The organism is Legionella bononiensis (genome assembly GCF_016786215.1).
In the GTDB taxonomy this organism is placed as follows: domain Bacteria; phylum Pseudomonadota; class Gammaproteobacteria; order Legionellales; family Legionellaceae; genus Legionella; species Legionella bononiensis.
In genome coordinates, this window is the sequence record NZ_JADOBG010000022.1 from 1 (window position 1) to 57,671 (window position 57,671).

Genomic DNA, 57,671 nt, shown 5'->3' on the forward strand with positions numbered 1-57,671 from the left:
ATCCCGAGTGTAACGAAGGATCTCCTGAGCGTGGTATTGTGCCTGCATTTGGAGATCCTTCACTGCGTTCAGGATGACGAAGGTCTTTCGTCATCCCGAGTGTAACGAGGGATCTCCTGAGCGTGGCATTGTGCCTGCATTTGGAGATCCTTCACTGCGTTCAGGATGACGAAACTCAATCGTCATCCCGAGTGTAACAAGGGAACTCCTGAACGTGGCATTGAGCCTGCATTTGGAGATCCTTCACTGCGTTCAGGATGACGAAGGTCTTTCGTCATCCCGAGTGTAACGAGGGATCTCCTGAACGTGGCATTGTGCCTGCATTTGGAGATCCTTCACTACGTTCAGGATGACGAAACTCAATCGTCATCCCGAGTGTAACGAGGGATCTCCTAAACGTGATGCGGAGCCTATATTTGGAGATCCTTCACTGCGTTCAGGATAACGAAGGTCTTTCGTCATCCCGAGTGTAACGAGGGATCTCCTGAACGTGGCATTGTACCTGCATTTGGAGATCCTTCACTGCGTTCAGGATGACGTCACTTCGATGTCTATAAGGCTTCAAATATCGCAGCGGCTCCCATACCCGTACCTATGCACATAGTTACCATACCATAGCGACCTTTGGTTCTTCTCAATCCGTGCAGTAGTGTAGCTGTCCTGATTGCTCCTGTAGCTCCCAGAGGATGTCCTAAAGCAATAGCGCCACCTAGCGGATTCACCTTATCTCCAGGCAAATCAAGTTCCTTCATTACGGCTAAAGCCTGAGCAGCGAAAGCTTCATTAAGTTCTATCCAATCAAGCTGATCAAGTGTAATTCCAGCACGTTTTAGAGCAATAGGAATTGCTTTGATAGGTCCTATCCCCATAATTTCAGGAGGAACTCCTGCGACAGCGAAACTCAATAAACGACCCATAGGTTTCAGATTATATTGTTTTAATGCTTCTTCACTTGCTAATAATGCAATTCCTGCACCATCACTAGTCTGAGAACTGTTTCCTGCTGTTACTGTTCCTCGTGCAGCAAAAACAGGTCTTAGTTTGGAAATAACTTCATAAGAAGTATCCGCTCTAGGTCCCTCATCCAGACTGATCAGTTTTTTCTTAACGGTTACCGAGGATGTGTTAAGATCGGCGTGTCTTACAGTAATTTCCATCGGGCTAATTTCAGCTTCAAAATCACCTCGTTGTTGAGCTGCAACTGCTTTTTTATGACTCGCAGCAGCAAATTCATCTTGTTGCTCACGTGATATTTCCCAGCGTTTCGCTACATTCTCGGCGGTAATACCCATACCATACGCGATTGCAATGTCCTCATTATTAAAAATCACTGGATTTGCAGTATATTTATTGCCCCCTAAAGGAACCATGGACATACTTTCAACACCACCGGCTAAAGCTAAATGCATATCCCCATTACGAATGGATGCAGCTGCAGTAGCAATACTCTGTACCCCAGAGGAGCAAAAACGATTAATGGTCATCGCTGGTGTGGATTGAGGCAAATCAGCCAATAAAGCAGCGATACGGGCGACATTCATTCCCTGCTCAGCTTCTGGCATGGCACAACCTATTACAACATCCCCGATTTCCTGCCAGTCTACAGATTGATGCCTGTGAGTTAAACATTTAATCGTATGTGCTAACAAATCATCGGGTAAAGTGTGACGAAAAACGCCTCTTGGTGCTTTGCCAACCGGAGTGCGCAATACATCTACTATATATACATTGGTCATTATTAAATCTCCTTCCTTAATTGCGCAGTGGTTTACCAGTCTCTAACAAATGACTGATCCTTGCCTGAGTTAATGGGGTGTCAGCCAGAGTGATAAACGCCTGACGTTCCAATTTCAGAATCCACTCTTCATTGACCAGTGTTCCTTGATTCACATCACCACCACAAATCACTTTGGCTAATTCGTTTGCAAGGAAATAGTCATGTTTGGAGATAAATCCACCTTCTAGCCAATTAACCAATCCCGCTTGCAATCGGGCATGACCTTCAATACCAGCCACTTTAAAATGCTTGCTGAGTACGGGAAGGTAACTTGCTGCCTGCATGGCTTTGACTTTAGCCAATGCTGCAAATAACACTTCATCAGCATGCATTAATACAGAATCGGAATGGCGTAAATACCCCATCTGCATGGCTTCTGCAGCACTACCAGCGACTTGAGCGGTTGCAATCTGTTGATAATAAGGTTGAATAAAAGTCATCAAATCAGCCTGTTGTGCATGATTAGCAGCACGCAATGCCATTTCTTTACATCCGCCACCAGCAGGAATGACGCCTACCCCCGCCTCAACCAGACCAGGATAAGACTCAAAGGCGGCCACAACCGCATCACAATGCATCATCAGCTCACAACCGCCACCTAAAGCTCTACCCCTCAATGCGGCAATAGTGGGTATCGAACTGTACTTCAAACGCATGGCTACGCGTTGAAATTGAGCAATCATATTATCCAGGGCCTGAATTCTGCCTTCCTGAATTAACATTGAAACACCACGTAAATCAGCCCCGGAACAAAAATTGGAGGCATCACTCTGATGTATAATGAGTCCCTGGCATTGTCGCTCGGCAATTTCCAGTGCAGCTTCCAAACCATCAAGAACGGATTGCCCTACCGTATTCGCCTTACTTTTAAAATTAACTACTGCCACATCGTCTTTAAGATGCCACAAACATACGCCTTCATTTTCATAAATGATATTGATAGGATAAAGGGATTCTTTTAATACCCGATCATGGAAAAACTGACGTTGATAAACCGGCAATGAGCTTCGAGGTTGATACTGATTATGTTGTGGTGAATAAGCACCTTCCTGAGTGTAAAACGATTTAATTTCTTTCAGCCAATCAGGTAATTTCACATTATTTAACGATGAATTAGATTGAATTGATTGATTAATATAATCGGTCATCTTACGTATATCAGCTAATTGCCAAGTTTCGAAAGGTCCCTGCATCCAGCCAAAACCCCAACGAATTGCTAAATCAACATCTCTGACATTATCAGCAATTGATTCCAGATGATAAGCGCAGTAATGAAATAAATCTTTAAAACAGGCCGCTAAAAATTGAGCTTGTTTATTGGATGATGAGATCAAGCTTTGCATGCGCGCAACGGGATCTATGATCTTCATAATCGCTTTCAACTCATCGCTAACTTCTGATTTTGAAGGAACGTAGGTACCGGATTTGATATCGTAAACTTCTATTATTTTACCATTTTTTCTATAAATACCCTGACCTGATTTTTGTCCCAAATGTCCGTCTTTGATTAATCCCAACAACCATTCAGGTAATTTAAAACTACCATGCCAAGGATCGTCTTTGAGCTGATGATGCATAGTATGAATAACGTGTTGCATGGTATCCAGACCGACAACATCCATGGTACGGAACGTTGCAGATTTTGGCCTGCCCAACAGCGGACCTGTAAGTGCATCCACCTCATCTAATCCCATATTCATCGCCATAGTGTGATGAAGTGTGGTTAGCAGAGAAAAGACACCGATACGGTTAGCAATAAAATTAGGAGTATCTTTTGCTCTTACCACTCCTTTACCTAAATGACTGGTTAACCAGGTCTCAAGATTGTCTAATAATTCCGGTGAAGTTGTACTTGCCGGAATGAGTTCCGCAAGATGCATGTATCGAGGAGGATTAAAAAAATGAACGCCGCAAAAATTGGCTCGATGTTGTTCGGGCAATACATCACATAAAGAATTAATGCTTAATCCCGAGGTATTGCTAACTAGAATTGCATGTTCTGCGAGGTAAGGCGATATTTTTTTATATAATTCTTCTTTCCAATCCAATCGCTCAGCGATTGCTTCAATAATCAAATCACATGCAGATAAATCAGCCAGATTATCCTTATAATTTCGTGCCTTTAAGTATGCAGCAGTTTGTGCTGTAGCAAGAGGCGCAGGTTTCAATTTACCCAAATTAGCAATCGCCTTGTCGATTAATCCATTAACAGGCCCCTCCTTTGTTGCTAAATCAAATAACAAAGTTTCTATTCCTGCATTAACACAGTGCGCAGCTATTTGTGCACCCATAACACCTGCACCCAGAACCGCGACTTTCTTGATGAAAAAAGGTTCCTGCATTATTATTTCCTCTTTATTGGTCATGAAATTTATAAAATCCCCGATTTGTCTATTATGTTACAGATTGTTATTTAGATAATTTATGTAGCTCCAGACAGGAGATACATACACAAGAAGTTACTTTTTATCGTAATTTCTCAATTAGTTCAGGATGACGTTATACCCAAGGAACACGTCATCCCAAGTGAAACGAGGGATCTCCTGAATGTCGAGCAGTGCCTGCATTTGAAGATCCTTTACTACGTTTAGGAGGAGAAATTCCCAAGGTGATTAGGATTACCTTTAACAGGAATTACTCATCCCATGGTTCGCGGACATTCTCAGGACAAATTAAACCGAATGCCTTGAGCCAAAGGTAATTCATCACCCCAGTTAATCGTATTGGTTTGACGTCGCATATACGCTTTCCATGAATCAGAACCTGATTCCCTACCACCACCAGTTTCTTTTTCACCGCCAAAAGCACCACCGATTTCAGCTCCGGACGTACCAATATTAATATTGGCAATTCCGCAATCACTACCCCAAGCGCTTAAGAAACGTTCAGCATTTTTCAGATTTTGCGTAAATAATGCAGATGATAGTCCCTGAGGAACACCATTCTGAAGAGCTATTGCTTCATCTAAGGAACGATAAGACATCACATATAGAATAGGTGCAAAAGTTTCTTCCTGCACAATATCCCAATGATTTTTTACATCACAGACTAAAGTAGGCTGGACAAAGGAGCCGGCTTGTTTTATCACATCACCACCAAACACAATCTGGCCGCCTGCTTCCTTGATCCTGGAAACAGCATTTTTGAATTGCTCCACTGCATTCTGATCAATCAAAGGCCCCATTAAATTTCGACTGTCTAAGGGATCCCCAATAGTGATCTGTTCGTATGCGTGTTGTAATCTCTTGATTACGTTCTGATACTGAGACTCATGGACAAACAAACGTCGCGTAGAAGTACACCGTTGACCTGCTGTGCCTACTGCTCCAAACACAATCCCAGGAATTGCTAAATGAAGATCCGCTGATTCATCCAGAATAATCGCGTTATTTCCGCCCAGTTCCAAAATTGTTTTACCCAGTCGCGCGGCAACTTTAGCTGAAACCTGTTTCCCTACAGCTGTAGAACCTGTAAAAGAAATTAATGGAATTCGTGAATCATCTACCATGGCCTCAACCACATCGTGTGACTCAGGGATAACAAGACTGAAGATCTCGGGGCAGTTATTTTGTCTCAAAACGTTATTGCATATATGCTGAACAGCCACAGCACAAAGTGGTGTTTTAGCGGAAGGTTTCCAGATGGTAACATTTCCGCATATAGCGGCTAAAAACGCATTCCACGACCAAACAGCAACTGGAAAATTAAATGCAGAGATAACTCCAATAATTCCGTAAGGATGCCACTGTTCATACATTCGATGATTAGGTCGTTCTGAATGCATGGAATTTCCGTACAACATTCTGGATTGACCCACTGCAAAATCGGCAATGTCAATCATTTCCTGAACTTCACCATCCCCTTCTTGTTTCGACTTACCCATTTCAAGTGAAACCAGACTGCCTAAGCTGTCTTTATGTTCTCTCAAAGCCTGACCAATTTGACGAATGATTTCGCCTCGTTTGGGTGCAGGAACTTTTTTCCAGGCTTCTGCTGCCTGTTGTGCGCGTATCATTACTTGCTCATAATCTTCCATAGTGCACGTGGCAATATCAGCCAATTTAGCTCCATTTGCAGGACAAAATGAGGATAAAGTATGATGATGGGGCGCACTCTGCCAACCCTGGCCGCTAAAGGCACCAGGGTTCACTGCTTTAATGTTTAATTGTTGTAATAATTCCATGGAGAGCTCCTAAGCGTAGTATTTACCAAAGCGATTATTTAATACTTTGTCCAGATGGAATTCTTCCTGTAAAATAAGTCCTTTATACTCATTTTCCTGTCCCAAGACCAAATCAACCACTGCGCAAATACCTGAAGCGGTACTTACTTGAATAGCGGACCACTCCAAACCACGAATGGTTTCAGGATACACTTTTTTGACATAACTTTTTTCTGTTAGCTCACCCTGTTTAATACCCTCAACAGTAACGTAAACGATAACAATATCCTGATAGGTTTTAGGTATAGCATTTTCCAGAATACGTTTTAAAGTAGATCGATCTTCATTTAATCGTAAATCATTCATTAACAGACGCATTTTTTCACAATGCCCAGGATATCGCATTGTCTTATAGTTCATGGATTGAACTTTGCCTGAATAGAGCTCACCCAAACTTCCTAGACCTCCTGAAGTATTGAATGCCTCATATTCACAACCATCTATTTGAATTGCTTCCAAACCCTCAAGTGGAGCCATTACAACGGCCTTGCCACCCTCAATTCCATAACATGGGTTTCCGTACTCATTAATTACCCCGTCAGTAGACCAGGTTAATGAATAATGAAGCGCATTATTTGCTCTTTGAGGAAGTGCGCCTACTCTCAATTTAGCATGATGGCACTGTTCAAATTCCTGCATTAGAGTGTTCGCTGCAATACTGATAAAACCAGGAGCTAGACCGCACTGTGGAACAAATGCAGTTTCAGAATGTTCTGCAATGGCTTTAACGGCTTCGGTAACCGCTGTATCTTCAGTTAAATCAAAATAATGAGCTTTAGCAGCTTTTGCGGCGAGCGCCACATGAGTGTTTAAAAAATACGGCAAACTGGAAATGACCGCAATTATATTATGTTTTTCTAAATAGGCTTGAGTGGATTGTTCATCTTTAACATCCAATGCAACCGTTTTAATTTCAGGCAATGCAGCTAATAACCTTGTAACATCAGAGCCATTAAAATCCACATCCGCCAAATGAACTTGATAAGAACCGCTATCTGCTAATAAACATGCAATCAAGCTACCTATCTTCCCAGCACCAGTAATCATTACGTTGTACATACAATCCCTCTCCTTTGTAAAACGAGATTATCCTACACAAAATAGAACTAATTTGATAGACAGAAAAGACAAAATCCATGCACAAATGCAAAAAAATTCCTTTCAATATGAGCTGTTTCATCCCTTCTCATTCCATATAACTTGACCTTAAAGGCGTAGTCATTTATCTTGACTGCTTTGATCACTATGATTAGTTCATGAAGCCAGCTGCTCTAACCAACTCCTTATCAATGGATTCATCAATCCGAATAAACCAATTGACCTATCTTTTTGTATTTTTTGCAGGCCTGTTGGGTCCTCTGGGTTTTGCTCCATTCCATATGCCAGGACTAACCATTATAAGTTTGGCACTTTTATTTTCATCAGTTCTCAACTGCACCAAAAAGCAAGGCTTTATGCTAGGTTTTCTATTTGGATTAGGTTATTTTGGTTTTGGAGTTTCATGGGTTATTGTCAGCATCCATGATTACGGTCAATTAAATTATGTTCTTGCCGGAATAACTACTCTAGCCTTTATCGCATACCTCGCTCTATTCCCCGCTCTAGTAGTCTGGTTCTTCAAAGTACTTGATCTGGCACACTATAAACTGTTTACCCTATTGTTGTTCAGCACTTTATGGTGTTTGAGCGAATTTGTACGATCCTCATTATTCAGTGGTTTTCCCTGGTTGATTGCCGGTACTACGCAAATCGATACACCGCTAAAATATCTCGCGCCCATTATTGGTTTGCAAGGTTTAAGTTTTATTTGCGTCTTCCTTGCCTGCCTGTTAACCGTTGGAATCCGTGAACACTCAATCAGACGATTTTACTATCTTTGCGCTTTTGTATTGATCCTTATCATTCCTACTGCAGGACAATACGTTCAATGGACACAGGTTAAAAATGATCCTGTTTCTATAGGTGTTATTCAGGCCAATCTGTCTATGCGTGATAAATGGGACGAACAGTTATTTTGGCAACTTTTAAAATATTATGAAGAAACCACCGATAAGCTTTTGGGGAAACAATTAATTATTTTACCTGAGTCAGCAATACCTTTACCAGCGAGCTATCTGGAAGATTATTTGGATAGGTTGCATGAAAAAGCATTAAAGGCGAAAAGCTCCCTAATTCTTGGAATTTTACAACCAACGGATACCAATGAAACTCACTACTATAACTCGATTATAAGTTTAGGCACCGCTCGCGGAGAACATGTCAAAAATCAATTGGTTCCATTTGGTGAATACATACCCAAACCATTTGTTGCAATTAACCGATGGATGAACTTACCAGAACCCAATATTTTGCCAGGAAAACCGCATCAACCATTAATTAACATCGCAAATCACCCTATTGCCAGTTTAATTTGTTATGAAATTGCTTATCCCAATATCGTGAGACTACAAATGCCGCTGGCACAATGGATCGTTTCAATTAGCGACAACGGCTGGTTTGGTCGTTCACTTGCCAGTTATCAGCAATTACAAATGGCACAAATGCTTTCATTACTTACAGGAAGATTTCAGGTTGTAGTGAATAATGATGGATTATCTTCTGTAATCAATAATCAGGGAGAGGTTCTTGATAGCTTGCCGCCTTTCAGTTCAGGGATTCTACAAAGTGAGATTTTTCCTGCAGTTGGCACAACCCCATGGGTTCTTTGGTATGAGTACCCCGTGCTAATAATATGCGCATTAATACTTGTTTTTGCACTATTTTTACAGGTTAGACGATTAACTAAGCAATAATCTATTGCTGGCGAGGACAAGAGGGGTTATCCTAAGCGCTTTACAGTCACTTATTTAATTGGACTATGGATAATACCTATAAACCCCAAGAAGTTGAAGAACAAGCTCAACAATATTGGCATAAAAAACAATCATTTAACGTAACCGAAGATTTAAACAAAGAGAAATTTTATTGTTTATCTATGTTCCCCTATCCTAGCGGAACCTTGCATATGGGGCACGTTCGCAATTACACCCTGGGAGATGTTATAGCACGCTATCAACGAGCCCTGGGTAAAAACGTCCTTCAACCAATAGGATGGGATGCTTTCGGTCTTCCTGCTGAAAATGCGGCAATTAAAAATGGAATCCCGCCAGCGGTGTGGACCAAAAAAAATATTGCGGCAATGAAAGAGCAATTTTTACGATTAGGTAACGCATACGACTGGAAGCGTGAATTAACTACTTGTGATCCAGAGTACTATCGCTGGGAACAATGGTTTTTCATTCGATTGTTTGAAAAAGGCTTAGTTTATAAGAAAAATGCCGTTGTAAACTGGGATCCAGTTGATCAGACTGTTTTAGCTAACGAACAAGTCGTTGATGGTCGAGGCTGGAGATCCGGTGCCTTGGTTGAGCGTAAAGAAATATCTCAATGGTTTATTAAAATCACTTCCTACGCAGACGAGTTGCTGAGTTCTCTGGATACTCTGGATGAGTGGCCTTCTCAGGTTAAACAAATGCAACGTAATTGGATCGGTAAATCCATTGGAACTGAAATCTATTTTCATGTAAATAATTATCCAAAACGCTTAAAAATATATACTACTCGACCCGACACATTGATGGGAGCAACGTACCTTGCAGTTGCTACCGATCATCCTTTAGCAAAGGAAGCAGCAACTCACAATGAAGAGGTTAAAGCATTTTTAGACAGTTGCCAGGGAACAAAAATGGCGGAAGCAGAACTGGCTACCATGGAAAAACGTGGCATTGATACAGGAATGACTGCTGTCCATCCGATAACAGGTAAAGATATTCCTGTATGGGTTGCCAATTTTGTGCTAATGCAATACGGCTCAGGAGCTGTAATGGCCGTACCGGCTCATGATCAACGTGACTGGGAATTTGCCCGTAAATACAAACTTCCGATTACCGAAGTAATTAAACCCGAGCAGGATAAAAAACATGATCTGACTCAGTCAGCTTATACCGGTGAAGGAATATTAATTAATTCAGGGCAATTCGATAAATTACATTCTTCCCAGGCCATAGAATCAATTACTCAATTCCTGGAAACACATGAAGCAGGTAAAGCGACAATTAATTACAGGCTTCGAGATTGGGGTGTGTCCCGACAAAGATATTGGGGTACTCCTATCCCAATGATACTCTGTGAACAATGTGGTGTAGTTCCAGTTCCTGATGAGGAACTCCCAGTAACTTTACCAGAAAATGTTGAATTTACGGGTGCAGGCTCGCCTCTTGCTCAATGCCCTGACTTTGTCAACGTTACCTGTCCTAAATGCGGACAGGACGCAATGCGAGAAACCGATACATTTGACACCTTCGTTGAATCATCATGGTATTATGCTCGCTTCGCCTGTAAAGGTCAGGAAAGCGCCATGCTTGACGACCGTGCCAAATACTGGACTCCAGTTGATCAATATATTGGTGGAATAGAACATGCGGTCATGCATTTACTTTATGCGCGTTTTTTCCATAAACTCATGCGTGATGAAGGTCTGGTGAATTCAGATGAACCGTTTAAAGCCCTGCTCACTCAAGGTATGGTGTTAAAAGACGGGCATAAAATGTCTAAATCTGTTGGTAACGTGGTTGATCCCAATAACCTCATTGATACCTATGGTGCAGATACAGCTCGCCTGTTTGTGATGTTTGCAGCGCCTCCAGAACAATCTCTGGAATGGTCCGATACTGCAGTTGAAGGAGCGCACCGCTTTCTCAAACGAGTGTGGGCATTTGCTCATCAGCACGTCAATTTATTCATCGATATTAATGATATTATTCTAAGTGGCAATGGAATTATCGATTGGCAAAAAACTGAAAATCGTTTGAAAAAATCACGACATGTGGTGCATCAAATTCTGGCTCAAGCAAATAATGACTACGAGAGAAATCAATTTAATACAGTCGTTTCCGGGTGCATGAAATTGTTTAATGAAATTTCAGGCTATACCATAGAAACTGAAGAAGATAAGTTTTTTATCCATTCAAGTATGAGCATTTTGCTTAAATTGTTAGCCCCAATAACACCCCATATCTGTCACCATATTTGGCAACAACTGGGATTTGAAAAAGCAATTATCGATGCGCCATGGCCTAAAGTTGACAAAGGTGCGTTAAGAACAGAAGAAGTGGATTATGTGGTTCAGGTAAACGGCAAACTGAGAGCGCAATTTACCGCGAGCGCTGAAGCTTCAGAAGAGGAGTTAATTGAGGCAGCCAAGAAACACGCTCACAGTTTCCTGGAGAACCTCAGCATCAAGAAGGCTATAGTTGTTTCACACAGACAATTAATTAATTTGGTTGTTGGTTAATGAAAGCAAATTATTTTATAACGTTGCTTTTAGTACTTCTTTTATCCGCTTGTGGATTTCATTTGCGCGGGATAATTGATATTCCTGAATGGCTCAACAATGTATCCATTGTCTCCAGGGATGGAGATAAAGATCTGATCTCAAAAATGAAAACGCAACTGGAAGGATATAAAATAAATGTAAATCCTGATCCAGCAAGCGCCAAATACTGGCTGATTATTAATAAATCTAATGTGCATCAACAAATCATCAGCATTGGCGCCAGCACCAACCCAAGACAATATCAGTTAATAATGACCACTCTATTTTCGCTGCAAACACCAAAAGGTCAAATTATTAAAGCACCAAAACAAGTAATGGTCACTCGACAACTCACTGTAAACAATAACCGAATTTTAGGTTCAAATGAGGAAGAAACTATTTTATTAAATGAGATGCATCAAGACACGGTCATCCAAATTCTTAATCGGATAAGCCACAAATAGTTGAATACATTTGTTTGATTATTCACAATCAAACGAGATAAATGTGATTGTGTACTTTATCATTATGAGTAGACTGAATAGACTACAAACAGAGCCTTGATTAAAATGATGAATGGGGCAAACAAAAAATACCATGCAAATAAAACATCAATTGCTTATACAACAAATCCAGAAAAGACTTGACCCTATCTATGTATTAGTAGGCCAGGATAATTATCTTATTGAAGAGTCATTGAATATTATCAAGTCATCGATCAAAAAAGTGCATGATTATGAGGAAAAAATTATATCCGTTCAGTCTACAGAAGACTGGAATACCATTCTGGAAGAAGCAAACAGCTACTCATTATTTTCCGATACTATTGTACTCAATATTCTCTATGATAAAAAATCCATAGATGCTGCTGGAAAAAAAATCCTGACTCAATACCTGAACTCAATCAATTCTCGTTGCTTTATAATTATCAGAGCCCCAAACGTCCCAACAAAACAATTAGCCTGGCTATCCAATCATAATCACGTCATGGTAGTAGTAGCCTATCCATTAAGCTCTGAAGCAATGAAAAGCTGGATTCAATCACGATTCAAATTGAATTCATTGAATAGTACTCCTCAAATAGCCGACTTAATTTACCAATATACTCAAGGTAATATGCTTGCTTGTGCACAGGTCATTGAAAAAATTGCATTAAGTAATCCTCCCGGTACTCAGATTACAACTCAATTGGCATTAGAGCACTTATTCGATCAGTGTGATTACTCTCTGTATGAGCTGGTGGATGCATGTCTGCTAGGACAAGCGGATAAGGCAATACAAATACTGAGACAAGCGGTGAACAATAAATCTGAACCCACGTTAATTTTATGGATGCTTACCCAGGAGATAAGATTATTGCTCCAGCTATCCTATTTAGTTCGGCTTGGAACGAATATAAAAAACGCCTGTAGTGAATTAAAAATATGGCCTCAGCGAGTCAATTTCTACCAACTGGCCATCAAACGGTTTGATGAGACTCATTTACAGCAGCTGCTTTATTATTGTAAAAATATTGATGAACAGATCAAATCCAGTTTAAATAATCAGGTATGGAACTCCCTGGAACAACTGACCCTGTCTCTTAGTTTAGGAAAGCAATGCATAGTATAGCGATCTTGGGCGGGACCTTTGATCCTGTTCATAATGGACATATTCAAACAAGTATTAGGTTACAGACCTATTTTAAATTCGATGCCTATTACTTTTTACCATGCAAAATACCTACAATCAAACCCCCTGCACAGGCAAACAATGAGCACAGGGTAGAAATGCTTAAGCTGGCTATACAAAACCTTCCCTGTTTTGATATTGATTTACGTGAAATCAAACGTGACTCACCTTCTTACATGGTTGAAACCTTACAAAGTTTCAGAACGGAGTATCAACAGGCATCAATTAACCTGATCATAGGATATGATGCCTTTCTTTCCTTGCCTCAATGGCATCAATGGACCAAAATTATTGAATTAGCCAATCTGGTGGTAATTAACAGGGATCAATATGTGCAAAACCTCGTACCAGAAGCGATTAAGCATCTTCTGACAAGCCACAGAAATGATACAAAAGAACGATTATTAAATAGCAAAGCCGGTATCATTTGTTTTTTTGATGCAGGAAATTATGCAGTATCGTCAACTGATATACGCAACAAACTAAAAAATAATCAGGATGTTACAAATGATCTGCCTAAAGAAGTTTATGAATACATTAAGTCGTGGGAACTGTATCAATAATATTTTCAGTTGTATCGACTGCTTTAACCTGTTTAATAAATTCAGGTAAATGCGAATAGAGCAATGAAACAACCGGATCAAAACGAGCATAAAGTTTTGAATCATTTGAATACTGCTGGTAAGGTAAAGAAGTCATTTTAACTGCAACCATAATCAGCGCTACAATAAATACTCCACGGACAAATCCAAATCCCATACCCAAAGTTCTGTCTGTACCGCTCAATCCTGCACGTTTTAAAATAAAACTGAGTATGGCATTAATCACGCCGCCCACAAATAACGTTGCAAACATGATAATAATAAAGGCAATTGCCGTTCGTGCTGATTGTTCCTGTATGTAGGATTGAAGCCAGGGATCCAGGCTTTGCGAATAGTTAATTCCTAACCATATCGCTAAAACCCAGACACATAATGCGACGAGCTCTTTTACAAAGCCTCGAAATAAGCCAGTCAATACTGATAAACCAATAACAGAAATGATGGCAATATCAACCCATTGAAGTTGCATGGTTAACTAACTCCGGTGTTCACAATGAAGCCATTTAACTGCATGGCGCTGGCTAATTGATTTTTTAATTTCATGACATCGAGTTTACTTGGTGAATGTCCAACATACACTTTATAAAAGGCGCCATTCCGATTGGAGCTCTTTACAAAGTTAGCTTTATAGCCTTTGGTTTGCAAACGTTTTACCAGTGATTGCGCATTGGATATTTGTGTAAATGATGCCAATTGAAGGGCGTAAACATCTTTTTTATTTGCGGGATTGTATTTGGCTTTGGTAACTGAAGCAACTTTCGTCGATTTGGGTATGGTTTTATTCCTTGATGCAACTACAGGCGCTTTACTTCTAGGCTTTACAGACGCCGCAGCTACAGTCTGCTTCACTACAGTTTGTTTTGTTATGGTCTGTTTTGCAGTCGATTTAGCAGCCTGGTTTAATGCAAGTTGGACTGGCTCAGATTTTAAATCAGATTCATTTTTTGCGACAGAAGCAGCTCTGTTCGAAGAAATCATATCTGATTTAATCGGTTCTGCCCTAACCAACTCAGGTAACTGACTCTCTTCTGACACTGCAGGGATTTTAACTTTAGCTACCTTGATTGTTTTGAATACGTCTTGTTCATTTGTAGAAACCACATCAGGCACTAATGGCTTTGGTGGTAATTTGATATTAACACTGTAATTATTTTCAAGGTTTTGGCTGGATTTTTTCAGAACAGCAGGTGCGAATATAGCTCCTAATGAAATAATAACGGCCAAACCAATCAAACGATGTTTAAGTTTCTCATCCATTACCAGTTTCATTGTATCTCCTTCTGCTCCAAAATGTTATGTTGGGCAGCCATTACCTGACTAACCGTAAAAAATGACCCATAAACAACAATTAAGTCTCCAGCTTCAGCCTGATTCAAAGCCTGTTCAAAGGCAAGAAGTGGTGTATTATAGCAAACATCCACAATTATTTCCGCACCTTTAAATTGCGCCAAAAGCAAATCAGCGCTAGCAGCGCGTTTGTTATCTAATTGTGCAGGATACCATCGATCAACACAATCCCTTAGAGGAAAAATTAACCCAAAAATATCTTTATCCTTCAACGCGGAGAACACTGCATGCACCCTGGTATTGGTATCCAGTTGTTTCATTCTATCTGCCAAAAGCCTTGCAGACTGAGGATTATGCGATACATCATATAAAATACGGACACTGCCCCTTTGTTGTAGCTGTAATCTACCGGGTAGAAACACTGTCTTCATGGCGGCGCGATATTGTTCATGTGAAACAGGTAGATCGTCTTCCAACAATAAACAGGCACTAATCGCAGCAGATGCAGATTTTAATTGGATACACGGTATAGGCAGTTCACTAATGGTTCTACCCATAAAATTCAAGCTCCAATTAGACTCATGACGTTGAAATGAAAAATTCCTTGAGTACAAAAAGGTGGGCGAATCAAAATCTTTAGCGACATTGAGAATACTTGCTGGAGGATTCTCATCCGCATAGACAAAAGGTTTCTTCGGTCGCAAAATACCGGCTTTTTCATATCCGATGGCGTCTAGAGTTGTACCTAAAAACTCTTGATGGTCATAATCGATGGTAGTAATAACCGCCAAATCTGCATCAAGGATATTAGTTGCATCCATTCGACCGCCTAGTCCCACTTCAAGAATCAGAACATCCAGTTTGTTATTTTTGAAATACCATAATGCAGCCAGCGTCGTCATTTCAAAATAAGTCAGATTGACTTCTCCACGCCCCTCTTCAATAACACAAAAAGCATGACACAACTCATTATCCGGAATCGGCTTTAAATTGACTCGAATTCGTTCATTGAACTGAAGGAGATGAGGCGAGGTATATGCCCCGACTCTATACCCTGCGGTATGATAAATCGTTTCAAGCGCAGTTACTGTTGAACCTTTGCCATTAGTACCTGCGACAGTAATTATTTTACAGTCTGGAGCTAGAAGATTTAACTTTTTTGCTACGGCCTTGATACGAGTTAATCCAAGTTGGATTTCCTGAGTATGTCGGGACTCCAGACTGCTTAACCAGTGATTTAAATCCCACTCACTCAATGGATTGTGCAAAATAGTTCCCCAAGCTTCTACCAGTCAGTTTGGCTACTAATTCTGAAATGGTTGAACGCAGATGTTTCCGTTCAACAATCATATCAATATGCCCATGCTCTAATAAAAACTCACTCCGTTGAAATCCTTCGGGCAATGTTTGTCTCACGGTCTGTTCAATAACTCTGGGGCCTGCAAAACCAATTAACGCATTCGGTTCGGCAATAATCACATCACCAAGACTAGCAAAGCTGGCAGAAACACCTCCCATAGTTGGATCGGTCAATACAACAATAAAGGGTAATCCGGTTTCAGCGAATTTCGCCAAAGCTGCAGAGGTTTTAGCCATTTGCATTAAAGAAAATAAACCTTCTTGCATTCGAGCACCACCACTTGCGGTAAAACAGATGTAAGGTCTTTTTTCCTGGGTAGCAATATTAATGGCTCGAACAAATTTTTCACCAACGGTTGCCCCCATGGAGCCACCCATAAAATTAAATTCAAAAGAACTGACAACAACGGGTTGTTGAGACAAAGATCCCTTAACGACAACAAGGGCTTCTTTTTCGCCAGTAGCCTTTTGAGCTTGTGAAATTCTGTCTTTATATTTTTTAGAATCCCTGAACTTTAATCTATCCTGTGGTTCAAGATTGGCCGCAATTTCTTCCTGCCCCGCTTCATCTAAAAATTGAGAAATCCGTACACGCGCTGATATGCGGTGATGAAAATTGCATGATGGGCACACCATTAGATTTTTGGCCAGCTCGGTACTGTAAAGAACTTCATTACATCCCGAACATTTAACCCACAATCCTTCAGGAACCCCTTTTTTTTGTGAGGTTTCAGTACGTACCCTTGATGGTAATAGTTTTTTAAACCAGCTCATAAATTAGAACCTATATAGTGAATCGATTATTATTATACACAAAACAGAAGATATTCTTAACTAGTCATGTTATCCCTTCTTCACCCGGATATGAATAACCGCTTCAAAGGTATAAAACATCCAGAAACTGCCCCTCATTACATCATATTAATGATGCCGCATTTTCTCATTATTAATGATTTAAATCTACCCAAAGCATACCAGGTATGATTTTTAATTCACCATGAACAAAATTATAACATACTCATTTTATTAATCATTTTTTTGTATTTTCCAAAAAAATGTACTAAGGACGCTAAAGTTATTTGTCACTTTTCCGATAACAAAAGTGGGTACGGTAAATTCGCAATAAAAATAATGAATTTATCGAACAATAACCAAGGATTCAGGTCTGAGGAGACTAAAATCATGGCTCAAGTAATAAATACAAACGTAGCGTCGTTGACATCCCAACGGAATTTGGGAGTTTCAGCGAATGCAATGCAAACATCGATTCAGCGGTTATCATCTGGTTTTAGAATTAACAGTGCTAAGGATGATGCTGCCGGTTTGGCAATTTCTCAACGTATGACTGCTCAAATTCGTGGTATGAATCAGGCCGTTAGAAATGCTAATGATGGTATCTCTCTGGCTCAGGTAGCTGAAGGAGCAATGCAGGAAACCACGAACATTCTGCAACGTATGCGCGAATTGTCAGTACAGGCTGCTAACTCAACAAACAACTCATCTGACCGCTCATCAATTCAAAGTGAAGTATCACAATTACAAAGTGAATTGAATCGTATTTCAAATAATACGGAATTTAACGGGCAAAGAATCCTGGACGGTTCATTTACCAATGCCAGTTTCCAGGTTGGTGCTAACGCAAACCAAACGATTAGTTTCAGTATCGGCAGTATTAAAGCGTCCTCTATAGGCGGTATTGCAACTGCAACAGGTAATGAAGTTTCTGCAGCAGCAGCTACTGACATCACTATTGCTTTAGGTGGTGGAGCAGCTTCTACAATCAACTCATCTGCTGGATTCGCAGGAGTACTTAACGGACAAGACGGTACTTCTGCATATGCTAAAGCAGCTGCAATTAATTCTGCGGGTGTTGCTGGATTATCAGTAACTGCCTCTACTACAGGCACGCAAGCTGTTGGTGCTATAGGTGGTACTGCAGCTGATACCTATAACCTGACTCTTAATGGTGTTGCGATATTTACTGGTCAGGATGTCTCTACAGCAATGAGCAATACGACCCTTCGTGATGCAATCAATGGTGTGAGCGATCAAACTGGTGTTACCGCATCGCTGAATGGTGGTAACTTGACTTTAAACGCAGCCGATGGTCGTAACATTACTGTAACTGAAAGTGGTACAGGCTTTACTGCAGGTACTGACGGTATAACAGTTACTGGTGGTGATTTCGATGGCGTATTACGAGGAAAGTTGTCTGTGAGCGCCACTGATACGATTAATATTGGCGGTACAGTTGCTACTTTGGGTCTGAATGCTGCGATTGCTAAAGACTCTCTTGGAATAGACACTGTGGATGTCAGTACTGCTGCTGGTGCGCAAACTGCTATTAAGCGTATTGACGCAGCATTAAACAGTGTTAACGCAAACCGCGCCAGTATGGGTGCTTTGCAAAACCGATTTGATTCTACTATTGCCAACCTACAAAACGTATCAGATAACTTGTCTGCTGCTCGCAGCCGAATTCAAGATGCTGACTACGCTGCTGAAATGGCCAATTTAACCAAGAACCAAATCTTGCAACAAGCTGGTACAGCAATGCTGGCTCAAGCGAACAGCATGCCACAATCTGTTTTATCATTGTTAGGTCGCTAGGATGTAACAATTGAGGTGTAGCTGTTGCTACACCTCAATTTGTTTATACCCCCAAAGCTATTTGGGTATAAAGGAGTATGATATGAATATTGAACCAACACCTTCAGTCAATCAAATGACCCAGACTGAATCAATAAAAGACGCCGATGAAGTCAATAAAATTGAACATCAAAGCACTATAGATTCCGTGCTGGATGCTGAAACAAAGCAGACATTGGACGAGGCTACAGGATTGATCCAGACAATTGTTTCAGACAAACTATCGGACAAAGTAATTCGTAAAATGCCATCTGATGAATACTTGCATTTATTAAGTTTGCTTGATGAAATTATTAGTGGTTCTATAGATAAGCACGTTTAATAAATGGACCTGTTTGATGAGGCTGAATAATTAAAACAATAATTTAAATAAGGGAATATATGAGTTTATCATCACCAGGTGTGGGATCAGGGCTTGATGTAAAAACCTTAGTGGATGCTTTAGTAAAAGCCGAAATTACTCCTGCGCAAGCACGACATGACAAACAGTTAACTAACGTAACCACTGAATTATCCGCCATAGGACAATTGAAAAGTATTTTATCAAACCTTCAATCCTCTTTGACCAAATTATCTGACTTAAGTCAGTTCTATAATATGAAATATTCGATGAGCGACCAGGATTATTTTTCAACTAATATAACACCCCAAGCGACTAAGGGATCGTATCAGATTGAAGTTCAAAAAATGGCGCAACAACAAAGTCTTGCGAGCAACTATTTAACGAATACGGGCAGTGGTACTCTGACGATTAACTTTGGTACTTATAATAACGATAAAACCGTATTTACTCCCAACGCAACAGCCACTCCCGTATCAGTTACTATTGCACCGGGCAGCGATAGCCTTGTCGCTGTAAGGGATGCAATTAATAATGCCGGTTCTTCAGTTACAGCAAGCATAGTTCAGGACACGCTCGGATCCCGACTCACCCTGACTTCGTCAAAAACTGGTGAAAATTATGCGATGAAAATCAGTGGAGGAATTACTGCGTTAAATTATGATCCTACTACGGGGGTCAATTCTTTAACAGAAACAATAGGTGCTCAAAACAGTACGGTCAAAATTAATGGATTAGTACTGAACCAAAGCAGTAACCAGTTGCAGGATGCCATATCGGGTGTCACGCTCAACTTGAAAAAAGCCGAGATTGGAAAAATTATCACGTTAACGGTGGATGATAATAAGGATCAGTTAACCAGTTTAATGAATGATTTTATTAAACAATACAACGACAGCATGACCTTCCTGACCAATTTGACTGGATATAATTCTGGAACAAAGCAAGGTGGTGTATTTCAGGGCGATCCGCAGTTTCGAAACCTGAAGCTTAATCTCAACAGATGGGCCACCAGCCCGATCACCAATGGAAGCAGCCCAATTAAATCTCTGGCTGATTTAGGTATTACTTCCAATAAACAGGGTTTATTAGAACTTAATCAGGATAAATATAAAAAAGCCCTTGATAACAATTATAAGGACATAGGTTCCTTGTTTGCAAAAACAGCAACTGCAACTGATACGAACATTAGAATCAAATCAATTAATACAAAAGTAAAAGCCGGCTCCTATGATGTAGCCCTGACTGAATTCACACCGGGTGTAAGTATGTCAGGAACCATTGGCTCTCTTCCGGCGAATTCCGCAGATGGCGTCACTTTGAAAGGCACTGGCGCACTTGATGGATTATCAGTCAACATCCTGTCCGGTTCTACAGGAGCACGTGGTCAGGTAGTAGTAACCGATGGAATTGCTGTATTAATGAATTCCTTTTTGGACTCGTACATGAGCTCCAAAGGGGATTTGAATATTAGAACAGAACAATTAAATAACCAGGTGAAACAATTAGGAAAATTTCAGGATGGAATCGATACACGCAGTAACTCCATTCAAGCCAGGTATTTAAAACAATTTACCGCCCTGGATCAGTTACTCTCACAACTTCAAAATACCAGTGGCTTTTTGACCCAACAATTAGCCAATTTACCGCAATTAAAAATAAAATGAGACTATACTTATGAAAAATCCATATACGCAAGTTTCAAATCAATATAAATCAATAGAACTTCAAACTCGTATTGATACAGCATCCCCACATGAACTTATTGAGCTATTGCTTCAAGGAGCACGCTCACATATCGCCACTGCCCAGGGAAATATCCAAAGAAATCAGATTAAGGATAAGGGAGAACACATTGGGAAAGCGATCAGTATTGTAGAGGGTTTAAAATCAAGTTTAAACCAGGATCAAGGCGGTGAAATCGCAGTAAACCTCCTTAAAATATACGACTATATCCAGCATATATTGTTAAAAGCCAACTTGAATAACGATGAAGATTTATTAGCTCAATCCAATATGTTACTCGCAGAAATACACCAAGCCTGGCAAGCAATTAATTCAAATGCAGAAACCCCTGAAATCAGGAAATAAATTGTATAATTTTGTTAAGTAAATATACTTTTTGCCGCTATACAAGATACGATGAATAAAAATTGAAATCATTATGAATAAAATTTTGATATCAATAGCCGCATTTATAGGGTTCATGCTGAATGTTCAAAACAGCTTTGCCTATGTTCGTTACGGTGAAACTTTATGCAATAAGCCGGATTATTTTTGTATGAAAATCAAAAATGGGGAAAACTGGGAAGAATTATTCCCCAATATTGAAGAACGAGATATAGTCCGACGCATTAATCGAATGAACATTAGCTTAAAACCAGGAATGATTATCGCTATTCCTAAAAACATAGAACGTCTAACCATATACGATGTATCCCCTTTCCCCCGTTATATAGAATCTGATGGTGAAAAAACCATCTATGTAAGTCAAAAAAAACTGGCATGGGGAGCTTATGATGAAGACGGTGAATTACTCTGGTGGGGACCTATTTCTTCAGGAATAGGTCAATGTAAAGTCGCAGGGGGATGTGGTACCCCAACGGGATCATTTCGAATTATTAGAAAACAGGATATAGATTGTGTGTCTACAGTGTTCCCCCGAAGAGCAAATGGGGAAAGCGGAGGCGCCTTAATGCCCTATTGCATGCACTTCTTTAGAGGTTTTGCATTACACGGCAGCTATGATGTTCCTGGCTACAGAGCAAGTCATGGTTGCGTTCGAATGTTCATTGAAGATGCTCGATGGCTCAACGAAGAGTTTATTGATTTGCCTGGAGGAGGAATGAAAGGAACACGCGTTGTTCTTGATGCTCCAGATGACCCTAACGAACAATAAGTGGTTAAATTCAACTCAATAGACAAATTATAAACAAACTGGTACTATTTTAATAAGTGATATTTACCTGTTTGTATGCTAACTTATAAAGTTGACTTTGTGATTAAAAAAACTGCACTTTTGACGGAGCGCCAAGGGATCTTATAACCCCGTCGTTTATCGATTGTTTTTCGTCTGTAATTCTCGCAAAATCAAATTACCTGGGTAAATCTGGAGAACTATAAAATAATGGCTCATTATAATACACAGTCAAAATCTATGCAGACAACGACTATCCAATCATTGATGCCCTGGATGGTATGGGGTCTAGGATGCATGTTTTATTTTTATGAGTGCCTGTTACAAGTTTCCCCCAGTGTCATGAGCAATGAATTAATGAGAGATTTCTCAGTCACCAGTCATACCTTAGGTATTTTATCAGGAATTTATTTTTACTCTTATGCTGCAATGCAATTACCCGGTGGTGTATTAATGGACTATTTTGGTCCTCATCGCCTTCTTACTCTGGCTACGGTAGTCTGTGCATTAAGTACCATTGCTTTTGGCATGACCGATAATTTTTTTATGGCCTGTATTGCTCGCTTAATGATTGGCTTTGGTTCTGCTTTCGCAGCTGTTGGTACAATGAAGTTAGCAGCTAATTGGTTCCCTGCACAAAAATTCGCATTATTAACAGGACTAATGGTCACTATAGGAATGTTAGGAGCCATAGGTGGAGAAGCGCCTCTTGCTCTGCTCATTGATAATTTTGGCTGGCGTCACAGCATGATCATCATGGGAACAATTGGATTACTCTTGGCTATTTTACTTATTTTAATCGCCAGAGATACACCTAAAAACTATACTCCTCCGATTCATCAACATCCTGTTGAAGAAGAAGAGCACTTATTACCCAGTTTGTTTGCCTTGATCAAAAACAAACAACTTTGGCTGGTAGCTACTTATGGTGGTCTGATGTACATGGCAACTCCAGTATTTTGTGGTCTTTGGGGAGTTCCTTTCCTGATGAACAAAATGTTAATTGCCAAATCTACTGCTGCCAACTATATCTCACTGGTATTTATCGGCTGGGCTATTGCCAGTCCGCTATGGGGAATATTCTCTAATCGCATCGGTCTGCGCAAACCACCTATGTATATCGGTTGTATCGGGGCATTAATCTGCTCAAGCCTCTTTATTTTTGCGCCGATCAGTTCATCACTAATGATGGAGTTACTGCTCTTTACTTTTGGTATTTTTTCCGCTGGCTTTCTGCCTGCATTCTCTGTGGCAAAAGAATTATGTAACAAGAAATACGTTGCGACAGGTCTCAGCTTTATGAATATGATGAATATGGTGGGAATTGCTCTGGCGCAACCACTGATAGGATATATTCTTGATAAAATGTGGCAAGGTGAAATGAGCGGTACAGTCCGGCTATATCCGCTTGCAGCTTATCACACGGCTTTGGCAATTCTGCCTTTTGGTATGATCATTGCGCTACTTATTTTACCAAAAATTAAAGAAACCTATTGCCAAAGTGTACATTAATGAAATAATACGGCGTTTTAAAAGTAGAATGAATATGGCTAAAAAATTATATATTAAAACCAATGGTTGCCAAATGAATGAATACGATTCATCAAAAATGGCAGAAGTCTTAATGGAATCTCATGGTTTGGTTAAGACAGATCAAGTAGACGAAGCGGACGTCATATTGCTGAATACCTGCTCTATTAGGGAAAAAGCTCAAGAAAAAGTATTTTCTCAATTGGGTCAATGGCGAGAATATAAAGCAAAAAATCCTCATGTCGTTATCGGTGTCGGAGGATGTGTTGCCAGTCAGGAAGGTGCTGATATTATCAAAAGAGCTCCCTTTGTTGATATTGTTTTTGGTCCTCAAACATTGCACAGGCTCCCTGCCCTGCTTAATGAACGTCTTGAAAAAAACAAATCGGTTGTAGATATCAGTTTTCCTGAAATTGAAAAATTTGATCATCTTCCTGCCCCTAGGGCTGAAGGTCCAACTGCATTCGTATCCATTATGGAAGGTTGCAGTAAATATTGCAGCTTCTGTGTGGTTCCTTACACTCGTGGTGAAGAAATCAGCAGACCGTTTGATGATGTGCTTGCCGAATGTTACCAGCTTGCGGCACAAGGAGTTAGAGAAATCAATTTACTGGGACAAAATGTAAATGATTATCGTGGAGTAATGGAACATGGTGAAACCGCCGATCTGGCTCTTTTAATTCATTATCTTGCTGCAATTGATGGAATAGGCAGAATTCGATTTACCACTTCTCATCCTTTAGCGTTTTCAGATAATCTAATCAATGCCTACGCTGAAGTTCCTGAGCTTGCCAATCACTTGCATCTCCCCGTTCAAAGCGGTTCCGATCGTATTTTAGGGTTAATGAAACGCGGTTATACAGCATTGGAATTTAAATCCAAAATTAGAAAATTACGCAAAGTTCGTCCTGATATCCGATTATCAACCGATATAATCGTTGGTTTTCCGGGTGAAACTGATAAAGATTTCCAGGACACTATGGATTTGGTTCATGAAATTGGTTTTGATACTTCCTTCAGTTTCATTTACAGCCCAAGACCGGGTACTCCGGCTGCAAATTTGCCTGATGACACCCCTCTGGACGTTAAAAAGCAACGCTTGCAAATACTGCAAAACCGATTGCTCATGAATGCTGCTCGATACAGTCAATCCATGATAGGAACTACACAGAGAATTTTGGTTACCGGATTTTCTAAAAAAGATAATAATCAGCTGGCCGGTCGTACTGAATGCAATCGTGTAGTCAATTTCGAAGGACCTGAACACCTCATTGGTCAATTTGTTGCACTACAGATTACTGATGCCTTGCCCAACTCGTTAAGAGGACGCCTAACTGAAGTTGAGATGCAACCAGCCTGATGATAGAACACATACAAAAACACATTAAAGTTCCTCGCGAGTACCACAGTCAACGTATCGACAGCGTACTCGCTCAATTGTTGCCCGATTATTCACGCTCTCAAATCAGCAACTGGATCAAATCGGGTGCTGTAACTTTGAATGACAGACCCTGCAAACCTAAAGATAAAGCTCTTGATGGTGATCTGATCGAAGTTCATGTTGATTTGAACACAATTGATACTGATTTTACTCAGTGCGAGCCGGAAGATATTCCGCTTGATATCATTTATGAGGACGAGGAGGTTCTGGTTCTGAATAAACCCGCTGGTTTAGTAGTACATCCGGGAGCCGGTAATAAAGAACACACTCTCGTCAATGCACTCCTGCATCATGCGCCAGACCTGCAGCATTTGCCTCGAGCAGGAATTATCCATCGTCTGGATAAAGATACAACAGGGTTATTAATTGTAGCTAAATCATTGACAGCACATACATCATTAATTCGTCAAATGCAGGCAAGAGATATAAAGCGTCACTACATCACTTTGGTATTGGGCCATGTTATATCCGGAGGCACTATTGATACAGGTTTTGGCAGACACCCCAGAAACCGCCTTAAAATGACAGTCACTGGACAAGGAAGACAGGCTATTACTCATTACACAGTCAAAAAACAATATAATGAGTTCACACTACTGGATGTCAGTCTGATGACAGGAAGAACTCATCAAATCAGAGTTCATCTGGCGTATATCAATCATCCTGTGGTTGGAGACCAGCTTTATAATGGGAGAATGAGATTTCCATTAAATGCCAGCGATCAATTACGAACGCAACTTCAGCAATTTAAAAGACAAGCTCTTCATGCCTGCTCCATTACATTTTGTCATCCCAAAACAGAAGAAGAATTGACATTTAAAGCACCCATGCCTGATGATTTTAAACTATTGCTTGAAACCCTGGATGAGCATTATGACTACTAAATTAGCCAATTGGTCCGCCCCTTTAAATATTTCAGCCTTGAGTACAACTCGTCTGTCAGGATATAGTTTGCCGCCTTATAATGAAAACAATCTTGGACTTCATGTAGGAGATGATCCTAATCATGTAATGAAAAACAGGCAGCAATTAAGAGAGCTGCTAAAACTACCGGAAGAACCTGTCTGGTTAGAACAAACACATAGCACAACATGCATTATTCCGGAAACAGACCTTAATCGATGTGCTGATGCAGCAATAACACGTTCTCCATTACATCCATTAGTCATTCTAACTGCAGATTGCCTCCCAATTACTTTGTGCAACATACAAGGTGATGAAATTGCAGCCATCCATGCTGGATGGAAGGGATTATTTAATGGTATCGTAGAAAATACTCTGGCTAAAATGAACAGCCATACTTCAGATGTACTGGCATGGATTGGGCCTGCAATTTGCCAAAATTGTTATGAAGTTGGAGATGAAGTATATCAATCCTTTACTGAGAAGTATCCATTAAGCCATGTGGCATTTAAATCCACTGGCAACAAATGGCTAGCAAACTTACCCAAAATTGCCAAGTTAATCCTCAATTTACATGGTGTAACGGCAGTTTATCAGTCGGATTTATGTACTTTTGAATTAAAAAATGACTTCTATTCCTATCGTAGACAGTCACAAACAGGTAGAATAGGTACCTTTATCTGGTTTAACGATCAACCTCGGGATGAATAAAATGATAAAACACATAAAATTATTAGTAAGCACCTTACTCTTGTTAACAGTCTCGTTAGCTGTAAAAGCCGATGAGACTGCTATGCCTAATTTGGCACCAGTATTAAAAAATATTATGCCAGCAATTGTTAATGTAGCGGTTCAAGGATATTTACCCAATGACGCATCGAGTTCAGGGTCTGGGGGAGATGAAGAAGTAGTTCCAGAAAACAGACGTCAGTCACGAGTACCGGACAAAGGCCGTAAATTTGAAAGCATCGGTTCTGGAGTAATCATTGATCCCAAATCAGGCATCATTGTGACCAATGACCATGTAATCCGTAATGCAAATTTGATTACTGTCACCCTGCAGGATGGCAGAAGATTGAAAGCTCGCTTGATTGGTGGAGATAGTGAAACCGATCTGGCCGTTTTAAAAATTGAAGCAAAAAATTTGAAATCGTTAGTCATTGGCGATTCTGATAATTTGCAAGTTGGTGATTTCGTAGTTGCAATCGGCAACCCTTTTGGATTAAACAGTTTTGGTAACAGCCAATCTGCTACTTTTGGTATTGTCAGTGCCTTGAAACGCAGTGATCTGAATATTGAAGGTGTAGAAAACTTTATTCAGACCGATGCAGCCATTAATCCTGGAAATTCCGGCGGTGCTTTGGTTAACACTAAAGGAGAGTTAATAGGGATCAATACAGCCATTATTTCTCCTTACGGCGGTAATATCGGAATTGGATTTGCCATTCCTATTAACATGGTCAAGGATGTTACCCAACAAATTATTAAATTTGGCTCTATCCATAGAGGATTGATGGGCATCTTTGTACAACACTTAACACCTGAATTAGCTCAATCCATGGGTTATCCTGAAGATTTTCAAGGTGCTCTGGTATCACAGGTCAATGAAAATTCCCCTGCCGAAAATGCCGGATTAAAAGCAGGTGACATCATTGTTCAAATCAATGATACTAAAATTACTCAAGCTACCCAGGTTAAAACAACCATCAGTTTATTAAGGGTCGGCTCAACCGCAAAAATCATGATTGTACGTGATAACAAACCGCTTACTTTGAACGCTGAAGTGACTGATATCAAAAAACATGAACAGAAACTGCAGTCCAACAATCCATTCCTTTATGGACTGGCTCTCCGTAATTTCGAACAGGAATCACCACCTCACGGTAATGTTGTTGGAGTACAGGTAGTAGGTGCATCAGAAAGCAGTGCGGGATGGCGCGCAGGTTTACGTCCTGGGGATATCATTATCTCTGCCAATAAAACCCCTGTTAAAGATGTAAAAACATTACAATCCATTGCTCAAGATAAAAAACAGCAATTATTAGTTCAGGTATTACGTGGCCCTGGAGCTTTATTCCTGTTAATAATATAGTCCCTGATATTCATTGCGCAGACATCAAAGATTCTTTACTTGATGTCTGCACATTTAATCCTTACAAAATTCTCATTTTATCCCTGATAGTTCATGTGCAAACTAGATAACCTTCACATCATCCTGAATACCGTTCTGAATCTTCCACACATCTTTAATGAACCAGTCCAGCTCTACTCTCTGACGTCGCGCAGATTGTTGCGTGGAATTCAGGAGATAAATGCTAAAACGCTGGATCCCGCAAAACATCCTCGAGGAACAAGCAGTGATATGACGAAGAGACAGCACCATTAGGTATGTATTCATCACAGCTGCAAAAACGAAGCCGGCAGCAAGATGATATTCATGATGATATTTTACAAATAGGGATGAAGTTAAATAAGTAAATTTTAATAGTAGTTATCTCATCCATTATTTTTATCAATGGTAACTTGCCAAATAATCGAACATAGGTTTTGTTTCGCTTCTTTACTATTTTAAAGGGTATGAATTTCAAGAAATAAGCAGACAGTTCCTCACCTAAACAGTAGAGCTTTCTTGTTGGCTTTAAAGAAAGACTATGAATTAGAAATTCTTTTGATTTATTGCGTTCTTTCTCTAGATTTTGATATACCTTTTTATAATCAATGGGAGTTGAAAAAGAGTGTTGAGAGATATCATTTACATTATTGTAAAAACGATTATGGTCAATTCCTAAAACGTTAAATAAACTTTCTATTCGGTGATTACCTCCTACTTCTCTCTGAACACAAACAAATTGTTTTTTAAAAATAATCGCAAAAACACAACCATGAAATGAATCGGTGATTAAATAATCGCAATTTTTTATATAATCCAACCACTTTGAAATTGAATTATATTGTCCAAATTTATCGATTAACACGTTGATAAAGATATATTTAGATTTAAGAAAGGCCAATATTTCATTTTGACGTATTGCCTTATCTTGTTCACTATCAAGTAACATGTAAGCAATATACTTTATATTTCTATTTGTTGCCTCAAACAATTCTGCTTCAATAATTAGTTCGTAATCTTCTGCATCCAATAATAAGGTTGGATCTAAAACATGCTCTGCATCAACGTTAAATAAGTCTTTGCAAATATCAACCCCTGCATTTTCTCTAACCGAAATTGCGTCAAATCGTGATAATAGTGCTTGTATTTTCTTTTGTTCAACGCCAGTACACTCATAGTAGCTATTAGCAAAACTAGCTGCGTAAGAGACTAATGTTTTATTTCCGGAAACCCAATTAAACATATATTTATAATTATCATGCCACCGCCAAACTTGATCACTACCTGCAATAAATAGGTCAAAATGCTTATTCAACTCTCTTAAATCTTTCTCGTTTTTACAAAGAGAAGTTCTTATGAGGTATTTATTTCTAAAATCCTCAAAAGGGCAATTAATTAAACTAGTTCGAAATCCTTTAGGAATATAATTAATAATCTCGGGTTGGTACCCAAGATTTTTTAATAGAGTAGATAGGGCATAAGGAACCATAACTGCGCCAAAATTGTAGTTGGTAAAATGAAAATTCATAACTCCGACTTTTAATGTTGGCATCATATGATCCTGTCCTTATCGATGATACAACGAGCACTATACGCTTTCTTTTTTTCCAAACAGTTCAAGGTGAAGATAAATCGTATTAAATTCAAGAGTCTTACCCTCTTGTTGTTTAATAAATTCCATTATTTTCATAATCTTGCATCATATTCTGAAGAGTATTTGAATTCAACTCTTCAGAGTAATTTGAATAAAGGTATGATTTAAAATGCATTATCTTGAGGGTTTCACACTAGGGCTTGCATTTTCTTGGAATTTTATAAAAAGATTGGCTAAACAGAATAATTTTAGTATTTAATGCATTTTACACTATTAATTGCCCAATAAAATCGACCCTGTTTTCTACAATATCTTACGGTACTTCAATTAAGTCATGACCACTTACACTATGTGCTTCCTTAATTGCTTGCGGTGATTCAATTGCTTCCTGAACATTCGGGTTATATCAAATCGATGGGGTCAAAGTCTGACTTATTGATAGCTTTGATGAAGAAGAGCATCGTTCAATGGGTTGATATAATCAATTGAGGTAATAGTGAAGAGCGTTCAGGATTAAGTCGCGGTACATTGAAATCGGAATAGTGAACACACCTTGATGAATTATGAACTATTCAGATGTCTTATCAAACAGGTTCATACCTAATCAATCCTGTATTACGGCTACGCCTAATACAGGCTACGATCCACTCATTTACCTTCAAACAAAAAATGATTCAGTATCAGGATATTGACGATCGTGGCTCGATTCGGTGTTCTAATGTTTGCTCATCATCAAGTTCACTTTTGCTGACTTCGCTCTCTTCGACTACTTGTGAAATTTTATTCACATCAGCATTCGTATCGGTCCATAATTTTGCGGGGGTATCACGTAATATATCAGCTGGAGTTTGAATTTCCCTCATAGGTGCATCCGGTGCAGATGAAAGTAAACGTGATGCGGAACTGCCATGTTGTGATGAAGACTCCGTTTTATTTTGCTCAGCCGCATCAACATCTGCATTGGCATTCTGTTGTTCTTTTTGTTTTAATTGAGAGACTAACAATTTCGTGATACCCATCGAAATTACCGCTCTAAATCCAGAGGCAACCAAAGCAGAAATTGAATCAATGATGTTATTAGTTGTTTTTTCTACCCAATCTGCAGCGGTCAGCGCTACGGCACCTACAGCCGCGCCTAATACAATGGCCGAGCCAAGCCCTACTGCTGCAGCCAATCCTGCCGGGGGAAATATAATCAATAATACGGTTGCTATAACCGCGCTGCCTAACAAAGCAAGCCCTAACGGTGCACTCCAATGAAACAATGATTTTTGATTTTTTTTAGAAACTGGATCGTAATCAGTACCTTGCTTTTGCTTTAGTAACTCTTCCATTTGAGCTTTTACTTCTGAAGGCTTTATGTGCTCATCGTCATTTACCGGTGTAAACTGCCGTAATTCAGCCAATATTCCTTTCTTCTTCTGATTGTACGCTAATGCCGCCCCATGCATAAACTCGAACATTCTCAAATTGGTTTCTATATCATGACGTGTTCTTCTATATACAAATTTTGACTCAGGCAAACCTTTTGCGCCTATTTCAGGATGAAATTGAGTTGTTATTATTGGCACTCCGTTTATGTTTTCTGTTAATTCGTTTGATTGATTATCACTCGCAATACCCGACTCGATAAATCCTTTAGGTAATTTGGATATAATTTGGCTATGCGCACCAAAAAAATTACCTTCATAATGTGTTGCTTTAACGTCTTCAGAGAGATTTTTCCCACCAAATATCTGCGCTGCCATGGTGTCTTTATTGATTCTGATCGCATCATAATTCATATAACATTGCTTATCTAACTGCGTTGAATTCAAATCTGCAATTTCCCCACCGCCATAAACTGCAATAACCTGATGTCCTCCGCATACACCCAATATAGGCATCCCTTTTTCAATGGCAACATGGACTAAAGCGAGTTCTGCTACGGTTCGAGAAAAATCATATGGTTGCCCTTCTTCCCGCTCTTTATTAAATAATTCAGGATCAATCATTGCGTTGTTGCCGGATAACGCCAAACAATCCACGTCTTCGAGTAGTTCAGCTGCCCTGGCTTTAGCATGTGCAAAAAGAAGTTGTCGACCTTGAGGATCTTTATACAGCTCTTGAAATTTCTCTTCAGGGATTTCTTCCAACATCTTTCTGTAATCAGCATCCACAACAGTAGAACCAACATGTTTAAATGCTTTTTTTAGCGAAACAACACTGCTTCCACCCACAATAGGGCTAAAAGTGACCGCGACTTTAGGCATAAACTCTTCCATCAACACAAGAATTACTGACTTGATTATAACCTACCAGTATTAAATAAACCTTAAGTGATTCTCAAAGAGCCATTTAACGCTTCAAGTTAGTTTTGAAGTCAATAGAGCACTATTCTTCTACGTGATTTTTCTCATTTGGGTTACACAGCTGAATGTTAAAAGACACGATAAATCGGGTAGCAAGGCAATTCCTGTCAAAATCAAAAAAAATATAAAAAAATAGACTAACAGACTTGACATCACCTCATGAAAAAGACAAAATCACGCCTCTTGTGGCTATGTAGCTCAGCCGGTTAGAGCGCGGCACTCATAATGCTGAGGTCGGTGGTTCGAGTCCACCTATAGCCACCATTTCCCTCCTTTTTAAAATTCCTTAAGTTAGTTATCAAAAAAGCTATTGTAAGCAATCAAATTTAGTTATTATGTTAATATCCATGACTTTACGGTTTTTAAATGCGCTCTTTAGTAATTTTACTTTTAGCCTTGATGTGGTCTTCTTTGATTCATGCTAATGACGTTAATATTTCGACCATCACTAAGAATGGATCGACCGTTTTTTATCTACAGGCTGGTGCATTTAATTTAAAGAAAGATGCGGAACTGCGGCAACAAGAACTTTCAAAGCTGACAGAACAAAAAGTCGAGATCAAAAACCTTGCCGATAAACATCTGTACCTTGTTCAAATTGGTCCAATAGATGATTACCAGACTGCCAGAGAACTCAAAAACACGTTGTCTCAAAAACCTGACAATCAACAGAATAGTGCGAACTCAAAACAAAACTCATCACTTGAAGTAAGTCAGGTGCCCAAAAATCAAGAGAAATCACAAACACTACCTCCATCCAGTAAATTATGGAATTTAAGAAATGCGGATATACGTGCAGTCATAGCCGAAGTATCACGTGTTACAGGTAAAAACTTTGTAATTGATCCCAGAGTGCAAGGAAAGATATCGATTATCTCATCATCACCACTATCAAATCGTGAATTGTACCAAGTATTTCTCTCAGTGCTGCAGGTTTCAGGATATGCAGCCATCCCTAACGGAGAAATAATTAAAATCATCCCGAATATTGATGCCAAAACCCAATCGCCAGATCTGCTGAATGATATGAGAACCACTCCCAGAGGGGATGACATGATGGTCTCTGTTGTTCCAGTTCATTATGTGCCAGCGGAACAACTTGTCCCTGTATTACGTCCCCTGATGCCCCAATGGAGCAGTGTTTCCGCTTACGCTCCCTCAAACATGCTTATCCTTTCCGGAAGAGCAAATAACATTAAAAGTCTAACGGATATTATCAAACAAGTGGACAGCTCCTCTTCAAACGGCATCGATATGGTGCCTTTAAGACATGCTCTTGCTATGGATGTTGCCAATACACTGAAAGATCTGGTTAAAACACAACCCAGTATAGGCAGCAGAACCCAAATTACCGTTGCTGCTGATGACCGATCTAACTCAATTTTAGTTAGCGGTAATAAAACCGATAGAATCAGATTGCGAATGTTAATATTGAAATTGGATAGAGAAAGCTCAGAAGGAATTAACTCCAATACTCAGGTTGTTTATCTGAATTACCTGAGAGCTGAGGATTTAGTCCCCATACTCGCAGGGATTGCCCAGGCTAATTTTAGCGGCAATGTAGGCACTACTATTGGCACCATTACCCGCCCTGCTTTGGACAGCACCAACCCAGCGTCAAACCTGGTGAGCCTTAGTGGAGCAGATGGTCAAAATTCATCACAACCCATGTCAGCTCAACCCGGACTGAACTCATCCCAGGCAACTGGCAATACCACTTCTGCAAATACCCAAAATGAAGGTTCTACCAAACCAACAGTACAAATTATCGGAGAACCCAATACCAACTCCATAATTATAAATGCCCCTTCTTCTATTATTCGCATATTAAAGAATGTAATTTCCCAGCTGGATATCAAACCTGCCCAGTTATTGATTGAGGCTTTGGTTGCAGAAGTCGATCAAAATGATGTGAATAATTTAGGTATCGAATGGGGTTCTGATTTGCAAACAGGAGATCCTAAAAAATTCAGGCCTGGCTTTGCAATTATTAACAGCAAAACACGAACTGACGATTTTCAAGCTCAAATTTACGCTTTGGCTCGAGAACAAAAAGCAAATATTTTATCAACTCCCTCTGTAGTTGTATTGGATAACCGTCAAGCGAAAATACTCGTAGGTAAGCAGGTATCCGTAGCATCAACCACACAACCGAGTAACGCAGGAGGATCTACTAACGGAGGCACTCCATTCACTACCTTTGATCGGGTAAATGTGGCATTACACCTCTATGTAAGACCACAAATAACGCGTGGTCAGGGAATTCAGATGCAAATTGACCAGGGTAATGACACCTTAGATCCTGCCAGTACTACAGAAAGTACGCTTAACCCTACATTCAAAATCAGCAGCATTGTGACCTCCGTACACGTTGAAAGTGGTGATATTGTTGTATTAGGCGGTTTAACTCAAGACAGTTTAGGAAATGACAATAACCGCATCCCCATCCTTGGCGACATACCGGGATTAGGTAAACTATTTCAACACAACATCCGAAATAGAGACAAACGAGTTCTGATGGTCTTTATCAAACCAATTATACTTCGTAATGAACGAGATAATTTAGAAGTAACAGGTGCAAAATATAATGATGTACGCCAATACCAATTAGACTGGATACGTTCGCAGGAAGAATATGAACAAGTCAATAACCAGACTTTATTACCCCCGTTAACGCAAGGAAGTTTGCCCGTACCCTTTAGTGGTCCGCCTAAAAATTTATCACAAATGACCAAGTAAACTATGGACAAAGACGAAAAATCACTAAATCTTCCCTATAGTTTTGCTAAAAACAACGGTGTGGTTGTAGGCGAAATTAAAAATGGAGCTGCAATAGTATATCACTTGCCCACTACGTCGTTACAGGCTCTGGTTGAAGTAAAACGAATACTCCAATGTGAGCTGGATTTAAAACCAATAGATGAATCTGCTTTTCAACAGCATCTGGCTCATATATACCAATCCAAATCATCCATACTGGATGCTGCAGAAGGGATGGAAGATGATATGGATCTCTCCATGCTGGCCAGTCAGCTGCCAGTGAGTGAGGACTTGTTAGAAAACCAGGATGATGCCCCAATTATCCGTTTGCTTAACGCTTTGTTTACCCAGGCTATTAAACAAAAAGCATCCGATATCCACATCGAAACTTATGAAGATAGAGTCCTCGTACGTAATCGAATTGATGGTGTGCTGCAAGAAGTTCTGGAAATACAACGTGCTATTGCACCTTTGGTTATTTCACGGGTAAAAGTTATGGCAAAACTGGATATTGCTGAAAAGCGTATTCCCCAAGATGGCCGTATTTCCCTTCGAATTGGAGGTCACAACATCGATGTCAGGGTTTCCACCCTCCCCTCAAACCATGGTGAACGAGTGGTTCTGAGAATACTGGACAAACAAGCCGCACAGTTGGATTTAAACTTGTTAGGAATGCCCAAATCAACACTGCTCGCTATGAGAAAAATGATTGCTGAACCACACGGCATCATTTTAGTTACTGGCCCAACCGGTTCGGGTAAAACAACTTCTTTATACGCCATGCTTACTGAACTGAATCAGGTCACTCGAAATATTCTTACAATTGAAGATCCAATAGAATATGATTTGGCTGGCATCGGACAGACTCAGGTAAATACTAAAGTACAAATGACTTTTGCTAAAGGTTTAAGAGCAATACTACGACAAGATCCCGATGTTGTAATGATTGGGGAAATTCGGGATCTGGAAACAGCAGAAATTGCTGTTCAGGCAAGCCTGACTGGGCATCTGGTATTATCAACTTTGCATACCAACAGTGCTTTGGGAGCATTGACCCGTCTTAGGGATATGGGCGTCGAGTCATTTTTAATGTCCTCCAGTATCGTCGGCTTGATTGCTCAACGACTTGTAAGAAAGCTCTGCTCTCACTGTAAAACACCTCATCAATTACGCGATGATGAGAAAGAATTGATGGGCCTTGCTCCAGATGCAGATGTTTCTCAGGTTTATGAACCTAAGGGATGTGATTTATGCAATAACCTGGGATATAGAGGCAGAACAGGTATTTATGAGTTAATAACCATTGATGAAACTTTGAGAGGGATGATTCATCGCCATGAAAACATGCAAACATTGGAAAGTTATCTAAGACCCACAACTCCAAGTATTCGAGATGATGGTTTTAAACGTGTTCTCTGTGGTGATACGTCACTGGCAGAAATCCTTCGTGTTACCAGTCAAAATTAAACAAGTTCTTGATTTAATTTACAATTAATTTAATTTTTTTCATTAAAAAATGTTCCTGTCGCATTATTTCACTTTATACTGATAATGGTGTAAGTAGTTTTATTCTTTATTATTTATAGAACAGGGCTGCTAAATCTATAAAGCAGTCCACCCCAAAACAATACATTAAGATCTGAAGGAACAAAATGAGATATATTACGACACATTGCACAATCGACAATATTGACAACATTGAGATCAAGGCGCACAATATTGCTTCAATATTTAAGAGAGTACACCATGGCTAACTCCTATTTGCAAATCTGGTTACAAAGACAAATTGCTGCAAGTACGTTTCCAGCAGATCGAGAGGACTGGTATATAAGTAAAGGTTATGGGTCTTCTGTCTCAACCTTGGCTGAGCGATTCATACTCTTTGAACAATCACTGCATCAGGAAGACTCCCCATATTATGAAACATTCCAGGGGATTGCTATTGAACGTCATGAATTAGAAGTCACTCTGGCAAACCAAACGGCGTGTCGAACTGAAGTGATCTCCTTCCATAACCAACACAGCGATTTCATGTCAATAAACAGTGGCGCGGGCAAACACATCCTGTATTTCACTGGGATTGCTTCTTTATACCAAAATTGTTTTGGAGATATCACTGAAGCGGTGCGCACAACAGAAGCCAGTTATTATGCTTTTGAGTATCCCGGAATGAGATATCTGGGTGGAGAAGTTCTGGAAGTGAATGATTTGGTTAATACTGGAATTGCAGTGACCAATGACCTGCTTAGAAAAGGAATATCTATTGACGACATACTTTTTCAAGGAGATTCCTTCGGCGCAGCTATTGCCAAAAAAGTAAGCGATCAATTTAAACAGCAAGCAGGAGTTGAAATACGGTGTATAATGAACAACACCTTTTCAACATTTCAGGCAGCGGTACAAAATGTACTAAACCAAACTGCCTGGCAAAAACCATTGAAACCTGCAGTGAGACCCGCACTTCGATACCTTGGCTGGGATATTCGCCCAGGAGATCTTTATGGCAAAGATACTCCCTACCAGATTCATGTAAACCACGTTGGAGATCTGACTCTTGGGCACGCGACTCTGGCTGAATTAGTTGAATCCAATTCTCAAGTCCAGAATTTTGTCGATCCCTGCCCTGAAGATTATCGCGAGATAAGAGACTCCTATAATAATTTGCACTGGGCTTCATTGAGTGCGTATGGAGAACAATATCTGGCTACGAAATACGGTAGAAATTGTGATGGACTGGTCGATGCGCATTTGGCAGATTTGACTCTTCTCGTCTATGAAAATGGACAAGGGGTATATAGTACGCTAGTTTGTAAATATCTGAGTGACAGCAATAAATACGTTATGGAACATCCTCAATCGCTGTCGCTGGAACAATTACCGCAACCTCTTCAGTCAGAAACAGTTTCACTATGTAAATTGATGCTGCCGACTCTCCCGTCGCTGCCTTCAATGCCCAATCTGTTCCGATTCTTCAAACGCCCAGATAGTGATGAGAGTGAAGAGTTATTACCTCGTACTCAATTAAAGAGAAACGAGCCAAGATAAACAGAACACTGGATTGGTCCATTTGAATTATTTGTCCGATGGGCCATTACTGCACAGGATGTTTTATAGAATACAGGAACAAAATTCATTTTGCCCTGAACAATCGATCCACTTGATTCATTTGATTAAAATATTTTTTTCGCACCTCAATCTGACTAACCAAACTCAATGCTTCTACCATGAGTTACTTCATAGAGAACGGAATTAACTTTAAATTGACCATCAGAATTAAAACCATTAGCCAGAGTCATATACAATAAATCATCCATAGTAAAGACATGTGCACTGACTCCACCATAAGTAGGAATAGTCTGTTTTATGCTGAATGTCCCATCGTTCCATTCATATAATTGGGACTGCACATCAGTGTTATATTTTAGACCCCGAGCTATTCTATAATTTACTCTCATGAGGTAATGATGATCATTTAAGACAAAATAGGCAAAATTACGGCCTCCTGGCCCTTGTAAGTCCTGGAATCGAATAAATTGTTTCCCATTCCACTGATAAATCAATGAATCAGTTTTTATATTGGCATAAGCAAGATAATGCTTGTCTTTTATACTAAAAAACTCAAAAGCACGAGCTCCAGTTCCCTTGAACTGCTGATGAGTTATAAATTGTGATCCATCCCAACGATATAAAACGGCACCATTGACATGGTCAGCAAAAGCAAGATATGGGATTTTGTCTATGTTAAAAAATTTAAAGGATTCGCCTCGTACTGAAGGAATCGTTTGAAATGGACGAAACTGCTTCCCATCCCACTCATAGATTATTGAAGGCGTTTTGTTCGCGGTTGACTTATCATCCGCATGAACACTACTGTTGGCAAATGCCAGAAAATGACGTTTACCTATAGCAAAATAATAGGACTGTCTGGCCCCATAAGTTAAAAACTGCTGGACTGGATAGAAATAATGCCCATCCCAACGATACAACATTGAATAAGTTAAATGATTCAAAGGCGGTTTAGGTCCTGAATTCAAACTGGCAACTGAAATGTATGAATCTTCCCCCATACTAAAAAAAGTAACGCCCGCATTACCGTGACTGGGTATGCGTTGATATTCACTAAATTGTTCGCCTTGCTTTTTATAAATGATGACATCAACATCTGCATTTCCACTATCAAGTGTTGATGGTGTGCCGGGTATATCTTGCGCCAGCTGCGCAGCAGCAATGTAATACTCGCCATGAAGGTTAAAGGGTGTAAGTTCTCTGGCACCAGTAGTATTAAAATACTGTACTGGATTTAATAATTGTTCCGATAATCCGGGGATCGAGAAGCTGAGCATGAAGAAATAAGCCAATTTTCTTACTGAATACATATATCTTCCCTAATCCTGTTCTTAATAAATCTTTACAGTTTAACAATATAAATTATATTGACCCAATCATCTTAATTTCGCGATACTTTAAAAATCAATACATCATAAATGGACTTAAATGAAAAATAATAACCCAGCACTTATCTTAATATTCTTTTGTTTATCATTAGTTACCCCAATTAATTTCGCTGCTGAAACTACAACTTATACTACCCCGATTCAATTCATGAATCTATATTTTGATTTTACAGGCTCTGGCGAAGTTGATTTTCCCAAAAATAAACTGACTATTGGAGACTATTTAATTCAGTCTGAAAAAGCAAAGAATCAAAATACACCTTATAATGGTCCCTTGGTGATGTTTCTGGATTCTTCCATCTATATATACGATCAAAATAGAAAACTACTGTATTCCAAATTATTACGTACTAACAGGTCTTCTGGCTTTTTTGAAATGACGGCTGTATCTCACATTGGTCCGGCTCTCTCCTACCTCGCCAAAATAAAAGAAAATGGCGATCCTTCCTGGAAGCCTGCTATGGCGGGACTTTTAGAGGATATCAAACAGGTCAGAACCTTAAATGCACAGACTACTGACAACTGGCTGGATAAAGCCAATATTAAATCCTGGCAACCTCATAAACAACAAATCCAGGCCATGATAGATTATGCTATGTCTATGTCAGGAAATTACATCGTTTCGGTGCAAAATGGAGCCCCATTTGATTTGAACTCGCTACAACAGAATTTTTTAAATGGTAATAAGGACTACCCCATTCCCTATAATTCCGTCATGATTGCGACTTTTATGTTAACCGCCATACAAAGTATGACTGAAGTTCATGATGGTTTGGTTAATTTACATCTGGACTGGCCACACGCTATGGTTATTGTTCGCAATGTGGCGGGATCAAATGTTTCATCCGGTCTCACAACGGGAACTAACTGGATGGTTCCCTTTGTCAATGCACTATCCAATAATCAAATTCCTGCTGATAGAATCCTCATTGCTCCATATGCCCAAATCAAAGATGATACTGGAGAGGATCCCCTACCTGTAGCTTCATACCAATATTATACTGAAGCAGTTTGGGGAAGTATTTATAATCGAAGTAAAATTGCTCAATCCGTTTTTACGCAATTGGAGACTATTTACATGCCGGGACGACCAGCGATACCTGGAGATTATAATTACAGCAAAGCATCGGATATAACCGATTTTATGGTTCGTCTGAAATACTCTCTGCTTGATCCACGAGAAATGCTCTCTAATACCGTAGGATTCTGGATGGCTGGAGAAATGCAAAATAAAAACTGGGATAGTTCTAAAATTGAGATACCAGGATTAACTACAGGCTTCCCTACTGGAATAACTGAATACCCCAAACAAAACCCCGATATTTCCAATCAGGCAAAAGCAGCGGTATTAAATCAGGACATTAACTGGCATTTGTAGTCAACGATCCTCAAAATGCTTTATGTCCAAAAAGAGCTGAATAGTACGTTACCATTTAGCTCTTTCACATAGAAACAGTAGTTCCAACGTCAATCCTCCTGTCAGTATTGACTGTTCATAACAACAGTCGATACAAGGCCGCTTTAAAAGCCTAAATAAGCAGCTAAAGGATCGGGTTCAGCATAATATACATGAAGTGTATTTGAAGCGGCTTCCTTTACAACAGGCTCTAATAGATTTGCCAATGCATTAATCGACTCTATAATTTCAGGTATACCAGGTCTTAAAGCCCTATTGTAACGGTACATTTTTTCAAAAATGCCCATCAATTGATCATAACATTGGGGCTTAACGGGTATTTCACTCCATAAGAACATCAAAATCATACCAAGAGCATAAATATCTGTCTCTTCATTTTTTACTCGCGTTTCACTATAACACTCCGGTGCAGCATAAGGTGGTGAACCTCTGCAATCCATTGGCTTATCATTAATTTTCGATATAAAACCAAAATCAATGATATACACTGCAAACCCGTCCCCATTTTGATACACCAAAATGTTTTCAGGCTTAAGATCTCGATGAATCCATCCTTTATCATGTATTTGTACTTTTAGGGCTTTGACCAGTTCTACCGTCAAATCATAACGTTGCTGGATGGTCAATCGATTATCCATAATCAGACTGTATAGTTGCACACCGGGTAACTCTTTCATAATAATATAAGTTTTATCCTGATCTACAACCAAGGGTTTGCAATGGAAGATATCACTCTGCGCCATAGCAGTTGCTTCCGTAATAATCTGATTCAAATGAGATTCACCTTGATGAACAATATCCTGCACTTTTACCAATCGAACTCTGTTTGGTTTCCGCTCTTTTACATGCAGTTCTCCGTTTTCATTAATAGATAGAGTATATCGACAACGGTAAAATGTTCCGAAACTTCCCGCACCAAAGACTTCATTATCAACTACTTCATAACGGAGTCTTAAGCATGCAATCCCATTTCGCTCTTTTCCAGAGCTAAAATGTTTGATTATCCTAAAATTAAGATTTAAATCTGCGTGTACCCCAACACCCCAAACTTGAGTTGTTCGATCGTGTTTCAAGAGTTGAGTTAAAGCAATTCTTGTTGTTTCATCAAGAGTTCCTAAATCAGCAATATCTACCATGTTCAATGACCCGATACTAATCCATAGAACATAAATCATACTTTTTTAAATGCATAAGCACAAATAGAGTTAATTTAAATTAATTTCTCCTGATGTTAAGGTCAATTGTTTACTTATTCAGATCTTTTTAAACAGATTAGAGATTAAGCTTATATGCATGCAGGTGGAATTAGCTGATCTCATGAACTAAAATTTAAAAATTACAGGTAAATCTGATACACCTGGAACTGGAGACAGCCATGAGCGGTACACATCAAGATATCTCATTGGGTTTTTCTCATAGGCGCTTTGCAGGAGGGGCTCATATGTGTATGCTTTATCGTGATGAGACTGAGCGTCGTGGTGTGATTTCCAAATACATCGAATCCGGTTTACTCAATGATGAAAAAATTGGATATTTTGTTGATACAATGAAACCTGAAGAAGTAAAAAGCTGGTTAGCAGAACTAGGCGTTGAGGTACCGGAAGGAAAACAAATCACCATTTCACCCGCTTCTTCTACTTACTGCCCACATAATATATTTGTTCCCGAAGTGATGCTCGAAAATCTGCGCAGATATCATGAGCAATCAATTGCCGAGGGATTTTCTGGTGCACGTCTATCTGGTGAAATGACCTGGTCTCTTAGAAATATACCCGGTTCCGAAAGACTGATTGAATACGAAGCATTGATTAATACAATACTGAAAACCCACCCTATTGCTGCTTTATGTCAATATGACGCAACCAAATTTGATGGTGGATTACTTTTTGATATTTTGCAAGTACACCCATTAATGGTAGTTCACGGACAAATTGTGGAAAATCCCGCTTATATTAGACCAGAGGAATTTTTAAAAGAATATCATAATAGAGCCTAAACATGCATTCCTCGTCTAATAGTACAGATGAAGCCCTGATAATGCGTTTATACGCTGCTCATAGTGCACTCTTTGCTTTTAATACAATAGAGGGAATCATGAGTTTTCTTGAACGAGTAATTAATAACATACCCGGTGTTGATCAAGATGAGATTTTTCTCATTGATCCAGCGAAGAAAATGGACGTTCTATTTAACTCACGATTTATAGGCCAATTTACTCTAAAAGCAGGGACATTCACCCGTGAGTTTTTTTTTCAGATATGCCAATCTCTGGAGAAAAAAAATATTTTAGTATACCCGGTTAAAACGGCTGATATTTTTTTTGGCTTTATTGCCATTAAGGCAAAAAATTTTAAACAATTCCACATCTATGATCCAGTACTTAATAGTTTTGCGGTTTCTGTATCAATTATTTTAGACAATAATTATCAAAAGAATCTTCTTGAAATCAGCAATAATGAATTGATGATGCATAGACATCACCTTACAAAATTGGTTGAATCACAGACGGCTTCTTTAAATAATGCAAATATACAGCTGGCCAATATTTTAGATAAAACCGTTGAAGCGATTGCATTGATTACTGAACAACGTGATCCCTATACAGCAGGACATCAATTCAGAGTAGCCAAATTAGCAGAGGCGATGGCAACAAAGTTAGGATTAACTGCACATGAGATACATAATGTCTATTTGGGTGCCTTGATTCATGATATAGGTAAAATTCGTGTTCCAACCGAAATACTCATCTCTCCTGCCAAGTTGACTTCAATCGAATTTGATTTCATTAAAATACATCCCGAGGCCGGGTATAAAATTGCTCAATCGGTTCCATTTAATCAAACCATTTCTGACATCATTCTGCATCATCACGAGCGTCTCGATGGAAGCGGATATCCAGATAAATTGACAGACAAAGAAATCCCGTTTACTACCAAAATTGTGACAGTAGCGGATGTATTTGAAGCAATGAGTTCTCATCGCCCTTACAGACCCAAGAACAGCGTCCTTGAAACATTAGATGAGTTAAAACAGGGAGCAGGAATTCGGTACGATGAAACGGTGGTTAATTGTTGTATTGAGCTTATAACTGAGGATTGTTTTATACTTCCCCTCCAACCCTATCTGGAAAGAAATTAATAATCCTCAAACAATCAACGACTTCTTTAATCGGAGCCGCTTCGCGGAACCTCCCGGATTACGTGCTTCGCACTTCATCCAGGCTACTTTAAATACAGACATTGCTTAGCATGACTCATAGCCGTCAAATCAAAAGTAGCCTGGATGAAGCACAGCGAAATCCGGGAAGCCTATGCGCAGCATAGTACCTTTTTAATCGGAGCCGCTTCGCGGAACCTCCCGGATTACGCGCTTCGCACTTCATCCAGGCTACTTTAAATACAGACATTGCTTAGCATGACTCATAGCCGTCAAATCAAAAGTAGCCTGGATGAAGCACAGCGAAATCCGGAAAGCCTATGCGCAGCATAGTACCTTTTTAATCGGAGCCGCTTCGTGGGACATTCCGGATTATGCGCTTCGCACCCAATCAGAGGTTTTAGTACAAAATTTCCTTTACCTTACAGATATGGGACGAGACTCAATATGAAAGCAACGATGCTATTTATCACGAGATTAACAATTCGTAGAGATTATCTAGTTCCTTTAAGATAATCCTCGCATCGATGATAAGGATCCTGAGCGATTAGTTCTTCTGCTTTTTGTGCAAATACGGAAAAACGCTGCAGTGCCTTTTGACGATTATCCTTAAGAGACCGAGGAAGAGCTTCGCCTGAATACTCCTTTTGCATTGCCGATTTTTCCAGTTTGGAGCTTACCGTATGTGCTCGTATAATGGGATTTGGAAATGAGGAATACACGCCAAGTCCATCAATTGGAACAATTTTACCATCAACTATAGGAGAACTATGCATCCATCCACCATATCCCTCTTCCTGGCTTTTAATCGCTTTAAGTGTGCTTCCAATTTCCTTATATTTGCTAGACAACAAGAGTGATAATGCATCAAGCGATTCCTTTGGAAGTTGATGGTTAATCCATTGCTTCAGGTTTCCAGTACGAATTAGTTCACGTCGATTCTTGGTCGATACAAGTAATGCGGCTCTCTCCTTGACTATAGTGTCAAGACGATTTGCAAGTTCATCTAATTTAACAATCATCATACCTAAAGGATAAATTGCTTGGGCAGCGCTACGATCTTGATAGTTCCAATGATCAGGATTACTCTCTGGAAGATAGGGATATTTTTGTACCGCTTTTGTAATATTAATGGCATAAATTTCATCATGAAGACCATCCAATACTTTTTTTAAATCCAATGTTTGATGAATAATCTCTGCTTTAAATCGCTTTTCAGGGCGTCTCTGCCCAGATGAATCAGCACCTTGAATCAATGAATGAATTTTTTCATGAGACATGATGTGCTCCATAACAAACCAATGTGTTTATTATAGCACACGCCTGCCTGATTAAGTTCTGTCAGATAACCTCTTCAAGGACAATCCTAACTTAACAAGTAGCAAGTAAGTTGGGACGCGCCCCATAGACGTCAGGCTAAGGAATTTCTGTATTAATAGTAGACCGGATGAAGTGCAAAACGCGTAATCCAGAAAGTCCCGCGAAGCGGGCACCGATTAAAAAGGTACTATGCTCCGCATAGGCTTCCCGGATTTCGCTATGCTTCATCCGGGCTACTTTTGATTTTCTCCTTCGCCTGACGGCTATGAGTCGAGACCCAGAATAAGATCCAAATGAAAGCAAAGTTAATCAGTCGGGTCGAGACCCGACCTACTTATTATGGAATTAAAATTTACAACAACAGAGAATTACCTGTTTGTCATGCACTCAGATATTAATCTGAAATTCTCCGCCAGGTAGTTCCTTTTTCCCCGTCTTCCAATTCGATACCCTGAGTTAATAATTCAGCCCGGATCTGATCTGCTCTTGCCCAGTTACGTTCGGCTCGGGCCTGCAATCGTTCAGAAATCAGCTGTTCAATAACTTCTCTATCATCTGACGCAAGACCGGACTGCAAAAATGCAGAAGGTTCTTCCTGTAAGAATCCCAATATTCCAGCCAAATGTTTCAAAGTTGCAACAAGTACAGGCGACGCATTTTTATTGACTTCACGACTCAGCTGAAATAATACCGACAAAGCAATAGGTGTATTGAAATCATCATTCATGGCTTGTGTAAATTGCTCAACCCAATGATTATCCAACTCTTCACCAACTCCTGTAGACGATGATTCTTTTATGGCTTGATACATACGGGTTAACGCTTTTTTCGCATTTAACAGATTTTCTTCAGAATAATTTAAGGGACTGCGATAATGACTGCTCAATAGAAAATAGCGAATGACTTCAGGATGATGATCCTTCAATACATCGGCGATAGTGAAAAAATTACCGGTTGATTTGGCCATTTTCTCATCATTAACCTGCAACATTCCTACATGAAGCCAATAATTTGCGAATGGCTTACCTGATGCTGCCTCGCTTTGCGCAATCTCATTTTCATGATGAGGAAACTGTAAATCCAAACCACCACCATGAATATCAAATTGCTCACCTAACTCATGCATGGCCATAGCGGAACATTCAATATGCCAGCCTGGACGTCCATCCCCCCAGGGTGATGGCCAGCTTGGTTCATTAGGTTTTGCTTTTTTCCATAAAACGAAATCCAGTGGAGAACGTTTTTCTTTAACAATTTCAACACGAGAACCCGATACCAGGCCCTCAATATCTTTATGAGATAATTTACCGTACTCGGGAAAAGACTCCACCTGGTAACACACATCCCCATTATCACTCACATAGGCATTACCTTTATCCAGCAAACGTTCAATTAATCGAATAATGGTATCAACGTGACCTGTTGCTCTGGGTTCTATATCAGGAGGCAATATATTTAAAGACCGAGTGTCTTCGTACATGGCGTCAATATAGTGATCCGTTAATTCTTTAATGGATATACCACGTTCATTTGCCCGAATTATAATTTTATCATCGATATCTGTAATGTTTCGGACATACGTCACATCAAAACCCTGTGAGCGCAAATAACGGACGATGACATCAAAAGAGACCATAGATCGAGCATGGCCTAGATGGCAATGATCATATACAGTGTTTCCACAGACATACATTCCAATTTTACCGGGTTTTAACGGAACAAATGCTTCTTTTGTTCTGGTTAAGGAATTATATAAATGCAACATCTCTGCCCCCTAGCTCACTTTGCCCCAAGTGTCTTTTAAATCAACCACACGATGAAACGCCTGGACCTGTCCATCAACCACTTTATTTACGCAATAATAACCTAATCGCTCAAATTGAAACACTTCGCCTTCAGATTGATTTGCGAGTCCGGGCTCACAAAATGCTTGCTGTGTTTGTAATGAATCATGATTTAAAAACTGAAGAAAATCGTCTTCCCGTGCAGGATTAGCATCATGAAACAACCTATCGTATTGATAAATGGTCACCGGATAAGCATGCGCACAGGATACCCAATGAATTACTCCTTTAACTTTACGATCTTCAGGATTCTTACCCAAAGTATTCGGATCATAGGTACAACGTAATTCTATAATTTCTCCCTGATCATCTCGTATTATCTTCTCGCACTTAATCACATAGGCATGGCGCAAACGGACTTCAGCTCCAGGAGACAGACGAAAATATTTTTTAGGAGGTTCTTCCATGAAATCAGAACGCTCAATATAAACTTCCCTTGAAAAAGGTAAATCTCTGCTTTCTGAATCAGGATCCTGCGGATAAAAATTGGATTTAATGAGTTCCACTTTATCTTCAGGATAATTTTCAATCACAATTTTAATCGGATCCATAACACATAACGCACGCTTCGCAGTTTTATTAAATTCTGCGCGCACACACTCTTCCAATACAGACATATCAATGACTGAATCACTACGTGAAATACCTATAATCTCGCAAAATTGACGTATTGCTGCAGGTGGATAACCTCGTTTACGCATCCCTCTCAAGGTAGGTAACCGTGGATCATCCCAGCCAGAGACTATATTTTTTTCTACCAGTTCACGTAATTTACGCTTGGAAGTCACTGTATGCGATAAATTTAAACGCGCAAACTCAGTCTGAACGGGTCGAGCTGGTAAGGGTAAATTATCAACCAACCAGTCATATAAAGGACGATGATCCTGAAACTCTAAAGTACACAGTGAATGAGTGATTTGTTCCAGAGCATCGGATATTGGATGTGCGTAATCATACATGGGGTAAATACACCATTCATCACCAGTTCGTTGATGAGAAGCATGTCGGATACGATAGAGAACGGGATCACGCATATTCACATTTCCAGATTTCATATCAATCTTGGCTCTTAGAACATGGGTACCGTCTTCGAATTCTCCAGCCTTCATTCGGGTAAACAAATCGAGACTTTCTTCAATTGGCCGGTTTCTGTAGGGACTTTCTCGTCCAGGTTCCTGCAAGGTACCTCTATAAGCACGAATTTCTTCCATACTCAGACTGTCAACATAAGCCATATCTTTTTTAATTAAATAAACAGCCAAATCGTAAAGTTCATGATAATAATCAGAAGAATGGGTCATGTCACACCATTCAAACCCTAACCACCGGACATCATCAATGATTGCATTGACGTATTCCTCTTCTTCTTTAATAGGATTTGTATCATCAAAACGCAGGAAACATTTACCTTTGAATTCTTCGGCCAAACCAAAATTCAAACAAATCGATTTGGCATGTCCAACATGCAAATAGCCGTTAGGCTCAGGAGGAAATCGAGTCACCACTGATTGATGCTTGCCACTCGCCAGGTCATCGGTAATCAATTGTCTTATAAAATGAGCCCTTTTATCTGTTAATTCTGTCATACTTTTTTTCCATTATTATCTATTGCCTGACGCATGGAGCTGATTAAAGTTGCTCCAGCCTGTGCTGCGTTTTTATTTGATTCATATGCTTCCAGAATCGTAGTGATTAGCGCAGCCCCTACAATAACGCCGTCAGCAAAACCTGAAACCTCTGCAGCCATTTCAGGAGTTTTTATCCCAAAGCCTACCATTAAAGGGAGGCCGGTTTGCGCTTTACGTTTTTGATACTCTGCTTTTAAGGAAGACATTTCCAGTGTATCGGAACCCGTTACACCTTTTAAAGAAACATAATACAGATAACCTTTAGCATATTGATTTATCAATTCCATTCGTTCTGCTGAAGTAGTGGGAGAACATAGAAAAATACTGTATAAACCATGTTTTTCCCAAACTCTGGAGATACCCTCACCTTCTTCAGGAGGTAAATCAACCAGAATAGTACCATCTACTCCGGCCTCTACAGCATGTTGTGCAAACAAATCATAACCGTACTGTTCTATAGGATTTAAATACCCCATAATAATGACTGGAGTATCCTTATCGCTTTGTCGAAATACCTTAACCATCTCAAGAACATCGCTACAATGTACTGATTGAGCCAGAGCACGTTCCATTGCATGCTGAATCACAGGTCCTTCAGCCATAGGGTCAGAAAAAGGTATGCCAATTTCTAAAATATCTGCCCCTGCATCTACCAATGCATGCATCAGCTCAACTGTACTATCAGGATGAGGATCCCCTGCTGTAAGGTAGGGACTCAACATTGTTCTGCCGTTGGCTTTCATATTCGCCAGAGTTTTATCAATTCGGTTCATATAGTACCTAAATTAGTATCAAACAAACTTCAATCCAAAATCAGCCGTCCCAACCCTCATGGGTTCAACAAGACCAGGAGTAAAATACAAGCTGTAAATTGTATTCACAAATCCAGTCTATTACTCAGAACGAGATTTTAAGTTCCATTAAACTGTAATTCCATCAATAGATGCCACTGTATGCATGTCTTTATCACCACGTCCTGATAAATTGACTATGATACGTTGGCTTTTAGTCATGGTTTTCGCTAATTTCATTGCATAAGCAAGGGCATGACTGGATTCCAGTGCCGGTATTATCCCTTCAATGCGCGTTAAAGTCCGAAATGCTTCCAGAGCTTCATCATCATTAATTGCAACGTATTTAACCCGTCCGGTATCTTTTAAATAGGCATGCTCAGGACCAACCCCTGGATAATCAAGACCTGCCGAGACAGAATGAGTATCTTTAATTTGCCCATAATCATCACAAAGCAAATAAGTTCTATTACCGTGTAATACACCTGGTTTTCCTTCAATTAAAGAAGCCGAATGTTCTCCCGTTTCCAAACCTTTTCCACCAGCCTCAACACCATAAATGGCCACAGACCCATCATTTAAAAAAGGATAAAATAATCCTATTGCATTAGACCCCCCTCCGACACAGGCAACGAGTGCATCGGGTAATTGCCCTGTTTTTTCAAGACATTGTTCTCGAGCTTCCACACCAATTACGGTCTGAAAATCTCTAACCATTTGAGGATAAGGATGAGGCCCTGCTACAGTTCCAATGATATAAAAAGTATCATCAACATGACTTACCCAATCTCTCATTGCCTCATTTAATGCATCTTTAAGGGTTTTTGATCCAGAGGTCACAGGAACGACTTCGGCGCCCAATAGTTTCATACGATAAACATTACTGGATTGCCGTTTAATATCTTCCGACCCCATATAAACAACACATTCAAATCCAAGCTTTGCAGCTACGGTTGCTGATGCTACGCCGTGTTGTCCCGCTCCTGTTTCCGCAATAATTCGGGTTTTTCCCATACGTTTGGCAAGCAAGGCCTGCCCTACTGTATTATTTATTTTATGAGCGCCAGTATGATTCAGATCTTCTCTTTTAAGATAAATCTGCGCGCCGCCTACCATTTTACTTAAACGATCGGCATGGTAGAGAGGATTGGGACGCCCAACATAATCTCTTAATTCAGAATGCAATTCAGCTAAAAACTCCGGATCATTACGGAATTTGGTATAAGCCTCGTCCAACTGTTTCAGTGCAAACATCAACGTGTCAGCTACAAATATACCGCCATAAGGACCAAAATGCCCTTGTTTATCAGGAAGTTCTTTAGTACTCATTCTTTGCCCCATAATGCCTTCATAAACCGACTCATTTTTTGATAATCTTTTACCCCAGGCGATGCCTCAATTCCGCTACATACATCTACTGCATAAGGCCTATGTAGCTTAATAGCATCCATAATATTCAATTCATTAAGCCCACCTGCCAAAATATAAGGTTTTGTTAGATTATCAGGAATAATATTCCAGTTAAAAGTTAACCCCGTACCGCCTCTACAACTTTGTGTAGCAGTGTCTAAAAGTACAGCGCGAGCACTATGAAATTCATCTGCGACGTGGAGTATGTGACTGGATGATTTCGGGTGTGCTGCTTTTATGTATGGGACTTTAAACTCCTGACAAAACTCAGGAGACTCATCACCATGAAACTGCAATAATGTAACTGGCAGTTCATCAAGTATCTGATGAACAGTGCTCTTGTCCGGATTAACCAACACGGCAACTGCATCGATAAAAGGCGGGAGATTTTTTAATAGGATCCCGGCCTGCTCAATACTGACGTATCGTGAACTCTTGGGATAAAAAATCAATCCAATAGCATCAACTCCCAAGCTGATGGCATGAGCTATATCCTCATTACGTGTCATCCCACACATTTTGACTCGTATACGAGTTTGATTCAATTATTTCTCCCAAAGAAATAAGGGGCCCGGATTATTTTGTAAAACGCCAAATTCTGAAGGATAAGCTACCTGAACCAGATATAAACCATAAGAAGGGGCAGTTTCAGCTCCCAATTTTCGATCTCTGGCATGTAAAACCTCTTCAACCCAAGACACAGGATGTTTATTAGAGCCTACTGAAATCAATACACCTGCTATATTGCGCACCATATGGTGTAAAAAAGCATTTGCAGTAATATCAATTATGACTAACTCACCTGATCGGCTCACTTGTATCTGGTGTATATTTCGCATCGGTGTTTTAGATTGACATTCTACAGAACGAAAAGAAGTATAATCATTCTCACCTAATAATTTTTGCGCCCCTTCATGCATAAGCCGGTGATCCAGTTGCCTGTATTGCCAAGTGACATTGCTACGTAATAAAGCCGGACGTATCGGACCATTATAAATTACATAACGATATCTCCTGCTGGTAGCGGAGTAACGAGCATGAAAAGTGTCTTTCATCTCCTTTCCCCATTTAACACAGATGTCTTTAGGCAAAAAAGAGTTCGCGCCATGAATCCAGGCACGTATAGTACGCTCCTTTTCACAATCAAAATGGATAACCTGATTTGTCGCATGAACACCGGTATCTGTTCTACCTGCGCAAACAACAGAGATAGTACTATCTGCAACCTTTGACAAAGCATGCTCAACGGACTGTTGAACAGTATGCAAGCCTGTCTGTGCTTGCCAACCATGATATTGGCTTCCATCGTATTCGACCACTAAGGCAATACGCATTCAATTTTCCTGATAAAAAGGGTCAATTTATATTACCCCATTTATTTTGTCTATATCTAGATGATGGTTTATGTCAGATTCTGGGAATACAGTTTTTATTTTTTATGAATTATACAAAAACCGATGATATTTAGTTTAAAATTTAATCATTTAACATGGGCGCATTTCGCATAGACTCAATTAGTCTTGATGAGCTTTAAAAGGCTACTTTCATCTCATCTGCCTTTTATTTGTTCCAACAAGCCCTTAGCCTCTGCTTTTTGTTGTTCACTACCGTACTCCAGTACTTCCTCCAGAGAATGTCTGGCAGATTCAAAATCATCCATTCCAATATAGGTTTTTGCAAGATCCAACAAGGTGTTGAGTGCCTTGGTGCTTTTTAATGGATTAGCAGACTCATTATTTATTTCGGATTCTGGAGTGATGGATGATTCATCAGTTAAAGGACTATCATCCGAGTTTATTTTTTCCTGTGATGGATCTACAAAAAAATCGGTAATTGATTTATCCAAGTCGACATCAGGAGTTTTAGTAACCGATGCATCCACTGGAGTATCGACGGTATCAATCTGATGGGGGCTCACTTGAGTACTGAATGAGTCTGTCAGGTGCTCTCCTTCACCTTTATCCTCATCAACTGGCTTATCACCACGATCACTCACTGGCCTGTCTGATAAAGACGAAACAAAATCCAAAGACATGTCTTTATCTGGATCTTCATAAGCTTTATCTTCAGTAGATGGTTTCGTCGATTGTTCCTTCAGAACCTCATGCAATCCTGCCTCAAACTCCAACACATCGTGTTCTGGCATTTCTTCATCACTGGCTGAATCAGTTTGTATTTCATGAACAGGTTCATCGGGTTGTTTCTCATTCTGTGTGGGATGAACCTCAATAAGAGAACGCTCCGGTTGCTCTGCATTCGACTGTTCTGGAGTAACAGATTCTTCAGGTCTAGTTTTAACAACGCCTTCGTAAGATTCAATTACGCTATTGTGTTCTTCCTTATGAGATTCGTCCTTTGATGCCAGTTCAATTATCGGTTCATTCAATGTCTCTTTCTTTTTTCTGCCTGGACGTTTTTTAATTACTTTTTCCGGAGAAACCTCGGTTTCAGGCGTCGCTTCATGTTCAATCCCTGACACATTTTGCTCAGTTTCCGGCTCTTTTTTCACTTCAGTCAAAATCTCTTTATTGTCATTATCCACCACTTCCGCTTTTGTTTGTTCTCCCTGAGAATCAGCGGGAACAGCTTCAGGATTGGATTGAGACTCAGTGATCGACTCTTCAACTATTAATGGCACAGGCTTGACCAAAGGAGTAAATGGCTTAGGCTCAATTGGAGTATCGGTTAAATAGGGAGATTCCTCGCTTTCTTGTTTTCGAAGTATGAAATACCAATAAGCAAATCCACCACCGCCTGCGGCTACAAGCAATAATAAAAAGAATGGCCAATAACTGGTGGTTGAATTACTGGAATTTGAAGAACTTGCTTGAGCAGCCACTGCAACTCTTTGTTTCATCATCACTTTCATTTGAGCCTGCAATTGCTCCAATTCTTTGTCGCGCTTATCTAATTGTTGTTGTAATTTCTTATTTTGATCCTGCATTAAATGTAATTGTTCCATCAGTAACGCATTAGATTCTCTGACTGATTCAACCGCGGCGGTTGTAATGGATAACTCAGCTCGGGTTGTTGCATCCCGATCACTATTCTGAGGGGAATTATTATTGGGCATGGATTGCTGTTGATTGGTATTCATTACAGGAAGCGCTGTATTAACTGGAATCAGCTGTGAAGCAGATCCTTGGGTTGGTTCAGCCTGTATTATCATCTTGGGAATAGTCGGAATCTGCGAGTTATTCACAGGAGGACTGGAAGTTAGTGTTGTTCCATTCATATAAGGTGGCGATAAAACATGATTTACAGGCGTTTTCTCATTCCACGCCTTATCGTGCGCCATGACCTCTTCCGTGGCCAGATCCGCAGGTACCTGCATAATTTCTTCAGTACCAGGGATTATCAAACGTACCCCTACTTTTAAACCATTTAAATTACCCTCTATAAATGCATCAGGGTTTGCTCCCACAATAGCAAGAACAACTTGGGGTAGAATGATCTCTGAAGTTTTGTATCTTAATGCAATTTGCCACACATTTTCATTTGTAATTGTGGGCCCGTAAGTCGCTTTTTTCTTACTGTCATTTAAATTCAACGGATTATGTTCAACTTTAGTGCTTACTGCTTTATTAATAACGCCAGGCTCATAAGTATGTTTTTGTACCGTTTTATAATGTGTTGGACTACTTTGTGCGGTAGTGGAGACCAATTGATACCCCGGAGGGTCTAACAATACCGTATAGGCTTTATATAACTGCCCTTGCGGCCAGGTTAAATCAACAACCAATTCGATATAAGGTTCTGTCATTCGTTCCTGGGATTGAACCAGGATGATGTATTTACCTTGCGCGTTTTTTTCAATTCTAAAGCTGAGTAAAGATAATATAGCGGTACGCTCAATTCCAACTTCATCAAAATTTTCAGGATCAGCCAACCCAACCCTGATTCCAGGCAAGGGCGTTGATCCAACATCAATTAATTCTATTTCCGCAGAAAAGGGTTGATCAAGAGCTGACTTTACTGTCATGTTTCCCAAACCTATAGCATGAAGAGACATAGGTAGAGTTAACGCGAATATAGCCGCATGCAGAACAGTTTTTTTCAATCAGAGCTCCATGCACACTGTGATAGATAGATATTTTTATTCATAAAAATTAACACTATATGCCGGTCTATTCAAGAAAACATCATAATATTCTAAAAGAAATATCAACTATTGTTTAATTACAATGCAATAAATTACTTATTAATTCACTCGTTACTATTTCCAAATCGACGCTCTTCTTACAAAAAAGTGATTTCAAATGAATGGATTATTTCAAGAAAATGACAATTGAATCAGTTACATTCCTCTGCCAAGTAGTTGTTTAGGATCTCTTAATGTTTATTTAATAAACAATATATATAATAAATATATACAAATAGTCATTCCGAGAAGGTATTTTATGGTTAAAATATACCTACTAACAGCCCCCTTTGATGAAGAGGCAAAAACTGGTGATGGACAATATGCAGCCTCTTTAACATCCGGTTTTGCACAAAATTACGAGACCATACAATGTACTTGGTTAAAAAAGAATAATGGTCATTATACAATTCCACTTCCAGCTGAATCTACATCAGTTCCTCATGAAACCATCCCAAGTGCCGAGGTTTTGCAGCCAGTCGCTAATAAAAGAACTACGATTAGTGGTTATAAATTAGATACTCCCCTGTCATCAACAGTCGAAGTAGAAGAAGTTAATAAACAAACCGTTAGCCCTAAAACGCCCAAAGTTATTATAAGACATGATGATACCCTGCATTCACTTACCATTATGGACATATATTCTACAAAGCCCATCCAATTAAATCGAGGCAAAGTTCACGAACTATTGACTAAATTAGATGATAAGCTCAGAACGATAACTATGGCTACTCGAAATAATGAGCATGAGCTGAGCAAATTAAAAAGTCAAAAATCAAAAAAAAATTATCTGGTAAAATTATATAAGCAAAATCGAGAAGAAATTCAGCAGTACTGTAGTATTAATGAATACATTGAAGCACATTTTGAACCTGTAACATTTGAATCAAGATATCTAAAGGCTTACACAACCCTTGTAGCATTATATGGACATTTTGATAACCAGACTAATTTAAAAGAGCTAGAAAAACTAACCGATTTTCTAACTGGAATTAAAGATTATCCCTATGATTTTCATAGTAATAATCTACCCTATGATTTAGAAAACGATACGAAATTTAGAAGTCTTTATGATTTGGATCTGTTAAAGGAATCAATCGATACGATCATCCTTAACTTGAAATCTTTAAGTATTCGTCACTCTGTAGCAGCACGTTACCCGCATGGTTTCAGCCTGTTTCAAGATCCCAACGTTGAGTACGCCGATAAAGTAAGCTGGGTTAATGCGGTTTTCCTCGATGAATATAGCTTAACCCACGACCAAGTTCAATTTTCTAATGCCTTGTTAAATCCTTCATCATTGGGCCTGGATCTTGCAAATCCAGCTGTTGTTGAGGAAGCGATAGAAACATATACAAACATTAGCAATAAACTACATCATACCCAAAATATTTTGTTAAACAAAAAAGAAAGAACTCAACTGATTTCAGATCTGCAAACACTGATGTTACAGAAAAATGAACCGTACTTCACATCAAATACAAGACTTAATGGTTTTTATGGTAAAAGACCATTTAGCGCAGCTGAAGGATTTCACCTGGCTTATCAAGCCAATCAACGTGATCCGCTGAAACATCATGTGATTCTTGACATCATCAATAGCATGCAACCTGTTGATGATAATACCTATCTTGATATCCATATACGCCCACCGGATTGTGGTGTATTTATATCACCTAGAGATATTAGGACATTCCAGGAGGCCGGTATTAAAGTCAATATCACGATCCATGAGTACAAACAAAATTATACTCGGCGTTATTTACAACAATATACCCACGACTTAATGCGCCAGGCAGATACTGTTCAATTCTTTAATGAAATGGATAGAGACAATGCAATTATTGCTGCCACCTACGGTGACTGTGATAAACGCAACACAACTGAACCTACAGGCGTTGCTAAAAAAGCAAGAGAGGTTGGTGCGGATTACCAGTTAGAAAAATTCCCTGTAGAGCCCTATGATCTGGCAAGAAAATCAGGATTAACAGTTGCGTCACAACAGCTAAGTACTCGTCCGTCACATCCTAGTGATGTCATAGAAAGAGCACCTAATATTTTGTCTTTTGGCACCATACGACCCGGCAAGGGTTTTGAAGAAGCTTTAAATCTTGCACGATTAGTTAAAGCGGATGCACAAACTATTCAGACAAGAATTAATGCAACACCAATCGTTAAACTTGCAGGTGATCCCCAGGATAAAGAACTAATGCAGCAAATCGTTGAAGAACGATTTGGCGCAGGTGTGGTTGCAGCCTATCAGCACACTCATCAATACAATAATGATTTTAGTAACGGTCAGCGCAGAGATTATTGGAAAGGTCTGGTCAATGAATTAAATAATCTAGTGGCCCAGGGAATGGCTGATCTTAATAATCCCTATATCGAAATACATCCTTGGTGTGAGCATCACGAATTACTGGCACTAAAAGAAAGCTGTAAATATGTTTGCCGCATGGATGATATGGGAATGAGAAACAATGGTTCAGCAATTATCAGTGTTTTAGACGTTGGTATCGTTTATACAAAATTTGGCTCTGTTACTGATCCAATTTATACTAAAGATGGCCAATATGGTAAAGCAGTTGATATTGGTGAATATCGGTATGGTAAATATAGTTTATTAAAGCGTGAAGAAGAATAT

The 57,671-nt window shown here is 39.6% G+C and carries 43 protein-coding genes and 1 tRNA gene (1 of these 44 running past the window's edge); 23 read left to right on the plus strand and 21 right to left on the minus strand.

Annotated features, from left to right (window positions below; genetic code table 11):
- Window positions 1-551 precede the first annotated feature (551 nt).
- The 4 genes from IZU94_RS13770 to IZU94_RS13785 form a co-directional block, all read right to left on the minus strand.
- On the minus strand, window positions 552-1,736 hold the full coding sequence (locus IZU94_RS13770; RefSeq protein WP_203111659.1) for an acetyl-CoA C-acyltransferase: 1,185 nt from the start codon (window positions 1,734-1,736) through the stop codon (window positions 552-554).
- Window positions 1,737-1,752: 16 nt separating this feature from the next.
- Window positions 1,753-4,119, minus strand: a complete 2,367-nt coding sequence (locus tag IZU94_RS13775; RefSeq protein WP_203111661.1) for a 3-hydroxyacyl-CoA dehydrogenase/enoyl-CoA hydratase family protein — start codon at window positions 4,117-4,119, stop codon at window positions 1,753-1,755.
- A gap of 320 nt (window positions 4,120-4,439) precedes the next feature.
- Entirely contained in the window at window positions 4,440-5,960 is a 1,521-nt protein-coding gene (amaB, locus tag IZU94_RS13780) for an L-piperidine-6-carboxylate dehydrogenase (RefSeq protein ID WP_203111664.1), read from the minus strand.
- Between the two features lie 9 nt (window positions 5,961-5,969).
- Complete coding sequence (locus IZU94_RS13785) at window positions 5,970-7,058, minus strand: saccharopine dehydrogenase family protein (protein ID WP_203111677.1); 1,089 nt, start codon at window positions 7,056-7,058, stop codon at window positions 5,970-5,972.
- Window positions 7,059-7,255: 197 nt separating this feature from the next.
- On the opposite strand from IZU94_RS13785, the gene lnt reads away from it, so the two are divergent.
- The 5 genes from lnt to nadD all read left to right on the plus strand — a co-directional run bounded on the left by lnt (window position 7,256) and on the right by nadD (window position 13,586).
- Complete coding sequence (gene lnt / locus IZU94_RS13790; protein ID WP_203111680.1) at window positions 7,256-8,791, plus strand: apolipoprotein N-acyltransferase; 1,536 nt, start codon at window positions 7,256-7,258, stop codon at window positions 8,789-8,791.
- A gap of 65 nt (window positions 8,792-8,856) precedes the next feature.
- Entirely contained in the window at window positions 8,857-11,331 is a 2,475-nt protein-coding gene (gene leuS / locus IZU94_RS13795; RefSeq protein ID WP_203111690.1) for a leucine--tRNA ligase, read from the plus strand.
- Entirely contained in the window at window positions 11,331-11,816 is a 486-nt protein-coding gene (locus IZU94_RS13800; RefSeq protein ID WP_203111693.1) for an LPS-assembly lipoprotein LptE, read from the plus strand. The genes leuS and IZU94_RS13800 overlap by 1 nt, the downstream gene beginning before the upstream one ends.
- 133 nt (window positions 11,817-11,949) lie before the next feature.
- On the plus strand, window positions 11,950-12,963 hold the full coding sequence (gene holA, locus IZU94_RS13805; RefSeq protein ID WP_203113339.1) for a DNA polymerase III subunit delta: 1,014 nt from the start codon (window positions 11,950-11,952) through the stop codon (window positions 12,961-12,963).
- Window positions 12,951-13,586: a nicotinate-nucleotide adenylyltransferase gene (nadD, locus tag IZU94_RS13810; RefSeq protein ID WP_203111696.1), complete on the plus strand. Its 636-nt coding sequence runs from the start codon at window positions 12,951-12,953 to the stop codon at window positions 13,584-13,586. The genes holA and nadD overlap by 13 nt, the downstream gene beginning before the upstream one ends.
- Here the strand turns inward: nadD and IZU94_RS13815 are convergent.
- From IZU94_RS13815 to accD, 4 genes are read right to left on the minus strand one after another with little or no spacing between them, the layout of a single operon-like run.
- Entirely contained in the window at window positions 13,561-14,094 is a 534-nt protein-coding gene (locus tag IZU94_RS13815) for a CvpA family protein (RefSeq protein ID WP_203111699.1), read from the minus strand. The two genes, nadD and IZU94_RS13815, sit on opposite strands and share 26 nt — an antisense overlap.
- Before the next feature lie 2 nt (window positions 14,095-14,096).
- Window positions 14,097-14,894, minus strand: coding sequence for an SPOR domain-containing protein (locus IZU94_RS13820; RefSeq protein ID WP_203111703.1), 798 nt, complete (start codon window positions 14,892-14,894; stop codon window positions 14,097-14,099).
- Entirely contained in the window at window positions 14,891-16,180 is a 1,290-nt protein-coding gene (folC, locus tag IZU94_RS13825) for a bifunctional tetrahydrofolate synthase/dihydrofolate synthase (RefSeq protein WP_203111706.1), read from the minus strand. Before folC ends, IZU94_RS13820 begins: the two co-directional genes overlap by 4 nt.
- Complete coding sequence (gene accD, locus IZU94_RS13830) at window positions 16,161-17,045, minus strand: acetyl-CoA carboxylase, carboxyltransferase subunit beta (RefSeq protein ID WP_203111709.1); 885 nt, start codon at window positions 17,043-17,045, stop codon at window positions 16,161-16,163. The genes folC and accD overlap by 20 nt, the downstream gene beginning before the upstream one ends.
- 408 nt (window positions 17,046-17,453) lie before the next feature.
- Between accD and IZU94_RS13835 the strand changes: the two genes are divergently transcribed.
- The 10 genes from IZU94_RS13835 to IZU94_RS13880 all read left to right on the plus strand — a co-directional run bounded on the left by IZU94_RS13835 (window position 17,454) and on the right by IZU94_RS13880 (window position 28,143).
- Window positions 17,454-18,881, plus strand: coding sequence for a flagellin N-terminal helical domain-containing protein (locus IZU94_RS13835; protein WP_203111712.1), 1,428 nt, complete (start codon window positions 17,454-17,456; stop codon window positions 18,879-18,881).
- Between the two features lie 82 nt (window positions 18,882-18,963).
- A complete protein-coding gene (locus IZU94_RS13840; protein WP_203111715.1) occupies window positions 18,964-19,242 on the plus strand; it encodes a flagellar protein FlaG in 279 nt (92 codons plus the stop codon).
- Window positions 19,243-19,301: 59 nt separating this feature from the next.
- On the plus strand, window positions 19,302-20,927 hold the full coding sequence (fliD, locus tag IZU94_RS13845; RefSeq protein ID WP_203111724.1) for a flagellar filament capping protein FliD: 1,626 nt from the start codon (window positions 19,302-19,304) through the stop codon (window positions 20,925-20,927).
- Between the two features lie 10 nt (window positions 20,928-20,937).
- The gene (fliS, locus tag IZU94_RS13850) at window positions 20,938-21,351 is read left to right on the plus strand and encodes a flagellar export chaperone FliS (protein ID WP_203111726.1); all 414 of its coding nucleotides are present in this window, start codon (window positions 20,938-20,940) and stop codon (window positions 21,349-21,351) included.
- Between the two features lie 73 nt (window positions 21,352-21,424).
- A complete protein-coding gene (locus IZU94_RS13855; RefSeq protein WP_203111728.1) occupies window positions 21,425-22,159 on the plus strand; it encodes a L,D-transpeptidase in 735 nt (244 codons plus the stop codon).
- Window positions 22,160-22,387: 228 nt separating this feature from the next.
- The gene (locus IZU94_RS13860) at window positions 22,388-23,689 is read left to right on the plus strand and encodes an MFS transporter (RefSeq protein WP_203111730.1); all 1,302 of its coding nucleotides are present in this window, start codon (window positions 22,388-22,390) and stop codon (window positions 23,687-23,689) included.
- Window positions 23,690-23,723: 34 nt separating this feature from the next.
- Complete coding sequence (gene miaB, locus IZU94_RS13865) at window positions 23,724-25,067, plus strand: tRNA (N6-isopentenyl adenosine(37)-C2)-methylthiotransferase MiaB (protein ID WP_203111733.1); 1,344 nt, start codon at window positions 23,724-23,726, stop codon at window positions 25,065-25,067.
- Window positions 25,067-26,032 (plus strand): 23S rRNA pseudouridine(1911/1915/1917) synthase RluD, encoded by a 966-nt coding sequence (gene rluD, locus IZU94_RS13870; protein WP_203111736.1) that lies wholly within the window; start codon window positions 25,067-25,069, stop codon window positions 26,030-26,032. The genes miaB and rluD overlap by 1 nt, the downstream gene beginning before the upstream one ends.
- Complete coding sequence (pgeF, locus tag IZU94_RS13875; protein WP_203111747.1) at window positions 26,022-26,762, plus strand: peptidoglycan editing factor PgeF; 741 nt, start codon at window positions 26,022-26,024, stop codon at window positions 26,760-26,762. The genes rluD and pgeF overlap by 11 nt, the downstream gene beginning before the upstream one ends.
- Window position 26,763: 1 nt before the next feature.
- A complete protein-coding gene (locus tag IZU94_RS13880; RefSeq protein ID WP_203111755.1) occupies window positions 26,764-28,143 on the plus strand; it encodes a Do family serine endopeptidase in 1,380 nt (459 codons plus the stop codon).
- A gap of 343 nt (window positions 28,144-28,486) precedes the next feature.
- On the opposite strand, the gene IZU94_RS13885 is transcribed toward IZU94_RS13880, so the two are convergent.
- Together IZU94_RS13885 and IZU94_RS18375 are read right to left on the minus strand one after the other, a co-directional pair.
- On the minus strand, window positions 28,487-29,716 hold the full coding sequence (locus tag IZU94_RS13885) for a polysaccharide pyruvyl transferase family protein (RefSeq protein ID WP_203111758.1): 1,230 nt from the start codon (window positions 29,714-29,716) through the stop codon (window positions 28,487-28,489).
- A gap of 719 nt (window positions 29,717-30,435) precedes the next feature.
- Window positions 30,436-32,007, minus strand: a complete 1,572-nt coding sequence (locus tag IZU94_RS18375; RefSeq protein WP_304601748.1) for a gamma-glutamyl-gamma-aminobutyrate hydrolase family protein — start codon at window positions 32,005-32,007, stop codon at window positions 30,436-30,438.
- Between the two features lie 286 nt (window positions 32,008-32,293).
- Here IZU94_RS18375 and IZU94_RS13895 point away from each other — a divergent pair.
- The 4 genes from IZU94_RS13895 to sdbB all read left to right on the plus strand — a co-directional run bounded on the left by IZU94_RS13895 (window position 32,294) and on the right by sdbB (window position 37,911).
- Window positions 32,294-32,370 (plus strand) — tRNA-Met (locus IZU94_RS13895).
- A gap of 102 nt (window positions 32,371-32,472) precedes the next feature.
- Window positions 32,473-34,845 carry a type II secretion system protein D gene (gene lspD, locus IZU94_RS13900; RefSeq protein WP_203111769.1) on the plus strand — a complete coding sequence of 791 codons (2,373 nt, stop codon included), beginning with the start codon at window positions 32,473-32,475 and terminating at the stop codon, window positions 34,843-34,845.
- 3 nt (window positions 34,846-34,848) lie between these two features.
- Complete coding sequence (gene lspE, locus IZU94_RS13905; protein ID WP_203111775.1) at window positions 34,849-36,333, plus strand: type II secretion system ATPase GspE; 1,485 nt, start codon at window positions 34,849-34,851, stop codon at window positions 36,331-36,333.
- Window positions 36,334-36,612: 279 nt separating this feature from the next.
- Entirely contained in the window at window positions 36,613-37,911 is a 1,299-nt protein-coding gene (sdbB, locus tag IZU94_RS13910; protein ID WP_203111778.1) for a Dot/Icm T4SS effector alpha/beta hydrolase, read from the plus strand.
- Window positions 37,912-38,066: 155 nt separating this feature from the next.
- On the opposite strand, the gene IZU94_RS13915 is transcribed toward sdbB, so the two are convergent.
- Window positions 38,067-39,242: a hypothetical protein gene (locus IZU94_RS13915; RefSeq protein WP_238400446.1), complete on the minus strand. Its 1,176-nt coding sequence runs from the start codon at window positions 39,240-39,242 to the stop codon at window positions 38,067-38,069.
- A gap of 118 nt (window positions 39,243-39,360) precedes the next feature.
- Here IZU94_RS13915 and IZU94_RS13920 point away from each other — a divergent pair, with 118 nt between their 5' ends.
- Complete coding sequence (locus tag IZU94_RS13920) at window positions 39,361-40,698, plus strand: DUF5624 domain-containing protein (protein ID WP_203111781.1); 1,338 nt, start codon at window positions 39,361-39,363, stop codon at window positions 40,696-40,698.
- 143 nt (window positions 40,699-40,841) lie between these two features.
- Here the strand turns inward: IZU94_RS13920 and IZU94_RS13925 are convergent, their stop codons facing one another.
- On the minus strand, window positions 40,842-41,873 hold the full coding sequence (locus IZU94_RS13925) for a protein kinase family protein (protein ID WP_203111784.1): 1,032 nt from the start codon (window positions 41,871-41,873) through the stop codon (window positions 40,842-40,844).
- A gap of 239 nt (window positions 41,874-42,112) precedes the next feature.
- Here IZU94_RS13925 and IZU94_RS13930 point away from each other — a divergent pair, with 239 nt between their 5' ends.
- Together IZU94_RS13930 and IZU94_RS13935 are read left to right on the plus strand one after the other, a co-directional pair.
- Complete coding sequence (locus IZU94_RS13930) at window positions 42,113-42,733, plus strand: MEDS domain-containing protein (protein ID WP_203111787.1); 621 nt, start codon at window positions 42,113-42,115, stop codon at window positions 42,731-42,733.
- 2 nt (window positions 42,734-42,735) lie between these two features.
- Window positions 42,736-43,875 (plus strand): HD-GYP domain-containing protein, encoded by a 1,140-nt coding sequence (locus tag IZU94_RS13935; protein WP_203111790.1) that lies wholly within the window; start codon window positions 42,736-42,738, stop codon window positions 43,873-43,875.
- A 512-nt stretch (window positions 43,876-44,387) separates the two neighbouring features.
- On the opposite strand, the gene IZU94_RS13940 is transcribed toward IZU94_RS13935, so the two are convergent.
- From IZU94_RS13940 to IZU94_RS13975, 9 genes are all read right to left on the minus strand, one after another.
- Window positions 44,388-45,173: a hypothetical protein gene (locus IZU94_RS13940; protein WP_203111793.1), complete on the minus strand. Its 786-nt coding sequence runs from the start codon at window positions 45,171-45,173 to the stop codon at window positions 44,388-44,390.
- 136 nt (window positions 45,174-45,309) lie between these two features.
- Window positions 45,310-45,441 carry a hypothetical protein gene (locus tag IZU94_RS18345; RefSeq protein WP_255541662.1) on the minus strand — a complete coding sequence of 44 codons (132 nt, stop codon included), beginning with the start codon at window positions 45,439-45,441 and terminating at the stop codon, window positions 45,310-45,312.
- A 166-nt stretch (window positions 45,442-45,607) separates the two neighbouring features.
- Entirely contained in the window at window positions 45,608-46,978 is a 1,371-nt protein-coding gene (gene cysS / locus IZU94_RS13945) for a cysteine--tRNA ligase (RefSeq protein WP_203111795.1), read from the minus strand.
- A 9-nt stretch (window positions 46,979-46,987) separates the two neighbouring features.
- Window positions 46,988-48,643, minus strand: a complete 1,656-nt coding sequence (locus tag IZU94_RS13950; RefSeq protein ID WP_203111805.1) for a glutamine--tRNA ligase/YqeY domain fusion protein — start codon at window positions 48,641-48,643, stop codon at window positions 46,988-46,990.
- A complete protein-coding gene (gene trpA / locus IZU94_RS13955; RefSeq protein WP_203111808.1) occupies window positions 48,640-49,458 on the minus strand; it encodes a tryptophan synthase subunit alpha in 819 nt (272 codons plus the stop codon). Before trpA ends, IZU94_RS13950 begins: the two co-directional genes overlap by 4 nt.
- A gap of 147 nt (window positions 49,459-49,605) precedes the next feature.
- Entirely contained in the window at window positions 49,606-50,805 is a 1,200-nt protein-coding gene (trpB, locus tag IZU94_RS13960) for a tryptophan synthase subunit beta (RefSeq protein ID WP_203111811.1), read from the minus strand.
- Window positions 50,802-51,431: a phosphoribosylanthranilate isomerase gene (locus IZU94_RS13965; protein WP_203111814.1), complete on the minus strand. Its 630-nt coding sequence runs from the start codon at window positions 51,429-51,431 to the stop codon at window positions 50,802-50,804. Before IZU94_RS13965 ends, trpB begins: the two co-directional genes overlap by 4 nt.
- The gene (truA, locus tag IZU94_RS13970) at window positions 51,432-52,220 is read right to left on the minus strand and encodes a tRNA pseudouridine(38-40) synthase TruA (protein WP_203111817.1); all 789 of its coding nucleotides are present in this window, start codon (window positions 52,218-52,220) and stop codon (window positions 51,432-51,434) included.
- A 215-nt stretch (window positions 52,221-52,435) separates the two neighbouring features.
- Entirely contained in the window at window positions 52,436-54,946 is a 2,511-nt protein-coding gene (locus tag IZU94_RS13975) for a motility hub landmark protein FimV (protein ID WP_203111820.1), read from the minus strand.
- A gap of 340 nt (window positions 54,947-55,286) precedes the next feature.
- Here IZU94_RS13975 and sidI point away from each other — a divergent pair, with 340 nt between their 5' ends.
- Window positions 55,287-57,671: the 5' portion of a Dot/Icm T4SS effector Ceg32/SidI gene (gene sidI / locus IZU94_RS13980; protein WP_238400447.1), read on the plus strand. Its footprint extends 513 nt past the window's final position; 2,385 of the gene's 2,898 nt are visible here — the first part of the coding sequence; its start codon is at window positions 55,287-55,289; the stop codon falls past the right edge of the window.

Coding starts and splice junctions, on each gene's coding strand:
- IZU94_RS13770 (WP_203111659.1), bottom strand. CDS start 1,736: ATGACCAATGTATATATAGTAGATGTATTGCGCACTCCGGTTGGCAAA.
- IZU94_RS13775 (WP_203111661.1), bottom strand. CDS start 4,119: ATGCAGGAACCTTTTTTCATCAAGAAAGTCGCGGTTCTGGGTGCAGGT.
- amaB (WP_203111664.1), bottom strand. CDS start 5,960: ATGGAATTATTACAACAATTAAACATTAAAGCAGTGAACCCTGGTGCC.
- IZU94_RS13785 (WP_203111677.1), bottom strand. CDS start 7,058: ATGTACAACGTAATGATTACTGGTGCTGGGAAGATAGGTAGCTTGATT.
- lnt (WP_203111680.1), top strand. CDS start 7,256: ATGAAGCCAGCTGCTCTAACCAACTCCTTATCAATGGATTCATCAATC.
- leuS (WP_203111690.1), top strand. CDS start 8,857: ATGGATAATACCTATAAACCCCAAGAAGTTGAAGAACAAGCTCAACAA.
- IZU94_RS13800 (WP_203111693.1), top strand. CDS start 11,331: ATGAAAGCAAATTATTTTATAACGTTGCTTTTAGTACTTCTTTTATCC.
- holA (WP_203113339.1), top strand. CDS start 11,950: ATGCAAATAAAACATCAATTGCTTATACAACAAATCCAGAAAAGACTT.
- nadD (WP_203111696.1), top strand. CDS start 12,951: ATGCATAGTATAGCGATCTTGGGCGGGACCTTTGATCCTGTTCATAAT.
- IZU94_RS13815 (WP_203111699.1), bottom strand. CDS start 14,094: ATGCAACTTCAATGGGTTGATATTGCCATCATTTCTGTTATTGGTTTA.
- IZU94_RS13820 (WP_203111703.1), bottom strand. CDS start 14,894: ATGAAACTGGTAATGGATGAGAAACTTAAACATCGTTTGATTGGTTTG.
- accD (WP_203111709.1), bottom strand. CDS start 17,045: ATGAGCTGGTTTAAAAAACTATTACCATCAAGGGTACGTACTGAAACC.
- IZU94_RS13835 (WP_203111712.1), top strand. CDS start 17,454: ATGGCTCAAGTAATAAATACAAACGTAGCGTCGTTGACATCCCAACGG.
- IZU94_RS13840 (WP_203111715.1), top strand. CDS start 18,964: ATGAATATTGAACCAACACCTTCAGTCAATCAAATGACCCAGACTGAA.
- fliD (WP_203111724.1), top strand. CDS start 19,302: ATGAGTTTATCATCACCAGGTGTGGGATCAGGGCTTGATGTAAAAACC.
- fliS (WP_203111726.1), top strand. CDS start 20,938: ATGAAAAATCCATATACGCAAGTTTCAAATCAATATAAATCAATAGAA.
- IZU94_RS13855 (WP_203111728.1), top strand. CDS start 21,425: ATGAATAAAATTTTGATATCAATAGCCGCATTTATAGGGTTCATGCTG.
- IZU94_RS13860 (WP_203111730.1), top strand. CDS start 22,388: ATGGCTCATTATAATACACAGTCAAAATCTATGCAGACAACGACTATC.
- miaB (WP_203111733.1), top strand. CDS start 23,724: ATGGCTAAAAAATTATATATTAAAACCAATGGTTGCCAAATGAATGAA.
- rluD (WP_203111736.1), top strand. CDS start 25,067: ATGATAGAACACATACAAAAACACATTAAAGTTCCTCGCGAGTACCAC.
- pgeF (WP_203111747.1), top strand. CDS start 26,022: ATGACTACTAAATTAGCCAATTGGTCCGCCCCTTTAAATATTTCAGCC.
- IZU94_RS13880 (WP_203111755.1), top strand. CDS start 26,764: ATGATAAAACACATAAAATTATTAGTAAGCACCTTACTCTTGTTAACA.
- IZU94_RS13885 (WP_203111758.1), bottom strand. CDS start 29,716: ATGATGCCAACATTAAAAGTCGGAGTTATGAATTTTCATTTTACCAAC.
- IZU94_RS18375 (WP_304601748.1), bottom strand. CDS start 32,007: ATGCCTAAAGTCGCGGTCACTTTTAGCCCTATTGTGGGTGGAAGCAGT.
- lspD (WP_203111769.1), top strand. CDS start 32,473: ATGCGCTCTTTAGTAATTTTACTTTTAGCCTTGATGTGGTCTTCTTTG.
- lspE (WP_203111775.1), top strand. CDS start 34,849: ATGGACAAAGACGAAAAATCACTAAATCTTCCCTATAGTTTTGCTAAA.
- sdbB (WP_203111778.1), top strand. CDS start 36,613: ATGGCTAACTCCTATTTGCAAATCTGGTTACAAAGACAAATTGCTGCA.
- IZU94_RS13915 (WP_238400446.1), bottom strand. CDS start 39,242: ATGTATTCAGTAAGAAAATTGGCTTATTTCTTCATGCTCAGCTTCTCG.
- IZU94_RS13920 (WP_203111781.1), top strand. CDS start 39,361: ATGAAAAATAATAACCCAGCACTTATCTTAATATTCTTTTGTTTATCA.
- IZU94_RS13925 (WP_203111784.1), bottom strand. CDS start 41,873: ATGGTAGATATTGCTGATTTAGGAACTCTTGATGAAACAACAAGAATT.
- IZU94_RS13930 (WP_203111787.1), top strand. CDS start 42,113: ATGAGCGGTACACATCAAGATATCTCATTGGGTTTTTCTCATAGGCGC.
- IZU94_RS13935 (WP_203111790.1), top strand. CDS start 42,736: ATGCATTCCTCGTCTAATAGTACAGATGAAGCCCTGATAATGCGTTTA.
- IZU94_RS13940 (WP_203111793.1), bottom strand. CDS start 45,173: ATGTCTCATGAAAAAATTCATTCATTGATTCAAGGTGCTGATTCATCT.
- IZU94_RS18345 (WP_255541662.1), bottom strand. CDS start 45,441: ATGAAGCATAGCGAAATCCGGGAAGCCTATGCGGAGCATAGTACCTTT.
- cysS (WP_203111795.1), bottom strand. CDS start 46,978: ATGTTGCATTTATATAATTCCTTAACCAGAACAAAAGAAGCATTTGTT.
- IZU94_RS13950 (WP_203111805.1), bottom strand. CDS start 48,643: ATGACAGAATTAACAGATAAAAGGGCTCATTTTATAAGACAATTGATT.
- trpA (WP_203111808.1), bottom strand. CDS start 49,458: ATGAACCGAATTGATAAAACTCTGGCGAATATGAAAGCCAACGGCAGA.
- trpB (WP_203111811.1), bottom strand. CDS start 50,805: ATGAGTACTAAAGAACTTCCTGATAAACAAGGGCATTTTGGTCCTTAT.
- truA (WP_203111817.1), bottom strand. CDS start 52,220: ATGCGTATTGCCTTAGTGGTCGAATACGATGGAAGCCAATATCATGGT.